Origin of the sequence: Streptomyces sp. NPDC056222, assembly GCF_042264065.1 — a bacterium.
GTDB lineage: Bacteria > Actinomycetota > Actinomycetes > Streptomycetales > Streptomycetaceae > Streptomyces.
This window is the reverse complement of sequence record NZ_JBHJTL010000048.1, coordinates 1-55,919: the sequence shown is the minus strand read 5'-3', so window position 1 is coordinate 55,919 and position 55,919 is coordinate 1. Positions and strand designations below refer to the sequence as shown.

At 72.8% G+C, this 55,919-nt stretch carries 50 protein-coding genes and 1 riboswitch (1 of these 51 running past the window's edge); of the genes, 19 read left to right on the top strand and 31 right to left on the bottom strand.

Annotated features, from left to right (window positions below; genetic code table 11):
• Positions 1-425, bottom strand: partial view of an endonuclease/exonuclease/phosphatase family protein gene (locus tag ACFC0D_RS22470; RefSeq protein WP_376438655.1) — the 5' portion only. Its footprint begins 1,420 nt before the window's first position; the window shows 425 of its 1,845 coding nt (coding positions 1-425); the start codon lies at positions 423-425; the stop codon falls past the left edge of the window.
• A 207-nt stretch (positions 426-632) separates the two neighbouring features.
• On the opposite strand from ACFC0D_RS22470, the gene ACFC0D_RS22465 reads away from it, so the two are divergent.
• Positions 633-2,084 carry a hypothetical protein gene (locus ACFC0D_RS22465; RefSeq protein ID WP_376438653.1) on the top strand — a complete coding sequence of 484 codons (1,452 nt, stop codon included), beginning with the start codon at positions 633-635 and terminating at the stop codon, positions 2,082-2,084.
• Between the two features lie 194 nt (positions 2,085-2,278).
• Here the strand turns inward: ACFC0D_RS22465 and ACFC0D_RS22460 are convergent, their stop codons facing one another.
• Positions 2,279-3,046, bottom strand: coding sequence for an SDR family NAD(P)-dependent oxidoreductase (locus ACFC0D_RS22460; protein WP_376438650.1), 768 nt, complete (start codon positions 3,044-3,046; stop codon positions 2,279-2,281).
• A gap of 88 nt (positions 3,047-3,134) precedes the next feature.
• Between ACFC0D_RS22460 and ACFC0D_RS22455 the strand changes: the two genes are divergently transcribed.
• Together ACFC0D_RS22455 and ACFC0D_RS22450 are read left to right on the top strand one after the other, a co-directional pair.
• Positions 3,135-4,547, top strand: coding sequence for an alkaline phosphatase PhoX (locus ACFC0D_RS22455; protein WP_376438647.1), 1,413 nt, complete (start codon positions 3,135-3,137; stop codon positions 4,545-4,547).
• Between the two features lie 365 nt (positions 4,548-4,912).
• Entirely contained in the window at positions 4,913-6,490 is a 1,578-nt protein-coding gene (locus ACFC0D_RS22450) for a TROVE domain-containing protein (RefSeq protein WP_376438645.1), read from the top strand.
• Between the two features lie 49 nt (positions 6,491-6,539).
• Here the strand turns inward: ACFC0D_RS22450 and ACFC0D_RS22445 are convergent, their stop codons facing one another.
• Both ACFC0D_RS22445 and ACFC0D_RS22440 read right to left on the bottom strand, forming a co-directional pair.
• The gene (locus tag ACFC0D_RS22445; protein WP_376438643.1) at positions 6,540-7,751 is read right to left on the bottom strand and encodes a TerD family protein; all 1,212 of its coding nucleotides are present in this window, start codon (positions 7,749-7,751) and stop codon (positions 6,540-6,542) included.
• 45 nt (positions 7,752-7,796) lie between these two features.
• Positions 7,797-8,027: a hypothetical protein gene (locus ACFC0D_RS22440; protein ID WP_376438640.1), complete on the bottom strand. Its 231-nt coding sequence runs from the start codon at positions 8,025-8,027 to the stop codon at positions 7,797-7,799.
• A 100-nt stretch (positions 8,028-8,127) separates the two neighbouring features.
• Between ACFC0D_RS22440 and ACFC0D_RS22435 the strand changes: the two genes are divergently transcribed.
• Positions 8,128-9,066, top strand: a complete 939-nt coding sequence (locus ACFC0D_RS22435; RefSeq protein WP_376438637.1) for an AraC family transcriptional regulator — start codon at positions 8,128-8,130, stop codon at positions 9,064-9,066.
• A 219-nt stretch (positions 9,067-9,285) separates the two neighbouring features.
• Here the strand turns inward: ACFC0D_RS22435 and ACFC0D_RS22430 are convergent, their stop codons facing one another.
• The gene (locus tag ACFC0D_RS22430; protein ID WP_376438634.1) at positions 9,286-10,095 is read right to left on the bottom strand and encodes an NAD-dependent epimerase/dehydratase family protein; all 810 of its coding nucleotides are present in this window, start codon (positions 10,093-10,095) and stop codon (positions 9,286-9,288) included.
• Between the two features lie 224 nt (positions 10,096-10,319).
• On the opposite strand from ACFC0D_RS22430, the gene ACFC0D_RS22425 reads away from it, so the two are divergent.
• Both ACFC0D_RS22425 and ACFC0D_RS22420 read left to right on the top strand, forming a co-directional pair.
• Positions 10,320-11,249, top strand: a complete 930-nt coding sequence (locus ACFC0D_RS22425) for a 5-dehydro-4-deoxyglucarate dehydratase (protein ID WP_376438631.1) — start codon at positions 10,320-10,322, stop codon at positions 11,247-11,249.
• Positions 11,246-12,376: a hypothetical protein gene (locus ACFC0D_RS22420; RefSeq protein ID WP_376438628.1), complete on the top strand. Its 1,131-nt coding sequence runs from the start codon at positions 11,246-11,248 to the stop codon at positions 12,374-12,376. Before ACFC0D_RS22425 ends, ACFC0D_RS22420 begins: the two co-directional genes overlap by 4 nt.
• Before the next feature lie 16 nt (positions 12,377-12,392).
• Here ACFC0D_RS22420 and ACFC0D_RS22415 read toward each other — a convergent pair whose 3' ends face one another.
• The gene (locus ACFC0D_RS22415; protein ID WP_376438625.1) at positions 12,393-13,604 is read right to left on the bottom strand and encodes an MFS transporter; all 1,212 of its coding nucleotides are present in this window, start codon (positions 13,602-13,604) and stop codon (positions 12,393-12,395) included.
• A 142-nt stretch (positions 13,605-13,746) separates the two neighbouring features.
• Here ACFC0D_RS22415 and ACFC0D_RS22410 point away from each other — a divergent pair, with 142 nt between their 5' ends.
• A complete protein-coding gene (locus ACFC0D_RS22410) occupies positions 13,747-15,165 on the top strand; it encodes an NCS2 family permease (RefSeq protein WP_376438622.1) in 1,419 nt (472 codons plus the stop codon).
• Here ACFC0D_RS22410 and ACFC0D_RS22405 read toward each other — a convergent pair.
• The 3 genes from ACFC0D_RS22405 to ACFC0D_RS22395 are packed head-to-tail and all read right to left on the bottom strand — an operon-like array spanning position 15,158 to position 18,236.
• Positions 15,158-17,158, bottom strand: a complete 2,001-nt coding sequence (locus ACFC0D_RS22405) for a HEAT repeat domain-containing protein (RefSeq protein WP_376438619.1) — start codon at positions 17,156-17,158, stop codon at positions 15,158-15,160. The two genes, ACFC0D_RS22410 and ACFC0D_RS22405, sit on opposite strands and share 8 nt — an antisense overlap.
• A complete protein-coding gene (locus tag ACFC0D_RS22400; RefSeq protein WP_376438616.1) occupies positions 17,158-17,850 on the bottom strand; it encodes a hypothetical protein in 693 nt (230 codons plus the stop codon). The genes ACFC0D_RS22405 and ACFC0D_RS22400 overlap by 1 nt, the downstream gene beginning before the upstream one ends.
• Complete coding sequence (locus ACFC0D_RS22395) at positions 17,847-18,236, bottom strand: hypothetical protein (protein WP_376438684.1); 390 nt, start codon at positions 18,234-18,236, stop codon at positions 17,847-17,849. Before ACFC0D_RS22395 ends, ACFC0D_RS22400 begins: the two co-directional genes overlap by 4 nt.
• Before the next feature lie 69 nt (positions 18,237-18,305).
• Here ACFC0D_RS22395 and ACFC0D_RS22390 point away from each other — a divergent pair, with 69 nt between their 5' ends.
• Positions 18,306-18,857: a GNAT family N-acetyltransferase gene (locus tag ACFC0D_RS22390; protein ID WP_376438614.1), complete on the top strand. Its 552-nt coding sequence runs from the start codon at positions 18,306-18,308 to the stop codon at positions 18,855-18,857.
• A gap of 14 nt (positions 18,858-18,871) precedes the next feature.
• Here ACFC0D_RS22390 and ACFC0D_RS22385 read toward each other — a convergent pair whose 3' ends face one another.
• The 4 genes from ACFC0D_RS22385 to ACFC0D_RS22370 all read right to left on the bottom strand — a co-directional run bounded on the left by ACFC0D_RS22385 (position 18,872) and on the right by ACFC0D_RS22370 (position 23,398).
• Positions 18,872-20,320: a peptidoglycan D,D-transpeptidase FtsI family protein gene (locus tag ACFC0D_RS22385; protein ID WP_376438611.1), complete on the bottom strand. Its 1,449-nt coding sequence runs from the start codon at positions 20,318-20,320 to the stop codon at positions 18,872-18,874.
• A gap of 206 nt (positions 20,321-20,526) precedes the next feature.
• Entirely contained in the window at positions 20,527-21,144 is a 618-nt protein-coding gene (locus ACFC0D_RS22380) for a response regulator (RefSeq protein ID WP_376438681.1), read from the bottom strand.
• Positions 21,145-21,173: 29 nt separating this feature from the next.
• On the bottom strand, positions 21,174-22,415 hold the full coding sequence (locus ACFC0D_RS22375) for a sensor histidine kinase (RefSeq protein WP_376438608.1): 1,242 nt from the start codon (positions 22,413-22,415) through the stop codon (positions 21,174-21,176).
• Positions 22,412-23,398 (bottom strand): hypothetical protein, encoded by a 987-nt coding sequence (locus ACFC0D_RS22370; protein WP_376438606.1) that lies wholly within the window; start codon positions 23,396-23,398, stop codon positions 22,412-22,414. Before ACFC0D_RS22370 ends, ACFC0D_RS22375 begins: the two co-directional genes overlap by 4 nt.
• 161 nt (positions 23,399-23,559) lie before the next feature.
• Here ACFC0D_RS22370 and ACFC0D_RS22365 point away from each other — a divergent pair, with 161 nt between their 5' ends.
• Positions 23,560-24,057, top strand: coding sequence for a cupin domain-containing protein (locus ACFC0D_RS22365; RefSeq protein ID WP_376438603.1), 498 nt, complete (start codon positions 23,560-23,562; stop codon positions 24,055-24,057).
• On the opposite strand, the gene ACFC0D_RS22360 is transcribed toward ACFC0D_RS22365, so the two are convergent.
• Entirely contained in the window at positions 24,058-24,828 is a 771-nt protein-coding gene (locus ACFC0D_RS22360; protein WP_376438600.1) for an IclR family transcriptional regulator, read from the bottom strand. It abuts the gene before it with no gap.
• A gap of 120 nt (positions 24,829-24,948) precedes the next feature.
• Here ACFC0D_RS22360 and ACFC0D_RS22355 point away from each other — a divergent pair, with 120 nt between their 5' ends.
• Complete coding sequence (locus ACFC0D_RS22355; protein ID WP_376438598.1) at positions 24,949-26,442, top strand: aldehyde dehydrogenase (NADP(+)); 1,494 nt, start codon at positions 24,949-24,951, stop codon at positions 26,440-26,442.
• 15 nt (positions 26,443-26,457) lie between these two features.
• On the opposite strand, the gene ACFC0D_RS22350 is transcribed toward ACFC0D_RS22355, so the two are convergent.
• The gene (locus tag ACFC0D_RS22350) at positions 26,458-27,495 is read right to left on the bottom strand and encodes a zinc-dependent alcohol dehydrogenase family protein (protein ID WP_376438595.1); all 1,038 of its coding nucleotides are present in this window, start codon (positions 27,493-27,495) and stop codon (positions 26,458-26,460) included.
• 87 nt (positions 27,496-27,582) lie between these two features.
• Here ACFC0D_RS22350 and ACFC0D_RS22345 point away from each other — a divergent pair, with 87 nt between their 5' ends.
• Positions 27,583-28,497: an AraC family transcriptional regulator gene (locus ACFC0D_RS22345; protein WP_376438592.1), complete on the top strand. Its 915-nt coding sequence runs from the start codon at positions 27,583-27,585 to the stop codon at positions 28,495-28,497.
• A 31-nt stretch (positions 28,498-28,528) separates the two neighbouring features.
• Here ACFC0D_RS22345 and ACFC0D_RS22340 read toward each other — a convergent pair whose 3' ends face one another.
• Entirely contained in the window at positions 28,529-29,899 is a 1,371-nt protein-coding gene (locus ACFC0D_RS22340; RefSeq protein WP_376438590.1) for a (2,3-dihydroxybenzoyl)adenylate synthase, read from the bottom strand.
• Positions 29,900-30,126: 227 nt separating this feature from the next.
• On the opposite strand from ACFC0D_RS22340, the gene ACFC0D_RS22335 reads away from it, so the two are divergent.
• The 3 genes from ACFC0D_RS22335 (at position 30,127) to ACFC0D_RS22325 (ending at position 32,650) form a co-directional block, all read left to right on the top strand.
• Positions 30,127-30,603 (top strand): GNAT family N-acetyltransferase, encoded by a 477-nt coding sequence (locus tag ACFC0D_RS22335; RefSeq protein ID WP_376438587.1) that lies wholly within the window; start codon positions 30,127-30,129, stop codon positions 30,601-30,603.
• A 62-nt stretch (positions 30,604-30,665) separates the two neighbouring features.
• Positions 30,666-31,364, top strand: coding sequence for a DsbA family oxidoreductase (locus ACFC0D_RS22330; RefSeq protein WP_376438584.1), 699 nt, complete (start codon positions 30,666-30,668; stop codon positions 31,362-31,364).
• 230 nt (positions 31,365-31,594) lie between these two features.
• Positions 31,595-32,650, top strand: a complete 1,056-nt coding sequence (locus tag ACFC0D_RS22325; RefSeq protein WP_376438582.1) for an aminotransferase class V-fold PLP-dependent enzyme — start codon at positions 31,595-31,597, stop codon at positions 32,648-32,650.
• A 152-nt stretch (positions 32,651-32,802) separates the two neighbouring features.
• Here ACFC0D_RS22325 and ACFC0D_RS22320 read toward each other — a convergent pair whose 3' ends face one another.
• Entirely contained in the window at positions 32,803-33,342 is a 540-nt protein-coding gene (locus ACFC0D_RS22320) for a MarR family winged helix-turn-helix transcriptional regulator (protein WP_376438580.1), read from the bottom strand.
• Positions 33,343-33,468: 126 nt separating this feature from the next.
• On the opposite strand from ACFC0D_RS22320, the gene ACFC0D_RS22315 reads away from it, so the two are divergent.
• Entirely contained in the window at positions 33,469-34,536 is a 1,068-nt protein-coding gene (locus ACFC0D_RS22315) for an alkene reductase (RefSeq protein WP_376438577.1), read from the top strand.
• 72 nt (positions 34,537-34,608) lie between these two features.
• On the opposite strand, the gene thpD is transcribed toward ACFC0D_RS22315, so the two are convergent.
• The 5 genes from thpD to ACFC0D_RS22290 form a co-directional block, all read right to left on the bottom strand.
• On the bottom strand, positions 34,609-35,481 hold the full coding sequence (gene thpD / locus ACFC0D_RS22310; protein WP_376438574.1) for an ectoine hydroxylase: 873 nt from the start codon (positions 35,479-35,481) through the stop codon (positions 34,609-34,611).
• A gap of 3 nt (positions 35,482-35,484) precedes the next feature.
• The gene (locus ACFC0D_RS22305) at positions 35,485-35,883 is read right to left on the bottom strand and encodes an ectoine synthase (protein ID WP_376438572.1); all 399 of its coding nucleotides are present in this window, start codon (positions 35,881-35,883) and stop codon (positions 35,485-35,487) included.
• Between the two features lie 41 nt (positions 35,884-35,924).
• Complete coding sequence (gene ectB, locus ACFC0D_RS22300) at positions 35,925-37,193, bottom strand: diaminobutyrate--2-oxoglutarate transaminase (RefSeq protein WP_376438570.1); 1,269 nt, start codon at positions 37,191-37,193, stop codon at positions 35,925-35,927.
• Positions 37,190-37,717 carry a diaminobutyrate acetyltransferase gene (gene ectA / locus ACFC0D_RS22295; protein ID WP_376438567.1) on the bottom strand — a complete coding sequence of 176 codons (528 nt, stop codon included), beginning with the start codon at positions 37,715-37,717 and terminating at the stop codon, positions 37,190-37,192. The genes ectB and ectA overlap by 4 nt, the downstream gene beginning before the upstream one ends.
• A gap of 425 nt (positions 37,718-38,142) precedes the next feature.
• The gene (locus tag ACFC0D_RS22290; RefSeq protein ID WP_376438678.1) at positions 38,143-39,249 is read right to left on the bottom strand and encodes a pyridoxal-phosphate-dependent aminotransferase family protein; all 1,107 of its coding nucleotides are present in this window, start codon (positions 39,247-39,249) and stop codon (positions 38,143-38,145) included.
• Positions 39,250-39,440: 191 nt separating this feature from the next.
• On the opposite strand from ACFC0D_RS22290, the gene ACFC0D_RS22285 reads away from it, so the two are divergent.
• The gene (locus tag ACFC0D_RS22285; RefSeq protein ID WP_376438564.1) at positions 39,441-40,526 is read left to right on the top strand and encodes an amidohydrolase family protein; all 1,086 of its coding nucleotides are present in this window, start codon (positions 39,441-39,443) and stop codon (positions 40,524-40,526) included.
• Between the two features lie 55 nt (positions 40,527-40,581).
• Here ACFC0D_RS22285 and ACFC0D_RS22280 read toward each other — a convergent pair whose 3' ends face one another.
• Together ACFC0D_RS22280 and ACFC0D_RS22275 are read right to left on the bottom strand one after the other, a co-directional pair.
• Positions 40,582-41,175, bottom strand: coding sequence for a GNAT family N-acetyltransferase (locus ACFC0D_RS22280; protein WP_376438561.1), 594 nt, complete (start codon positions 41,173-41,175; stop codon positions 40,582-40,584).
• Complete coding sequence (locus tag ACFC0D_RS22275) at positions 41,162-43,366, bottom strand: penicillin acylase family protein (RefSeq protein ID WP_376438559.1); 2,205 nt, start codon at positions 43,364-43,366, stop codon at positions 41,162-41,164. Before ACFC0D_RS22275 ends, ACFC0D_RS22280 begins: the two co-directional genes overlap by 14 nt.
• A gap of 79 nt (positions 43,367-43,445) precedes the next feature.
• Between ACFC0D_RS22275 and ACFC0D_RS22270 the strand changes: the two genes are divergently transcribed.
• Both ACFC0D_RS22270 and ACFC0D_RS22265 read left to right on the top strand, forming a co-directional pair.
• Positions 43,446-44,165, top strand: coding sequence for a siderophore-interacting protein (locus tag ACFC0D_RS22270; RefSeq protein WP_376438557.1), 720 nt, complete (start codon positions 43,446-43,448; stop codon positions 44,163-44,165).
• Positions 44,166-44,469: 304 nt separating this feature from the next.
• A complete protein-coding gene (locus tag ACFC0D_RS22265) occupies positions 44,470-45,453 on the top strand; it encodes an SCO1860 family LAETG-anchored protein (protein ID WP_376438554.1) in 984 nt (327 codons plus the stop codon).
• Between the two features lie 71 nt (positions 45,454-45,524).
• Here ACFC0D_RS22265 and cobC read toward each other — a convergent pair whose 3' ends face one another.
• Positions 45,525-47,072 carry an Rv2231c family pyridoxal phosphate-dependent protein CobC gene (cobC, locus tag ACFC0D_RS22260; RefSeq protein WP_376438551.1) on the bottom strand — a complete coding sequence of 516 codons (1,548 nt, stop codon included), beginning with the start codon at positions 47,070-47,072 and terminating at the stop codon, positions 45,525-45,527.
• A complete protein-coding gene (locus tag ACFC0D_RS22255; RefSeq protein WP_376438548.1) occupies positions 47,069-48,250 on the bottom strand; it encodes a precorrin-6Y C5,15-methyltransferase (decarboxylating) subunit CbiT in 1,182 nt (393 codons plus the stop codon). The genes cobC and ACFC0D_RS22255 overlap by 4 nt, the downstream gene beginning before the upstream one ends.
• 68 nt (positions 48,251-48,318) lie before the next feature.
• On the opposite strand from ACFC0D_RS22255, the gene ACFC0D_RS22250 reads away from it, so the two are divergent.
• Positions 48,319-49,047, top strand: coding sequence for a ZIP family metal transporter (locus ACFC0D_RS22250; protein WP_376438546.1), 729 nt, complete (start codon positions 48,319-48,321; stop codon positions 49,045-49,047).
• Positions 49,048-49,049: 2 nt separating this feature from the next.
• Here ACFC0D_RS22250 and ACFC0D_RS22245 read toward each other — a convergent pair whose 3' ends face one another.
• The 5 genes from ACFC0D_RS22245 to ACFC0D_RS22225 are packed head-to-tail and all read right to left on the bottom strand — an operon-like array spanning position 49,050 to position 55,635.
• Positions 49,050-50,483, bottom strand: a complete 1,434-nt coding sequence (locus ACFC0D_RS22245; RefSeq protein ID WP_376438543.1) for a cobyrinate a,c-diamide synthase — start codon at positions 50,481-50,483, stop codon at positions 49,050-49,052.
• Entirely contained in the window at positions 50,477-51,085 is a 609-nt protein-coding gene (gene cobO, locus ACFC0D_RS22240) for a cob(I)yrinic acid a,c-diamide adenosyltransferase (protein WP_158986079.1), read from the bottom strand. Before cobO ends, ACFC0D_RS22245 begins: the two co-directional genes overlap by 7 nt.
• On the bottom strand, positions 51,085-53,109 hold the full coding sequence (locus tag ACFC0D_RS22235) for a putative cobaltochelatase (protein ID WP_376438539.1): 2,025 nt from the start codon (positions 53,107-53,109) through the stop codon (positions 51,085-51,087). The genes cobO and ACFC0D_RS22235 overlap by 1 nt, the downstream gene beginning before the upstream one ends.
• Positions 53,110-53,167: 58 nt before the next feature.
• Positions 53,168-54,676, bottom strand: a complete 1,509-nt coding sequence (locus tag ACFC0D_RS22230) for a cobyric acid synthase (protein WP_376438536.1) — start codon at positions 54,674-54,676, stop codon at positions 53,168-53,170.
• The gene (locus ACFC0D_RS22225; RefSeq protein WP_376438533.1) at positions 54,673-55,635 is read right to left on the bottom strand and encodes a cobalamin biosynthesis protein; all 963 of its coding nucleotides are present in this window, start codon (positions 55,633-55,635) and stop codon (positions 54,673-54,675) included. The genes ACFC0D_RS22230 and ACFC0D_RS22225 overlap by 4 nt, the downstream gene beginning before the upstream one ends.
• A 32-nt stretch (positions 55,636-55,667) precedes the next feature.
• A riboswitch (cobalamin riboswitch) is annotated at positions 55,668-55,812 on the bottom strand.
• Positions 55,813-55,919: the final 107 nt, after the last annotated feature.

Here is a 55,919-nt window from a genome sequence, read left to right as displayed (position 1 = left end):
ACCACGGTGACGGTGGGCTTGGAGAGCTGCGTCAGCGACTGGTTGCCGGAGTTCAGGCCGCCGGGGACGTACTCGCCGACCGTGCCGTTCACGCTGACCGCGTCGCCGACGGCGACGGTCGGCACCGAGCTCGTGAAGACGAAGAGGCCCTCGCTGGTGGCCGGGTTGTCGTCGGCCTGCGGGTCCTGGATCCAGAATCCGCGCGAACCGTACGTCCGGACACCGGTCACGATGCCCGTGACGCCGGTGACCTGCTGGCCGACGAGGGGCGAGACCCGGGTGGTGCCCTGGATGTCGTGGACGCGGACGGCGGCTGTGTCCGCCGTGGTCTCCGCCGAGGCGGAGGAGCCCGCGAGGAGCCCGGCCGCGAGCGCGGCCGATACGACGGCGGCCACAGCCGCGGATCTCGGTATGGAGGAAGGCATCAAGGAGCTCCGGAGGCGCTTGGAGAAACGGTCGATGTATCTACGCGCGTCAATCTCTTGGCTGAGCGGGGGACTTGTCAAGGGTCGACGGGTGTACGAAGGCTGACGGCTCCGTGAACCGGAGGTCCACCCGGGAAATGCGTCTACCCTGAAGGCCGTTCGCCAGCACCGTCGCCCCCGACGCGCCCTTCGAGGAGAAGACCCCAGATGGCACCGGACCGTCCCACTCTGCCCCCCGTTCAGCTGCACTCGGACGCGGAGCTGGCACGGGCCGCTCTGGCCGCCCCCCTCCTGGCCCGGGCGGCACGCCTCGCCCGCTGGGCGGGCCCGGAGACCCTGGTCGACGCGGGCGGGGAGCTCGTCGACGAACAACTGCCCGCCGCCGCCGAGGTGCTGGGACTCGAAGCGGACGAGGACGGCGCCGCGTACGCGAGCGAGGCGTGGCGGCTGGCCGTCGACACGGGACTCGTGGACGTCGAGGACGGCGACGACGACACCCCCGGCACCGTCAGCACCGGAGCGAACCTCGCCGTCCTCACCGGCGGTGCGCCCCTCGACATCCTCGGGATCTGGCTCGACGGTCTGGACGTGGTGTTCGCCGACGCCACCGCGCCCGTGCTCGACGACCTCGCCGAGGTCATCGGCGAGGACGGCGAGATCGACTTCGAACTCCTCGACTGGAACCCGGAGGAGGAGGCCGAGTTCCTGGAGGGCGTGCTCGGCAACCTGTACCTGCTGACGGTCGGCGAGGGCGGCCCGGGCGAGGGCGCAGTGCCCCTGCCGGCGCTCGCCGCGTCGATGATCGTCCCGGACGACATGGGCGAGCCGACCGACGACGTACTGGAGCAGGTCTCCGAGGCGATGATGCGCCTCGACGACCAGTTCCGCCTCCTCGAGCCGATCGGGCTCGTCGAGTACCAGCCCGTCGACGAGGCGCTGATGGTCGAGGAGGGCGAGGAGCCCGCCCCGCAGATCGACGAGGTCGACGACGAGGACGTCACCCGGTACGGGATGGTCAAGCTGACCCCGCTCGGGCTCTACGGCGTACGGGCCCGGATGCTGGAGGCGGGCGTGGACGCGCCGGCCGTCGGTGAACTGGCCGACAAGGGCGCGGACGTGCTCCTCGACGGGCTCGCCGTCTACCCCGAGGCCGCGGCGCGCGCCGAGACGGTGGGCTGGCTGGCCGGGCGGGACGAGGCGACCGCCGCACGCGAGCTGCTCGGTGCGGCGCGTGGCGTGGACGCCGGCTCGCCGCTGCGCCGCCTCCACTGCCAGCAGGCGCTCTCCCTGGTGGGCGTGGCGGCGGAGCCCGCGGTGCGAGAGGTGCTGGACGACGCGGAACTGGGCGGGCTCGCCCGGGTCTGGCTGGCGGAGCGTGGCGCGTCGGACGTTCCGGCGCCGCCGGAGTCGATGATCTTCTGGCTGGCGATCGACACGATCGCTGCTCAGCTCGACGCGGCCGGCGACCTGGAGGAGCTCCGGGACCTGATCGAGGGCCTGACGGGCCGGCACAGCGGCTTCTTCGACGCGGCGTGGCGCGTCGAGCACCCGGCGACCGCGGAGGTCCTGGAGGCGATGGGCCGTCTGCACCGTGACAAGGGCGCGGCGAAGGAGGCCCGCAAGGCGGCGTTCAAGGCGAGGTCGCGGTCGGGGAACTGACACGTGGGGGCTCCGGCTCCGAGACCGCCGCCGGCGGGGCCCCGGCCCCGTCGCCCGGGGCGGTCGGCTACGCCCCTGGGCGCCGTCCGGGGCGTCCCCGGTGCCCCGCCCCCCGACAGCCGGACGGGTCGGGGGCCTGGAGCCAGGGAGCGTCGGCCATGTGCGGTGGGTCCGGCCCACCGCCGCCGGCGGCCTCATGTACGCAGGTACGACGCGCCGTTGAGGTCAAGGATCGTGCCCGAGGACCATTCGGCCTCCGGGGAGGCGAGCCAGAGGACCGCGTTCGCGATCTCCTCGGGGCCGGCCACCCGCCCGAACGGGCTCTGGGCGCGGATCGCTTCGCCCTCGGTGCCCGTGAGGCGCGGAGCCACACGTTCGGTGGCGAAGAAGCCGGGGGCGACGGAGGCCACCCCGATGCCGTACGGGGCCAGGGAGACCGCCAGCGACTGACCCAGCGCATGGACGGCGGCCTTCGTCGCCCCGTAGGCCGGGTGGTCCGGCTCGCCGCGGAACGCTCCGCGCGACCCGATGTTGACGATCCTTCCGCCGCCGCCCTGCTCGATCATCCGCCGTGCCGCCAGATGGCTCAGATTCGCGGTGGCGAGCAGGTTCACGGCCACATGCCGCTGCCAGACGGCGACCCACTCCTCGTACGGCGTCTCCGCGAGCGGGTGGCGGACGTTCACCGCCGCGTTGTTCACCAGCACGTCGATCCCGCCCAGCGCGTCCGCCGCGGCGTCCGCCACGGCCGCCGCGCCCGCCGGATCCGCGAGGTCGCCGCCGGTCAGGACATGGCCGGTGCCGTCGAGGGAGTCCAGGGTCTCGCGGGCCTCGTCGGCCCGGGTGCCGTAATGGACGGCGACCCGGTCGCCGTTGGCGGCGAACGCCTGGGCGACCGCGCGGCCCAGTCCCCGGGAGGCACCGCTGACAAGGACGCGCCGTCCGGCGGTCGGCAGGTTCATGGAAGACAGCCTCTCTGTTCAACTCTCGTTTATACGCGGGCGAGAACGTGTGCCCCGACACCGGGTGACCGCAGGGAGACGATTCGCCATGCCGCTCGACCGCAGAGAGTTCGCCAAGAAGTCCGCCGCCACCGGCGCCGGGCTCGTCCTGACCGGCGCCGTCGGCGCGCTGGCCACCGCACCCGAGGCGCTGGCGGCCTCGGAGCCGGAGACCTGGGGCCACGGGCACCGCCTCGGCTACGGACCCCTCGTCGAGGACCCCGCCGGCGTCCTGGCCCTGCCCGCCGGGTTCTCGTACCGCGTCATCACCCACAGCGGACGCACCAAGCTGGAGTCCGGCGAGTTCACGCCGGAGAAGCACGACGGCACCGCCACGTTCGAGGGCCCCCGCGGCACCACGCTCCTGGTGAACAACCACGAGCTCAAGGGCCCCCGCTCCAAGTGGGACCACCCCGTCCCGCTCACCGACGGTCTCGTCTACGACCCCGCCGCGGCCGGCGGCTGCACGGTCGTCGAGATCCACCGCGACGGCACCGTCGCCGAGTGGGTCGGCATCGCCGGCACCTCCACCAACTGCGCGGGCGGCCGCACCTCCTGGGGCACCTGGCTCACCTGCGAGGAGAACTCCGACCTCGCCGGCGAGAACGGCATGACCAAGGACCACGGCTACGTCTTCGAGGTCGACCCGCGCGACCGCCGCGCCAACCGCGACCCCAAACCCATCAAGGCGTTCGGCCGCTACGACCACGAGGCCGTCGTCATCGACCCCAAGCGCGGCCACGCCTACCTCACCGAGGACGCGGACGAGCCCAACGGCCTCTTCTTCCGCTGGGTGCCGCCGCAGGGCTTCCGGCACGGCCGGGGCAAGCTCCGCACCCTCGCCGACGACGCCGGTGTCCTCCAGGCACCCCGCTGCATCGACTCGGGCGGCCGGTTCGTCGACGACCTCTCCCGCGCCACCCGGATCGGCACGGTCTACGGCGTCGACTGGCTGGACGTACCCGACCGCGACGGCCGCGAGGTCGAGGTCCGCGAGCAGTTCGGTCCCGACGAGGTCACCCGCGCCCGCAAGCTGGAGGGCATGTGGTGGGCCGACGGAGGCGCCTACATCGTCTCCTCCTACGCCCGCGAGGAGAGCCCCGGCGCCCCGCACGACGGCCAGGTCTGGTTCTACGACCCCAAGCGGCGCACCCTCACCCTCCAGGTCCTCCTCGGCGTCAACGCCGAACCGGACAAGGACGGTGCCTACGACGGCCCCGACAACATCACCGTCTCCCCGTACGGCGGCCTCGTCATCGCCGAGGACGGCGAGGGCGTCCAGCACCTCTTCGGCGCGACCGAGCGCGGCCGTACGTACCCCATCGCGCGCAACGACCTGAACGACAGCGAGTTCACCGGAGTCGTCTTCTCGCCCGACGGCGACACCCTCTACGCCAACATCCAGGAGCCGGGCATCATGGTCGCCGTCACCGGCCCGTGGCGCCGCCAGCCCCGCCGCTGACCCTCCCCGCGGGCCCTCCCCCGACGACGCCCGAAAACCCTTGGCGGGTGGGCCTGCCACCCGCCTAAGGTCTTCCTCATGCACCTCCCGGTGCGCCGGCCGCGGCTACTTCTTCCACGAAATCACGCCGCTGCCCCTCTTGATCTCGGGAGGCACAGCATGGACACGAGGGTGCCCGGTGCGCAGGCGACGGATACTTCCTTGGATCAGCAGGTTGCGGGTTCGAGTCCCGTCACCCCCCTCGGGGGGTGTAGCTCAATCGGATAGAGCTGCCGACTAGCACCGTCGCCGACTCCTGATCTCGGGCGCCCTCGTCGTCCCTGAGCCTGTGTCTCTCCCGCACGTTCGAATTCGGGGGAATTCACATGGCACGGTTCAACATCCGTACCACCAAGGCCCGCACGACCTCGCCGGTGGTCTCCACCGCCCCCGCCCGTACCCATCAGGGCGGCGCCGGAGTCCTGCGCGAGCCCAAGTCGGAGCTCTTCCTGCTCGCGGTCGCCAACTTCGTCACGCAGCAGACCTTCTACGAGAGCGGCGAGGACCGCGACGACCGCTTCACCGCCCTGGTGCGGAAGCTCGCCGTGGAGGACCCGGAGTGGACCGCCGCCCTGCTCGGCTGGCTGCGCCGCGACGCCCACATGCGCACGGCCTCCCTCGTCGGCGCTGCCGAGTACGTCAAGGCGCGCCTCGACGCGAGCGTCGAGACCGGTCCCACCAACCGGCAGGTCGTCGCCTCCGTCCTGCTCCGCGCGGACGAGCCCGGCGAACTGCTCGGCTACTGGACCTCGACGTACGGCCGGAACATCCCGAAGCCCGTCAAGCGCGGTGTCGCCGACGCCGTACGCCGGCTGTACTCCGCGAAGTCCCTGCTGAAGTACGACACCGACTCCAAGGGCTACCGCTTCGGCGACGTCCTCAACCTGGTGCACGCCACGCCCGACCCGGCGAAGGCGTGGCAGGGCGAACTCTTCCGGTACGCGCTCGACCGGCGCCACCACCCCGAGACCGCCGTCCCGCCCGCGTCGAGCCGCACCCTCACCGCACACCGGGCCCTCATGGCGCTGCCGGTCGAGGAGCGGCGTGCCGTGGTCGTCGGGCCCGACGGGGCGCGGCGGCTGGCCGAGGCCGGGATGACGTGGGAGGCGCTGGCGGGCTGGTTGCAGGGGCCGATGGACGCGGCGGCCTGGGAGGCCGTCATCCCGTCCATGGGCGCCATGGCGCTGCTCCGGAACCTGCGCAACTTCGACCAGGCCGGGGTCTCCGACGAGGTCGCGGCCCGGGTCGCGGCGGAGATCTCGGACCCCGAGGCGGTCGCGGCCGCGCGCCAGTTCCCGTTCCGCTATCTCGCCGCGTACCGGCATGCGCCGTCCCTGCGCTGGGCGTACCCGCTGGAACAGGCGCTCGGCCACTCGCTGGCGAACGTGCCCGCGCTGCCCGGCCGGACGTTGATCCTGGTCGACCGCTCGGGATCCATGTGGTCGCCGCTCTCGGACCGCTCCGAGCTCAACCGGGCCGACGCGGCGGCCGTGTTCGGCACGGCCGTGGCGATGCGGGCCGCCGCCGCGGACCTGGTGGAGTTCGGCACGGGCAGCGCCCCGATCACGTACCAGGCGGGCGAGTCCGTGCTGAAGGTCCTCGGCCGCTTCGGCAGTCTCGGCGGCACCGACACCACCGAGGCCGTGCGCAGGCACTACCGGGGGCACGACCGGGTCCTGATCGTCACCGACGAGCAGGCGGCGTACAGCCACCGGGGGGACCCGACCCAGCAGGTTCCGGACGAGATCCCGGTCTACACCTGGAACCTGGCGGGCTACCGGGTCGGCCACGCGCCGTCGGGAACCGGTCGGCGCCACACCTTCGCCGGGCTCACCGACGCCGCGTTCCGGATGGTGCCGCTGCTGGAAGCCGGCCGGAAGGCCGACTGGCCGTGGACGGAGTGACCGAGGGGCCCGCCGGTGCGTGACCGGCGGGCCCCTTCCGTACGATCGGTCAGAGGGCCTGAGCGGCCGGCTTCACCATGCCGCGGACCGTCCGTGACTTCACGAAGTCGCCCATCGCCGTCATCTCCCACTCACCGGTGAACTGCTTGATGAGCTTGGCCATCATCACGCCGGTCTGCGGCTCGGCGGTGGTGAGGTCGAAGCGGACCAGCTCCTCGCCGGTCGCCGCGTCCATCAGCCGGCAGTACGCCTTGGCGACCTCGGTGAACTTCTGGCCGGAGAAGGAGTTGACCGTGAAGACCAGGCCCGTGGCGTCGGCGGGGAGGCGGCCGAGGTCGACCACGATGACCTCGTCGTCGCCCGCGCCCTCACCGGTCAGGTTGTCGCCGGAGTGCTTGATGGCGCCGTTCAGGATGGACAGCTTGCCGAAGTAGCAGCTGTCCAGGTGGTTGCGCTGGGGGCCGTACGCGATGACCGAGGCGTCGAGGTCGATGTCCTTGCCGCGGTACGCGGGCTCCCAGCCGAGGCCCATCTTGACCTGGGAGAGCAGCGGGCGGCCGCCCTTGACCAGGGACACCGTCTGGTTCTTCTGGAGGCTGACCCGGCCCTTGTCCAGGTTGATCTTCCCGGTGGAGACCGGGGCGGCGGCCGGGGGAGCGGGCGGGGCGGACGGCGGGGGAGGCGTCTGCGCGGCGATCCGCGGGTCCACGGGGGCTGCCACCGGGGCGGCGGGCGTCGGGGGCGCCGCGGCGGCGGGCTCCTCGTCGACCGAGACGCCGAAGTCGGTGGCGATGCCGGCGAGCCCGTTGGCATACCCCTGGCCGACGGCGCGAGCCTTCCAGGCGCCGTTGCGAAGATAGATCTCCACGACCACCAGCGCCGTCTCCGTGCCGAGCTGCGGCGGGGTGAAGGTGGCGAGGACGCTGCCGTCGTCCGCGTTGCGGATCGTCGCGGTGGGCTCGATGCCCTGGAACGTCTGGCCCGCGGCGTCGGGGCTCGCGGTGACCACGATCTTCTCGATGCCGGGCGGCACCGCGCCGGTGTCCACCACGATCGCGTCCGGAGCCGAGCCACCGCCGGAGCGGTAGGCCACGCCGGGGCCGGACGGCTGGTTGTAGAAGATGAAGTCGTCGTCCGAGCGCACCTTGCCGTCGGCGCTGAGCAGGAGGCCCGAGACGTCGAGCCGCACGGGGGCGGCCACGTCCACCGCCACGCGCGCGGCGGAGAGAGGGATGTTCGAGCCGGGGGTCATAGCGGTCATGCCAGGGGTAACGAGCGAGACCGCTTTGCCGTTCCCTTACCTTCGCTACCTTCGGCCACCCTGATTACGGGGATGGTTCCGGGCCATGCGCTCGTTGCCGAACTTGTACGAGCCCGTCCAGCGGGCCATGACGAGCTGGGCGTCCCCCGACACCACCTCCGCCAGGAACTTCTCCGCGCGAGGCCCGCGCAGGGTGGCGGCGGTGCGCCCGTGGTGGGTGATGACGACCGTGGCGTCGGCACGCTGCTCGTAACTGAATCCATGAGGCTGTGGCATGGCGGGCATCCTGCCGTTCCCGGGCAGGTCCGTCATGTGAATATTCGAGCGGCTCGTATCCTTTCCGCTCGTGGGTGGGAGCTCTTTTCGAACGCGGGACGTGGACGAGGCGCGGCAGGAGATCGACGCGCGGTACTACGCCAACTTCATGGACGTCATCGAACCGGGCGAGCGTCCCTTCGCCGCCCGGTTCGACACCGTCGACCTGGGGGACCTGGTCATCGGCGACCTGGCCTGCGGGGCGGATGTGCGCATGCGCTTCGGCGAGCTCGGGGCGTTCCACGTCAACGCCCCGCTCAGCGGCACGATGGAGATGCGCCAGGGCGGCGGCGCGCCGGTGGTCGCGACGCCGACCGACGCGCTCGTGCTCGACCCCTCGGGAGACACCTTCCTGGACCGCTGGAGCGGGGACTGCCGGACCGTCTCGGTCAAGATCGGCGCGGCGGCGCTGCACGACCGGCTGGAGCGGCTCCTCGGGCGGCCGCCTCGGGGCGCCCTCTCCTTCGAGCCGCGTCTGGACATCTCGCGCGGCCCCGGGCTGGCCTGGGCTCGCTTCGCCCGGCAGGTGGCGAGCGAGGCGCTCGCCGGGGACAGCCTGGCCCATCACGCGCTGGTCGCGGCGCCCCTTCAGGAGGCGCTGCTGAACGGACTGCTGCTGGCCGCCGAGCATCCCTGGCGCGAGGAGCTGGACCGCCCCGTGGAGCCGCTGCGGCCCGCGCCCGTCAAGCGCGCGATGGACGCCGTACGGGAGCGTCCCGAGCACCCTTTCACCACCACCGAACTGGCCGCCCTGGCCCGCGTCGGGGTGCGCCGGCTCCAGGAGTCGTTCCGGGAGTACGTGGGCATGTCACCGATGGCGTACGTCCGCGAGGTCCGGCTGGAGCGGGTCCATGCGGAGCTGCGGGGCGCGGGGCCGGCCGAGCTGAGCGTGAGCGAGGTGGCCTGGCGCTGGGGCTTCGCCCATCACGGGCGGTTCGCGGCGCAGTACCGGACCCGATTCGGCGAGACACCCTCGCAGACCCTGCGCGCGGAGGGGTGACGGCTCTGCGTCCGGAGGGGTGACGGCCTGGGTCGGGAGGGCGGCGGTCGGCTCGCCGCGTTCCGCGGACACTCGTCGCGCTGAGCGGATCGCGGGGGTCCGTGTCGCCGCCGTAACGTTCCTTCTGTCGCGTGTGCCAACGCACGTCGTGACCCGGGCCCCGGCCGGCGCCCCCGCATAAGTCCGGCCGGGCCTGAGATCTTCCGTGGTGCGCTCCCCCTAGTAGGGCCAGCGCGGCGGGTCGGTGCAGAAGTGCCCGCCCAGGTTCACCTCGGCCGGATCGCCCTCCACGGGCAGCCCCTGCTCGGCGATGATCCGCTCGGCGAACCGCTCCGAGTCGTCCTGCGGCTCGTAACCGAGCGCCCGGGCCGAGGAGAGGTCCCACCACAGCCGGGTGTTGGCGGACGATCCGTACACCACGGTGTGGCCCACGTCCTCGGCGGTGAGCGCCGCGTGGAGCAGGCGCGCGCAGTCGCCGGGGCTCAGCCACATCGACAGCATCCGGACCGAGGTCGGCTCGGGGAAGCACGAACCGATCCGTACGGAGACGGTCTCCAGGCCGTGCAGGTCCCAGTAGAACTGCGCGAGGTCCTCGCCGAAGCACTTGGACAGCCCGTAGAAGGTGTCCGGCCGGTGCGGGGTGTCGACGGGGATCACCGGCTCGTCCCCGCGCGGGTGCGGGGTGAAGCCGACGGCGTGGTTGCTGGAGGCGAAGACGATCCGCCCCACCCCCTCCTCGCGCGCGGCCTCGTAGAGGTGGTGCAGGCCGGTGACGTTCGCGGCGAGGATCTTCTCGAAGGTCGACTCCAGCGAGATGCCTGCGAGATGGATGATCGCGTCGACTCCTCGGACGGCCTCGCGCAGCGCCTTGCGGTCCGTCACATCGGCGACGATCGCGTCCGGTGCGCCGTCGACGGGCGCGAGGTCGAGCAGGCGGAGCTCGTAACCGTACGCGGGCAGCAGTTCGCGCATCAGCGTGCCGACGCCCCCGGCGGCGCCGGTGAGCAGGACGGTACGGGGTGTGGGCATCGAAGAAGTCTCCGTCCGTGGATCAGATTCACAACCGTGGACACGGTAGGGAGGCGGCTCGCCGAGCGTCAAGAGTGCACACGGACCGTCAAGAGTGAACGCTGGAGACGTGTTTGCGCCTTGACCGCCCCTTCGGGGCTGCTCTAGCGTGAAGTCGTTCAAGAATATGGACAACAATCAGAACTGTGCACGACGGTGCACGACGGACTTCTCTGGGAGCGCCCGTGACCTCAGCCCCGCTCGCCGCCCGGCTGGACGGCCTGCTGTTCTTCCCCGTCACCGCCTTCGGACCGGACGGCACCGTCGACCTCGACACCTTCCGCGCCCATGTCCGCGACGGCGTCGAGGCGGGCGCGGCCGCGGTCTTCGCCTGCTGCGGCACCGGTGAGTTCCACGCCCTCACGCCCGAGGAGTTCCAGGCCTGCGTCGCCGCCGCCGTGGAGGAGTCCGCCGGCCGGGTCCCCGTCCTCGCCGGCGCCGGCTACGGCACCGCGCTCGCGATCCGGTACGCGCGGCTCGCCGAGGAGGCGGGCGCCGACGGGCTCCTCGCCATGCCCCCGTATCTCGTCGTCGCCGACCAGGCGGGGCTGCTGCGCCACTACACCGAACTCGCCGCCGCCACCTCGCTCGACGTCATCGTCTACCAGCGCGACAACGCGATCCTCACCCCCGAGACCGTCGTGGCCCTCGCCCGCGCCGAGGGGATCATCGGCCTCAAGGACGGCCTCGGCGACCTCGACCTGATGCAGCGGATCGTCAGTGCCGTCCGGGCCGAAGGCCTCGACCTGCTCTACTTCAACGGCCTGCCGACCGCCGAACTCACCGGCCTCGCCTACCGGGGCATCGGCGTCACGCTCTACTCCTCCGCCGTCTTCTGCTTCGCCCCCGACATCGCCCTCGCCTTCCACCGGGCCCTCACGACCGGCGACGACGCGACCGTGGAGCGGCTCATCGACGGCTTCTACCGTCCGCTCGTCGAACTGCGGGCGAAGGGACGCGGCTACGCGGTCTCCCTCGTCAAGGCCGCGGTCCGCATGGGCGGACTGGACGTCGGCGAGGTACGGCCCCCGCTGAGCGAGCCCGCGCCCGAGCATCTGAAGGAGCTCGCCGTGATCATCGAGCACGGGCGGGCACTGCTGGGGAGCGACACGTGAGGGCCGGGACCTTCGTCTACCCCTGGGACGTCATCGGCGACCCGGCGGCGCCGGGCCTCCTCGCGGACCTCGGCGTCGCGAGCGTCACGCTCGCCTCCGCCTATCACTCCACGCGCGCCCTGACCCCCCGGCATCCGGGGCACCGGATCGTCACCGCCGAGCACGCCGCCGTGCTCTACCCACCGGACGGGGCCCGCTGGTCGGGGCACCCGCTGCGGCCGTACGGGGCGGGGGAGTGGGCGCCCGGCGACGCCTACGGCGAGGCCGCCGGCGCGCTCGCGGACGCGGGCCTGGAGGTGCACAGCTGGGTGGTCCTGGCCCACAACTCCCGCCTGGGGGCCGAGCATCCGGAGACCTCGGTGGTCAATGCCTACGGCGACCGCTACCCCTGGGCGCCCTGCATCGCCCGACCGGACGTGCATTCCTACCTGGTGGAGCTGGCGGTGGAGGCGGCGGTACGGCCGGGCGCGGCCGGCACCGAGCTGGAGTCCTGCGGCTGGTACGGCTTCGCGCATCTGCACGCCCACGACAAGACCGCCGGGGTCGCGCTCGGCGACCGTGAGCAGTACCTGATGTCCCTCTGCTTCTGCCCTTCCTGCCGGGAGGGGTACGGGGAGGAGGGCGTCGACCCCGACGCGCTGGCGGCGGCCGTGCGGGGCGCCCTGGAGCCGGTGTGGACCGGGGGCGCCGGCGGGTCGCTCGACGGTTTCGAGGCCCCGGTGCTCGCCCGGCGCACGCGGACCGCCCGCAGGCTCCAGGAGTCCGCGGTGGCCGCGGTACGGGCGGCCGCCCCGCCCGGCTTCCGCGTCCTGCTCCACGCGGACCCGCACCCGTACCGCTGCGGGGCGAACGCCGGTACCGACCCGGCCCATGTCCTCACGGTCGCGGACGGTGTAGTCACCCCGTCCGCGACCGTGGCACCCTTCGCGGCGCACACGGACGGGGACACCGTCCTCGCGGCCAACTTCGGCGTGGTGACGGGCATGGGCGGCTCGCCCGCCACGCTCGCCGAGGACGCGCGGCGGGCGGCGGCGGACGGCGCCACCGAACTCCGCCTCTACCACGCGGGTCTGGCCTCCGACGCCGACCTGGCCGCGGTACGGGAGGCGCTGCGGAAGCTGGGCTGAGGGGTGGGCGGACGCCTCAGGCGTCCGCCCTCGCCGGGGCGTCGGCACGGGCGGCCGCCCCTCGGGTTGCCAGGACGATCGCCCCGGCCAGGCCGGCGACCGCCAGCAGCGGCAGCAGCAGCCGGATGTCGACAAGGGCCACCAGACCCGCGCCCGCCGCCAGGGCGATCGCGTTCGGAACGAAGACCATGGTGTGGGCCGTCGCCGCGGCGCGGCCCACCGCGGTCTCCGGGGCCTCCCGCTGCACCGCCGTCATCGCGGCGACCAGGACACAGGGCAGGCCCACCCCGATCAGCGCGCTCGCCACCAGCGCCACCCCGTCGTGCGGGACCGCCCTGGCGCCCGCGGCCACGGCGAACAGCGCAAGCCCGGCGGCGGACAGCAGGCGTTCGGGGACCCGGCGCAGCAGCGGTCCGGCCGCCAGTCCCGCGACGACCGAGCCCGCACCCTGGACGGCGTACAGCACACCCGCGTACGCGGGCGAATGGCCGAGCCCCCGGTCGACGACGGCGTAGATCGCCGCCCCGTTGACCCCGGCGAGCAGCATCGTGAACGAGCCGGCCAGGACGAGTGGACGCAGCACGGGCGAGGCGAGGATCGTGCGCAGGCCCTCCGCCGTGTCGCGGAGCCAGTGCGCGGCCACCGGGCGCACCGGCTTCTCCTCCCGTACCCGCATCAGCGCGAACACCCCCGCGGCCAGCGCGAACGTCGCCGCGTCGAGCAGCGCCACCGGGCCGCCGCCGTACCGGGCGAAGAGTCCGGCCGCGGCGAGCGGGGCGATGAGCTTCACGCTCTCGTTCACCGTCATCCGCAGCCCGTTGAAGTCCCCGAGCAGCCGCTTGTCGAGCGCACTCGCGGCCAGCGCGACCTCCGCCGCCTCCTGGACGGTGCCCTGGATCCCGTACAGCACGAGCACGGCGAACAGCAGCCACACCCGGTCCGCACCGTCGACCCACAGCAGCGTCGGCAGCAGCGCCGCCATCGCCAGGTTCGTCCACACCATGAGCGGCCGCCGCCGCACCCGGTCGGCGACCGTGCCGAGCAGCGGACCGACGAGCGTCGGCGCCCACAGGGCGAACACGGTCAGCGCCGCCAGACTGTCCGAGCCGGTCAGCGACTTGACCCAGATCCCCGACGCCAGCCACATCGCCGTCGTGCCGAAGCCGGACACCAGGACGCCGGTCAGATAGAGACCGGCCGTTCCTCCCACACCCGTTGTTCCTCTCATCCCGGCAGCGTGGCCTCTGAGGTGGCGGGCGCGGATCGGGCAGATGCCCTAGAGAAGGCGCGGAGATCGGCTCCGTAACACCGAGGACACCTGAAACGGCCCGCTGCTGGGCACAATCCAGCCAGCCGTCCCGAGGAGAGTCATGTTCGACACCAGAACCAACCCCGTCGACCGGTACTTCGCGATCAGCGAAAGGGGGTCGACCTTCGGCCGGGAGATACGCGGCGGCTTCGCCACGTTCTTCACCATGGCCTACATTCTCGTGCTCAACCCGATCATCCTGGGCAGCGCGGAGGACAAGTTCGGGAACACGCTCAGCGGAGCCCAACTGGCCACCGTCACCGCCCTGGTGGCCGCCGTCATGACCGTCGTGATGGGCGCCGGGGGGAACCTTCCGCTCGCCGTCGCCGCCGGACTCGGACTGAACGCCGTCGTCGCCTTCCAGCTCGCACCCCTCATGAGCTGGCCGGACGCGATGGGGCTCGTCGTCCTCGAAGGCATCCTCATCTGCGTCCTGGTCGTCACCGGGCTCCGCGAAGCCGTCATGCACGCCATCCCGCAGGCGCTCAAACAGGCCATCAGCGTCGGCATCGGCCTCTTCATCGCCTTCATCGGCTTCATCGACGCCGGCTTCGTGACCCGCATCCCCGGAGAGACCGGCACCGTCCCCGTCCAACTCGGCGCGGGCGGCCACCTCTCCGGCTGGCCGATGCTCGTCTTCTGTCTCGGTGTCCTGCTCACCGTCGCCCTCATGGCCCGCAAGGTGAAGGGCGCGATCCTCCTCTCCATCGTCGCCATGACCCTCGTCGCGATCGTGATCAACGAGATCGCCGACATCCCGGCCGCCGCCTGGGGCCTGACCGTCCCGGCCGTTCCCGAGGACATCGTCGCAGCGCCCGACTTCGGGCTCGTCGGCTCCTTCAGCCTGCTCGGCGCCTTCGAACAGATCGGTGTCGTCACCCTCGTCCTGCTCGTCTTCACCCTGCTGCTCAGCGACTTCTTCGACACCATGGGCACCGTCGTCGGCGTCTCCAGCGAGGCCGGTCTCCTCGACGAGAACGGCAAGGTCCCGCACCTCGGCCGGGTCCTTCTCATCGACGGTGTCGCCGCCGCCGCGGGCGGCGCCGCCTCCGCGTCCTCGAACACCTCCTACATCGAATCGGCGGCCGGCGTCGGCGAGGGCGCCCGCACCGGCTTCGCCTCGGTCGTCACCGGCGGCCTGTTCGCCCTGGCCCTCTTCCTCACGCCGCTGGCCACCGTCGTCCCCGCCCAGGCAGCCGCGCCCGCCCTGGTCGCCGTCGGCTTCCTGCTGATGGCCCAGGTCCGGCACATCGACTGGACGAGCTACGAGATCGCCATCCCGGCCTTCCTGACCATCGCCGTCATGCCCTTCACGTACTCGATCACCAACGGCATCGGCGCCGGATTCCTCGCCTATGTCGTCATCAAGGCCGCCCTCGGCAAGGCGCGCGAGGTGCACTGGCTGCTGTGGGGGACGGCCGCGTTGTTCGCCGTCTACTTCGCGATCGACCCGATCGAGCAGCTGCTCGGCGTCAAGTAGCGCTTTCTGTACGGGTGATGGCGAGCAGCGCGGCGCACGCGGCGTCGCGCAGCTCGTCGTCGTCCGGCACCGAGCGCAAGGTCCCGTGCTTGACCGGTCGCTCGTCGGCGTCGAGGAAGCGGCGCAGGAAGGGTGCGGCCTCGGCGGCGGGCGGGCCGATCTCGCCGAGCAACCTGATGGTCTCGGTGACCGCGCGGGTGGCTTTCCCGCTCTCCCCGGCGAACGGCTCGATCGCCCCGACGAGAACGGGGACGACCTCGTCCGTCTCTCCGGTGATCCGCCACAGCGCCGCGCCGACGCGCAGCGGTAGCCAGCTCGTCCTGTGCCGGGTGAGGAGTGCGCGCAGCGGCTGGACGTACGGCGCTCCTGCGGGCCCCAGTTCCCCGAGCAGCGTGACGGCGTTGTCCCGGCCGTAAGGCTCGCCCATCCGGGGAAGCAGCAGGGCGAGCGCCGGCTCCCGGTCGCCGGTGAGCCGTCCGTACGCGAGCGCGAGGGCGGGTCCCGCGAACGACCAGCCCTCGGAAGGGGCTGGGAGCAGAGCCCGCAGTCGCTCCCGGGGCACGGCCTCCGCAGCCCTGGGGCCGATCGCGGCGAGCGCGTCCAGAGCCCACACGGCGCAGTCGGTGTCCAGCAGAGGCAGCAGTTCGGGGATCGCGGGAGCCGACGCTGGACCCCAGCGCTCCAGGAGTTGGCAGAGCGCCCGGCGCTCGCCGAGGGTCGAGGCGGCCGCGAGCCGGGATCGCAGGGGCGGCAGCAGGACGTCCGCGTGGGCGGCGAGACCGCCCGCGGTCTCGACCAGGCTCAGCTCGTACGTCCACCAGCCGTCGGCATGGGTCTTGTGATCCGCGAACCCCAGCCGCTCCCCGGCGAGACGCTCCACGAGCGGGGGTACGCACCGGGCGTCCCCGAGCCTGGACAGCGCCCAGACGGCGTGGTCCTGGGCGGGCGGGTACGGCTCGCCCTCGTCCGTGACCATGACCGCCAGTACGTCGGCCCAGGGGCGGGCCGCCGGACCGCACATGCCGAGGACGCGGGCGGCGAAGAGGCGGTGGCCGGGCTCGGGGTCGGACAGCAGAGGGGCGACGGTCGGCAGCAGCGCGGGTACGGCGGAGCGCCGTCGGCTCATCGCGTCGGACGCCGCTTTCAGCGCACCCGTCCGCACGGCCGCGTCCGGATGTGCCAGCAGGCTCCGGATCGCGGTGATCTGCTCCGTCGGGTCGGTGTTCAGCAGGCCGATCGTGCGCGCCACGGTCCACTCGACGTGCGCGGCGTCCGGCTGCCAGGTGGCCGGATCGCTGCCCAGCAGGACCTCGGACACGGTCCGCGCGTACGTGTCGTCGGCCTGCCCCCGCAGGGCGGTGTGCAGCGCCTTCACGGCGGCGAGGCGGACGCCCGCCGGCTCGCCGCCGTCCGTCAGCCCGCGCAGCCAGCCGAGGGACGCGTCCCGCTGCTCCTCGGAGTGAGGCGTCAACGAGCCTACGGAGTCGACGAGTTGGTGCCGGGTGTCCGCGTCCGGCTCCGCGGCCCACCGGGTCCGCAACGCCGTGAGCACCTCGTCGGCCCGGTGACGGGCCTCGGCGAGGGCGTCCGCCGCCGCCAGGCGGATCGCGGCCTCCGGCGCGTCGAGCAGAGGGAGGAGTCCCGTCACCGCCAGGTCCCAGGCGGCGGGCCAGGCCCGGTCGACGAACCGGGCCTGGGCGGTGTTGCCCGAGTGGGCGATGGCGCCGAGCAGTTCGACCAGCTCCTGGCGGACGGCCGGCTCGATGCCCGGTTCGGCCGCGGCCCGGAGCACGTACGGCACGGCGGGCGCGGCGGAGGTCACGACGCAGCCGCCCTGGTGGTGGACATGGGTCAGCAGGTCGTCGGAGGCCCGGGCCGCCTTCTCCGGCAGGTACAGGTCCCGCAGCATTCCGGGTACGTCCTCGGCCGATCCGTAGGCGTGCCGCAGCCCCGCCCAGCCGATGGCGTCCATGCCCGCCAGTGGATCGCGCATCAGTACCTCTCCTCGACCTGGTCCGACACCGTGAACTCGCCCTCGCAGTCCGGGCAGACGGCCCGTCCGAAGAGATGGGTCAGCCCTCGCGCCACGTCCTCGTGGCCCGCTTCCAGAGCCATGTGGCGCAGGCGCGCGGGGAGCGCGTCGAGGTCGGCCGGGGCCGTGGGCAGCAGCGGAGACGTGACCGGGTCCGCCGTCACGTAGTCGCCCGCCGAGGCGAAGGTGCCGTGCTCGCCGAAGGCGATGAAGAGGTCCGAGGAGCAGTGCGGGCAGTCCACCTCGTACTCCTCCTCCATCAGCCCCTCCAGGCGCGCCGCGCTCCACACCCGCTCGCCCTCGAAGGCCAGCACGCACTGGAGCATGTACACGAAGGCGGAGCCGCCGTCCGTCGCGTCGAGCAGGCCGCGGGACAGAGGGAGGAGTTCGGCGATCTCCCGCGCGTACCGATCCGTGTGCTCCTCGTCCGCCGCCGAGACGATCAGGCCCGCCATCAGCACGGCCTCCGTCGGCTCACCGGCGGCGCGGCCCGTCGCGACCGCCGTCAGGAACGGCAGGGCGGGGAAGCTGTCCTCGTAGACGGACCCCTGGTGACACAGGTCGTCCCACAGCTCGCTCCAGACCTTGTGGTCCTCCTCGCCGCCGAGGCGGGCGAAGGCCGCGGTCAGATCGTCGGAAGGGCGCGGGCTCATGCCACCGCACCCTTGCGAACCCGGTTCTCGTAGCGCAGGGCCGCCCCCGTCACCAGTGCGCCCATGCCCTCCCACAGACCGACGCCCAGGAAGCCGGCCGGGGCGCGGCCGGTGAGGACGGCGAGGGTGAAGACGGCGCAGGTGAGGAGCCGGAAGGGAACCGTCCAGCGGAAGAACGGCTTCCAGTCAGCGAGCGCGGCCAGGACGTAGTACACGCCCATGTTGAGCGCGGCCATCGAGGACGCGGTGAGGAAGACGAGGGTGTGGTCTCCGTCCGCGCGGCTCCCCGCCGGCAGGGGCTCGAAGCCCATGGTGGTGAGCAGGGCGTCGGGCGCCACAAGACCCACCACCCCCAGCGCCGCGGCGAGGAGTCCGAAGACGGCCATGGTCCAGCCGGACAGGGAACGGGGCAGTCGCACGGCGGTCCTCCGCGTGGTCGAAACTATGCTCGGTTCATGAGTGACCTTGCATACCGTGTCGCGGGGCCCGACGACCAATCGGCCCTCGCCGCTCTCGACGACTCGTTCACCACGGAGCACGTCTACGAAGTCGCATCCGGGGACGTCGGGTTCGGGCTGCGGCTCGTCGCCGTCGACCCGCCGCTGGTCAAGGTCTTCCCGGTGGAGGACGAGGACGGCGGGGGCGAGGACGGCGCGGAGGGGGACGTGCACGAGATCGTGGCCGTCGACGCGGACGGGACGCCGGTCGGGTTCATCGCCGTCGGCGTGGAGGAGTGGAACCGGCGACTCGTGGTCCACCAGGTCACCGTCCACCCCGCCCACCGCGGCCGGGGCATCGGCGGCGAGCTGATGCGCCGCGCCCTGGCCCATGGCCGCGAGCGCGGGGCCCGTACCGCCTGGCTGGAGGTCACCAGCGTCAACGTGCCGGCGGTACGGGCCTACCGGCGCATGGGATTCCGGCTCTGCGGGCTGGACACCACGCTCTACACCGGCACCGAGTCCGAGGGCGAGACCGCCCTGTTCATGGCCAGGCCCCTGGACCGGTAGGGACCGTCGGGCCGCTACTTCAGCGCCGCCCTCATCATCTTCTCCGCGACCGGGGCCGCGAGCCTGTTGCCGCTGACCTCCGAGCGCGCGGCCCCGGCGTCCTCGATCAGGACGGCGACCGCGACCTCCTTGCCGGTGTCCGCGTCCTTGGCGTAGGAGGTGAACCAGGCGTACGGCGTCTTGCTGTTGTTCTCGCCGTGCTGGGCGGTGCCCGTCTTGCCGCCGACCTCGGCGCCGGAGATGGCCGCGTTCGTGCCGGTGCCCTTGTCCACCACGGTCACCATCGCGCTGCGCAGCTGTTCCGCCGTCGCGGAGGAGACGACCCGTTCGGTGTCCCCGTCCTCGAAGGACTCCAGGGTGTCGCCGTCGGAGTCGACGACCTTCGAGACCATGTGCGGCTTCGCCATGACCCCGTCGTTGGCGATCGCCGCGGACACCATGGCGATCTGGAGCGGCGTCGCCGTCACATCGAACTGGCCGATACCGGTGAGCGCGGTCTGCGGCCTGTCCATGCCGGACGGGTACACGCTCGCGTAGGCGCGGACGGGCACGTCCTGCTCGGCGTTGTTGAAGCCGAACTTCTCCGCCATCGCCTTCACCTTGTCCTGGCCGAGATCGACGGCGATCTTGGCGAAGACGTTGTTGCAGGAGTACTGGAGCGCGGTGCGGATGGTGGCGTTCTCGCAGGGAGCGGAGGCGTTCTCGTTCTCCAGATAGCGGGTCGAATCGGGCAGTCTGTACGGGTTGGGGCTGTCGGTCGCCGTGTCCACGGAGCTGTAGAGACCGTTCTCCAGCGCGGCCGCCGCGACGACCAGCTTGAACGTGGAGCCCGGCGGCAGCGGCTGCCGCAGGGCCCGGTTGACCAGCGGCTTGTCCTTGTCCGTGGTCAGCTCCTGCCAGGTGGAGCCGTCGGTCAGGCCGGCGATCTTCGAGGGGTCGTACGAGGGCGTGGAGACCATGCCCAGGATCCGCCCGGTCTTCGGGTCGATGGCGACGGCCGCGCCCTTCTTCTCGCCGAGCGCCTCGTAGGCGGCCTTCTGGACGGCCGGATCGATGGTCGTGAGCACGTCACCGGGCTCCTGCTGCTTGCCGGTGAGGGCGTCCAGCGGGTTCTTCAGCCGGGTGTCGGTGCCGTCCAGGACATCGGAGTAGATGCCCTCCAGCTGGGTGGCGCCGTAGGCCTGCGAGCTGTAGCCGGTGACGGCCGCGTAGAGCTCGCCGTCGGTGTAGCTGCGCTTGTACGCGAGATCGCTGCCCTCCGTCTTCTTCGATCCGGTGACCGGCGAACCGGCCACGATGATGTTCCCGAGCGGCTGCGCGTACTGCGCCATCACGTTCCGCCGGTTCTTCTTGTCGTCCGCGAGGGCCTTGGCTTCGTACGCCTGCACCCAGGTCGCCCGCCCCAGCAGGGCGAGCACCAGGAGCAGCGAGAAGACCGAGGCGCGCCTGATCGTCTTGTTCATCCCATATGCGGGACGAGCGGGAGGGGTGCGGCGTTCCGCGTGTGTCCCGTTTCTCAGGAAACGTTCATGCGCGCCGGGGTGCCACGGCGGGCAGCAAGGCGCTCCGGCGCCGGTTCCTCGGCCGGGGGTGGACCCGGGAGCGGCGCGTGGACCCGAGAGGCGGCCGGCACGACGTCGCACCCCCGCCGACCGGGCCGGGCCCGTCGTCACCCAGGGCTGATGAACCCCGACTCGTACGCCAGGATCACCGCCTGGGTGCGGTCCCGGGCGCCCGTCTTCGCCAGGACCGCCGCCACGTGGGTCTTCACCGTCGCCGGGCCCACGCCCATCCGGCCCGCGATCTCCGCGTTCGTGAGGCCCTTCACCACCAGGCGCAGCACCTCCGCCTCGCGCTCGGTCAGCCGGGCCACCCAGGGCGGCGCCGCCGGGGGACGGCGGCGGGCGTGTTCGGCGGCGAGGCCCCGGACCGCCGCCGGGTAGAGCAGGGAGTCGCTGCGCGCGACCAGCCGGACCGCGTCCACCAGCTCCTCGGCCGCCGCCCGCTTCAGCAGGAACCCGGCCGCGCCCACCCGCAGCGCGTCGTACACGTACGAATCGTTCTCGAAGGTCGTCACCACCACGATCCGCGGTGGCTCCGCCATCCCCGCCAGGATCTGCTCGGTCGCCCGTATCCCGTCGATCTCCGGCATCCGCACGTCCATCAGCACCACGTCCGGCCGCCGCTCACGCACCACCGACACCGCCTCGGCGCCCGTCGACGCCTCGCCCACCACCTCCAGGTCGGGCTCCGCGTCGAGGATCACCCGCAGCGCGGTCCGCACCATCCGCTCGTCGTCCGCCAGCACGACACTGATCACCGGCCACCTCCCAGCGGCAGGCGCACCGCGAGCTGCCAGGCGCCGTCCACCGGGCCGGCCTCCGACGTACCGCCCAGGAGGCGGGCGCGCTCCGCGATGCCGAGGAGGCCGCGGCCGCCGTCGGGGCGGGCCACCGGCGCGCGGGCGGGCAGGGGGTTCTCCATCGTGATCTCCAACTCGTCGTCGTGCAGGGCGAGCCGCGCGGTCACGCGCCCGCCGCCCGCGTACCTGGCCGCGTTCGTCAGCCCCTCCTGGACGATCCGGTACGCCTCCCTCGACACGGCCTCCGGCACCCGGTCGAGCTCCCCGGTCACCGACAGCTCCACCCGTGGCCCCGCGCCCTTCACGAGCGAGTCCAGCGCGTCGAGCGGCAGCCCCGGCAGCTCCCCGTCGTCCTCGCCCTGACGCAGCAGCCCGAGGACGGAATCCAGCTCGCCGACCGTCCGCCGGGTCGTCTCCTCGATCGCCGCGAGGGCCTCGCGCACGAACTCCGGATCGCTGTCCAGCACCCGCCGCGCCGCGCTCGCCTGGAGCGTCACCGCGCTCAAGGCATGGCCGACCGAGTCGTGCAGTTCCCGGGCGAGCCGGTTGCGCACGGCCAGCTCGGCCGCGCGCCGCTCGGCCGCCGCCAGCCGGTCCGCCGGGCTCGGCCCGAGCAGCCTCGGCGCCTGCCGGGCCAAGAGCTCCCCGGCGGCCGCCACCACGGCGGCGAGCGCGAGGAGCATCGCGAGACCGGCCGGGAGGCCGAACCACTGTGCCCACGGCCGGTCCATGCCCCAGAGCGAGGTCAGCTCCGACTCCCGCAGCGACGCCGAGAACGGCAGCACCATCACCGTGACCGCGAACGGCGGCAGCGCCAGCGTCGCCCCGCTGATCAGCGCGCCGACCCCCAGATGGAGCGTGAACCAGCCCGCCGTCCGCGCCTTCGCGCTCCGGCCGCGGGCCGGACCGTCCGCGAGCCGGTCCGCCGGGATCCCGCACAGCGCCCGCGCCGCCGCCACCGACATCGGCCGGGTCAGCGGGAAGAGCGAGGTGACCGCGGCGAGCGGCAGACCGATCGCGTACGCCCCGAACTGCACGCTCAGGCTCGCCGCGAACATCGACTCGCCGCCGACGAGCCATCCCATGACCACGGTGCCGACCAGCCAGTACGGCATGAACACCGCGCCGCCCAGGATCAGATGGACCCAGCGGAACCTGGCCCGCTGCCCCAGGAGCAGCGCGAACGGACGCCTCACGCGCTCGCACTCCGCTGCCGCAGGAAGACGGCCAGGCAGCCGGCCAGCAGGAACCCGGTGATCATTTCCCCAGCGTAGGTCAGCTGTGCCAGGCCGGTGAACGGATCGGCCGGATCGGTCTCCGGCATGAGCGTCACCAGGGTCATGTACGCGCCCCAGCACCCCACTCCGCCCGAGCCGACCCAGGCCACGCCAAGGGTCGTACGGACCGACAGCGACCGGGCCCACCGGAAGACCAGCAGCAGCACGGCGGCGACGGCGACGGCGATGAACAGGGCCCGCACCCACTCCAGGACGTAGAAGTCGCCGGTGCGGCGGGCGATCTGCGCCGACGACAGACCCCGGGTCGAGCCGAGCCCCCACATCAGATGGACGGCGGCGGGTGCCAGGGCGAGCAGTGAGGCGACGACGGCCGCGGCGCGCGTGCCGGTGCCGAAGAGCCGGTCGGGCAGCTCGCCCAGGACACCGCGCCAGACGTGCGACCAGCGGTCCCGCGTGTAGAGGACGAAGAGCGTGCCGAGCGCGAGTCCCTGGACGATGAAGCCGCCGTAGACGACCCCGAAGACCCATTCGTCGAGGAACGGCTCGCGGGAACCGGTCTGCTGCGGGCCGGTGAGGAGGGAGACCACGATCTGCGCGGGGAAGCCGATCATGATCGGGGCCAGCAGCCCGGTCGCGGCCCACAGCGGGAAGGCGAGCAGCCAGGCCCGCACCCGCAGGCCCCACGGCTGGGTGAGCAGCAGGGCGAGGACGACCACCACGGAGTCCATCACCACGGAGACCGAGTTGGCCACGATCAGCAGCGTCCGGTGCTCCAGGAGCACGCTGCCGGCGGGGATACCGATCTCGCTGCCCGCGACCCAGGCGATCTTGAGCGTGATGTACGGGAGGCAGGCCACGACGGCGAGGGCGCGCAGGATCCGGCGGGCGACGCCCGGTCGGGAGGCCGGGGCGTGAGCGGGGAGGGCAGAGGTCCGTGTCATGGCTTCACGCTCCCGCGCGGGCCCGTCCCGCCACCTCCTTCCTGCCGACGAACCGCCTCCGCCGCTCGGGGGAGACGGCCCTCAGGACCTCGAATTGACCCATGTTTTTCGAGGAGGAATGCACCCCTTGCCCGGTCACTGGAGCCCATAGAGTGATCTTCATGAACACGACGCAGCCCTTCGCCCCGCTCCTCACCCGCGCCGCCACCGCCGAGACCACGGCCGACCCGAGCAGCGTGATGACCCTCCTCGCCGACTCCGACACCACCGGCGGGCAGCTCACCAGCTACCGCTCGAGCTTCGCGAAGGGTGCCGTCGGTGCCCCGGCGCACTTCCACACCAAGGCGTCGGAGATGTTCTTCGTGCTCGGCGGCTCGCTCCAGGTGCTGCTCGGCGAGGAGTTGACCGTTCTGGAGCAGGGCGACTTCCTGCTCGTGCCGCCGCACACCCCGCACGCCTTCGCCGCGGCACCGGGCGCCGAGGCCGACGTCCTGTTCGTCTTCACGCCGGGCATGGCCCGCTTCGACTATCTGCGGCTGCTCGGGCGCGTGATGCGCGGCGAGGCGAGCTTCGAGGAGATCAAGGAGTCCTCCGAGCGGTACGACAACCACTATGTCGACAGCCCGGTGTGGCAGCAGGCGCTCGCCGCGCGGTCCTGATCAGAGGCGGCGGGTCGCCAGTGTCAGCCGGTCGCGCGCGTCGAAGAGGGCGTCCTTGATCATCTGCTCGTGTCCGGGGGTCAGCCGGGCGACCGGCACCGAGCAGCTGATCGCGTCCCGCGCCGGGGTCCGGTACGGGATGGCGATGCCGAAACAGCGCAGCCCGAGGGTGTTCTCCTCGCGGTCCACCGCGTACCCCTGCTCGCGGATCAGATGCAGCTCCTCGATGAGCTTCTCGCGGTCGGTGATCGTGTGCTCGGTCAGCGCCGGCAGCGTCTCCGGGAGCAGCTTGCGGACCTGTTCGTCGCTGTGGGTGGCGAGCAGCGCCTTGCCGAGCGAGGTCGAGTGGGCGGGCAGTCGGCGCCCGACCCGGGTGAACGGCCGCAGATAGTGCTGGGACTGACGGGTCGCCAGATAGACCACGTTGATGCCGTCGAGCCGCGCCAGGTGGATGGTCTCGGTGGTGTCGTCGGAAAGCCGGTCCAGGGTGGGCCGGGCGGCGGCCACGACCTCGTCGCCGTCGATGTACGAGGTGCCGACCAGCAGGGCCCGTACGCCGATCCCGTACCGCGTGCCCGTCGCGTCCGTCTCCACCCAGCCCAGCTCGACCAGCGTGCGCAGCAGCATGTACAGACTGGACTTGGGGTAGCCGACCGCCTCCTGGACGGCGGCGAGCGAGTGCATCCCGGGACGTCCGGCGAAGTACTCCAGCAGTTCCACCGTACGCACCGCGGACTTGACCTGGGCCCCACCCGTGTCGGCTGTCGACATTGCCCTCGCCCCTCTTGTTGGTGCCTCTTGTGGAGACGGCACGCCCGTCAATAGAGTCCTGATTCATCTACAGGAACTCTGTTCAGAATAGCGAACGGGGTGCGAGCGAGGGGCGTTGCGGTGGCAGCTCAACCAGTGTGGAGTGTGGACCCCCGGACGGGGAAGCCGCGTGAACAGGTTGCGGTGGAGGCCACGGCGGAGGAGATCGACCGGGCGGTCCGTGCCGCGGCGGCCACCCGCGAGGCCCTCGCCGACCGTACGACGCGGGCCGCCCTGCTGCGTACCGCCGCGGACCTCCTCGACGCGGCCGGCCCGAACGTCATCGAGGCCGCCGACGCCGAGACCGCACTCGGCCCGGTCCGCCTCACCGGCGAACTCGCCCGCACCACGGGCCAGTTGCGGTCCTTCGCCGACGTCGTCGACGAGGGCTCCTTCCTCGACGTACGGATCGACCTGCCCGACCCGACGACGACCCCGCCCCGGCCCGATCTGCGCCGCTGGAAGATCCCGCTCGGGGTCGTCGCCGTCTACGCGGCCTCCAACTTCCCGCTCGCCTTCTCCGTACCCGGCGGCGACACCGCCAGCGCCCTCGCGGCCGGCTGCCCCGTCGTGATCAAGGCCCACCCCGACCACCCGGCCACCTCCGAGCTCTGCGCCTCCATCCTGCGCCGGGCCGCGGTCAAGGTCGGGCTCCCCGAGGACGTGGTCGTCCTGGTCCACGGCTTCGACGCGGGCGTCGAGCTGGTGCGCCACCCGCTGGTCGCGGCGGCCGGCTTCACCGGTTCCGTACGGGGCGGGCGGGCGCTCTTCGACGCGGCGGCGGCCCGTCCCGTCCCCATCCCCTTCCATGGCGAACTCGGCTCGATCAACCCGGTCGTGATCACCGAGGCCGCCGCGGAGCAGCGGGCCGCCGAGATCGGTGCCGGACTCGCGGCCTCCGTGACCATGGGCCAGGGGCAGTTCTGCACCAAGCCCGGCTTCGTCCTGGCGCCTACGGGCGAGGCGGGCGACCGCTTCGTGTCCGCCCTCACGGACGCCCTCAGCGAGTCCGAGCCCGGAGTGATGCTCGACCACCGGATGCGGGGCCACTTCCTCACCGGAACCTACGAGCTCGCCCAGATCTCCGGGGTCACCGCGCCCGTACACCCCGGCCCCGGCGGGCCGCACACCGTCAACGCGGGCTTCCTGACCTTCGATGCCGAGATCCTGCTCAAGGGCGAGCACCGGGCGATCCTGAACGAGTACTTCGGCCCCGTGACCCTGGTCGCCCGCTACACCACGCGGGAGGAGATCACCGCGGTCCTCGGCCTTCTCCCCGGCAACCTCACGGCCACGCTCCAGATGGCCGAGGAGGACCCGGAGGCCGCCTCTCTGCTCGCCGAGCTGACCCCGCTGGCCGGCCGCGTGCTCGTCAACGGCTGGCCGACGGGTGTGGCGGTGGCGGGCGCCCAGCACCACGGCGGGCCCTACCCGGCCACCACCTCCACCTCCACCTCGGTCGGCGCGACCGCGATCGAACGCTGGCTGCGCCCGGTGACCTACCAGTCGACGCCCCAGCACCTGCTCCCGCCGGAGCTGCGCGACGACAACCCGCTCGGCCTGCCGCGCCGCTGACCCGGCCCGGCACGGTCAGACGCGCACGACGATCTTCCCGATGTGCGTGTCCGACTCCATCAGCCGATGGGCGTCGGTGATCCGTTCCAGACCCTCGAAGGTCCGGGCGATCACCGGCGCCAGGGAGCCGTCGCGCAGACCGGAGCCGATGAACCCGGCAATCCTGCGCCGCCCCTCCTCGTCGCGCACCACCGCGCCGTTGGCGTAACCCCGCACGGTGAGCGGCCAGTTCAGCGAAATTGTGGCCGGCCGGGGGTCGAGCCAGCCGTACAGCACCGCCGTGCCGCCCGGCTCCAGGGCGTTCCCGAGCTCCGCGAACCCCGGCCCGCCGATGGCGTCGAAGACGAGCCGCGCGCCCCGGTCCCCGGTGAACCGCCGCACCTCCTTCACCACGGACTCGCTCTCGGTCGTGATCACCCGCGCCGCGCCCAGGTCGAGCAGCCTCTGCCGCTTCCCCTCGCCCCGCGTCGTGGCGATCGGCACCGCGCCGATCCGCAGCGCCACCTGGATCGCGGCCGTCCCCACCCCGCTGGACGCCCCCGTGATCACCACCGGGTCACCCGGGCGCAGCCCGCCCGCCTCCACCATGCCGCCGTACGCGGTCGAGTACGTCAGCCACGAGGCGGCCGCGGTCACCGCGTCCACGCCCTCGGGCCTGCGCACCAGGTACTCCTCGGGCAGCACCACCCGCTCCGCGTAAACCCCGTGCACCCCGAAGTCGAAGTTGGCGGCCGCCATGACGGGATCGCCGACGGCGTACGCCGTGACGTCCGCGCCGACCGCCTCGACCACCCCCGCCGCCTCGTAGCCGAGCCGGGAGCCGGGGAGCGTCGCCGGGTAGTAGTACGTGCCCGCGCGGAACAGGGCTTCGGCGCGGTTGAGGCCGATCGCCTCGACGCGGAGGAGCACCTCGCCGGGGCCGGGCGCGGGGAGCGGAATCTCCTCCACGGTCAGCACCTCGGGTCCTCCGAGCTCGTGGAAGAGAACCGCGCGTGTCATCTGCCGGGTCTGCGTGTCGGTCGGGATGTCGCCAGTCGTGATGTCGGTCGTCATGTCCTCGACCGTAGGCAGGCGCGGCGAGACGTTCCATGTCCCAGGACCTCCCCACCATGTCCGTCCGTCTCGCGGTACGGTGCGGCCATGGACGTACTGAGCGATGCCGTCGCCGCCATGCGCACCGGACGCCCGCACTCCTCCCGTACCGTCAACTCCGGCTCCTGGGGCTTCCGTTTCCCGCCGAGCAAGGGCGCCGGCTTCCATGTGGTGGTCCAGGGCGCGGCCTGGCTCATGCCGCCGGACGACGGCGAGCCCGTCGAGCTCCGCCCCGGTGACGTGGTCCTGCTCGCCCACGGCACCGGCCACGGGCTCGCCGGGCGGCCCGGTGCCCCGCTCGTCGACGCCGTGCAGGCCCCCGACGGCTCCTGGCCCACCCCGCCCGACCGGGCACCCGCCCGAGCGGACGAGACCCTGCTGCTGTGCGGCGCGTACCAGGTGAGCAGGGCCAGGGCCCACCCCCTCTTCACCGAGCTGCCGCCGTACGTGCACATCCCCGCCCGGGCCGGCGCCCATCCCCGGCTGCGCGCCGCGGTCGACCTGCTCGGCGCCGAACTCGCCGACCCGCAGCCCGGATCCGACGCGCTCGTGCCCGCCCTGCTCGACACCCTGCTCGTCCTGATGCTGCGCACCTGGTGGCTCACCGAACGCCCCGACCGCACCACCGGCTGGTCCGCCGCCCTGAGCGACCCGGCCGTCACCGCCGCCCTCCGTGCGATCCACGCCGACCCGGCCCGGGCGTGGACGGTGGAGGAACTCGGAGCCGAGGGCGGCCTCTCCCGCGCGGCCTTCGCGCGCCGCTTCACCACTCTGGTGGGGCGGCCGCCGCTGGCGTATCTGACGTGGTGGCGCATGACGACGGCGGGACGACTGCTCCGCACCGACGACACCCCGCTCCGCACCGTCGCCCAACGCGCGGGCTACACCTCGGAGTTCGCTTTCGCCAAGGCGTTCAAGCGGGAGTACGGGACGGCCCCGGGGCGGTACCGCAGAGGCCTGTAGCTCGCGGGGCCGGCAGGGCCTTCGCCACGTCCTAGGCGGCGTTCCCGCCCGCGCTGTCCCGGAGCCCGCCGGTCACCACCAGGTCGCCGTCCGGGGTGCGTCGCGCGAGGGCGCCGGTGCGGAGCCAGCCGTCGCGGGTGAAGGAGCGCGCGTCGTCGTCGGGGGCGCGGAAGTAGCCGCGCGGGACGGACGGGCCGCGGGCGAGGAGCTCGCCGGGCTCCCCGTCGGGCACGTCCTCTCCCGCGGCGTCGACCAGGCGGATCTCGTCGTCGGGCGAGAGCGGGCGCCCCTGCGTGGTGAGCACCGACTCGTCCGGATCGGTGGGCCGGGTGAGAGTGAGCGGCCCCTCGGCCAGGGTGAAGACCTGCTGCAGACGGCAGCCCAGTTCGGGGCCCACGCGCTCGGCGTCCGCCCGCGGCAGGGGCGCGCCGCCGACCTGGAGAAGACGCAGACTGCGCACGTCGGCCCCAGCGGCGGGAAACGCGTCGAGCCAGCGTCGGGCGACGGCGGGCTCCACCGAGGTGAGGGTGACCCGCTCCCGTTCGACGAGCGGAAGGCATACGGCGGGGTCCGGGTCGTCGGCGAGGACGACGGTGCCGCCGGCGGAGAGGGTGCCGACGACACCGGGGCAGCCGAAGGCGAAGGCGGACCCGGTGGGCAGCGCGGCCAGGTACACGTCGTCCTCGGTGAGCGACACCAGCTCGGCGGCGGCCCGCGCCTGGTAGGCGTAGTCGTTGTGGGTGCGTGGAACGAGCCTGGGCGTTCCGTCGGGTCCTCCGGAGAGCAGGAAGAAGGCCACCTGGTCGGCGCTCGGCGCGTGCGTCGGTGCCGGCGGGGCGTCGACGGAGCCCAGCGGGAAGTAGTGGCAGCCCGACGGGTCGGTCGTGAAGCCGCCGTACGGGGATTCGGCGCCAGGCTCCTCGTACGTGAACACCCTGCGCAGGAAGGGCCCCTGGGCCGCGATGCCGGCGGCCATCGCCGTGTGGTCGAAGCCCTCGTACGCCGACGGGCCGACATAGCCGACGGCCTCCGTGACCCGCACGAGGTGGGACACCTCGGCCGCGCGGTACCGGACCGGGCAGAGCACGGGGGCGACACCGGCGCGCATCAGCGCGAACACGGTGACGACGAACTCGGAGACGTTGGGGAGCTGTACGACGGCCCGTTGTCCGGGCCGGAGGTCGAGCAGCCGGAATCCGGCGGCCATGCGGTCCACGCGCCGGTTGAGCTGCCCGTAGGTGACGCGGGTGGCGCCGTGCACGAGCGCGGTCCGCGGCCCGTACTGCGCAGCCCAGCCGCGGAGCAGGTTGTCCAGCGTGTTGCCACGCCAGTGCCCGGCCATCCAGTAGCGATCGACGAACTCCTCGGGCCAGGCTGTGCGGCCGTCGGGCAGGGGTGTCATGCGCTTCCTTCTGTACCGGCGACCTGTTACCGGCGACGCCGCCGTGTCGACCTTGGCAGTCCAGTGCTCCTGCCCACCCGTCCGCAAGGCGCCGTACCGACCAAGGCGCGCCGGCCCCGCTCGGCGGAACGTCCAAGGGGCGGGCGCTGACCAGCGGGAGCGGCCTCGGTCGGCCCCGGCGGCTCCGCGCCGCAACCGGCTTCGTGGCTCTTCGCGTCCCTGTTGTCATGATCAGAACTGCGACCCGCGACGACCTCGACGCCATCGCCGCCCTGCACCTGGAGGCCCGGTCCACCTACTACCGCGGCCACATCCCCGACATCGAGTTCGAGGGTCCCGAGGAGCTCGCCCGCTCCAGGGAGGGCTGGAGCAGGGCCGTGGAGCGCGGCACCGTGCTCTGTGCCGAACGTGACGGACGGATGGTGGGCGTCGCCGCCTACGGCCCGGTCGACGGGGTCATGACACTCACCCAGCTCCATGTCCTGCCCGCGCGGTGGCGCGCCGGGGTCGGCACCGCGCTCCACCGCGCCTGCCTGGAGATCTGGCGGTCCACGGGGGTCGAGACCGCCCGGCTCGAGGTCTTCGAGCGGAACGAGCGGGCCCAGGCCTTCTACGCCGCCCACGGCTGGACCCCGGACGCCGACGCCCCGCGCTCCGGCAACCACCTCGTGCTCCGCCTCACAGTGGGCCCCGCGACGGAATGATTTCGGCGCCCGGCGGTGTTCCCGGCACGGAACATCCCCCGACCCCGGAGAGAAGCAAGAACATGCGCGTCGAGATCTGGAGCGACATCGCCTGCCCGTGGTGCTACATCGGCAAGGCCCGCTTCGAGAAGGGGCTCGCGGACTTCGCCCACCGTGACGACGTCGAGGTGGTGCACCGCTCCTTCGAGCTCGACCCGAACCGGCCCAAGGGCGACACCGCGCCGGTGATCGACATGCTGGCGAAGAAGTACGGCCGCACCCTGGACGAGGCCCGTGCCATGGAGGCCCATGTCGCCTCCAACGCGCACTCCGAGGGGCTCGAGTACCGCACCGAGGGCCGCGACCACGGCAACACCTTCGACATCCACCGCCTGCTCCACCTCGCCAAGGAGCGCGGCCGGCAGAACGAGCTGCTCGACCTCGCCTACCGCGCCAACTTCGCCGAGGAGCGCTCCGTCTTCGACGCCGAGACCGTCGTACGGCTCGGAGTCGAGGCCGGTCTGGACGAGGCCGAGGTCCGGTCCGTGCTCGCCGACGAGAGCGCGTACGCGGACGCGGTACGGGCGGACGAGCGCGAGGCGGCCGAACTCGGCGCCAACGGCGTGCCGTTCTTCGTCCTCGACCGTCGCTACGGCATCTCCGGCGGGCAGCCCGCCGAGGTCTTCACCCAGGCCCTGGAACAGGCGTGGCAGGGCCGGGCGCTGCAGCCGATCGGTGGCGACGCCGCCGCGTGCGACGCCGACGGCACCTGCGAGGTCTGACCGACCCCGCCCCTCCCTCGGAGCCCGGCCCCGGCCCCGGACGCGGACCGTCCGGGGCCGAGGCGTTCCCGGGTGCCCGGGAACGCGTCCGGCCTCCGGTCGTCCTCGGCGGCGCGTGCACCGACTCCGCGCCACGACACGCCTCTGACCTGCGCACATAAGCCGGGCTTGGCTTCTCCCCATGATCGAAGGCAATTGACGGCGGGTCGGAGGGCCCCCAGGCTGGGGCCATGGATGCCATCGAACCACTCGGCGGAGCCGAGTTCGCGCCGAAGCAGACGTATCTGAACACCTCCGCCTGCGCGCTGCTGCCGCGCCGCACCATCGAGGCGATCACCCTGCTCGCCGAGGAGACCGCGGACGGGAGGCCGGCGGGCGCCGGTGACTTCGAGATCGTCGCGGAGGCCCGCGCCACGTACGCCCGGCTCATGTCGGTCCATCCGGACCGGGTGGCCGTCGGCAGCTCGGTCTCCGTCCACATCGGGATGATCGCCCAGTCGATGCCGGCGGGGGCCGAGATCCTCTTCCCCGAGGGCGACTTCAGCTCCGTCATCACGCCGTTCGTGGTCCGCGGCGACCTCAAGACCCGCTTCGTCCCGCTGGAGCGGCTCGCCGAGTCCATCGGCCCCGAGACCCATCTCGTCGCCTTCTCCGCCGTGCAGTCCGCGGACGGCCGGACGGCCGACTTCGCGGCGGTACGGGCCGCGGCGGCCGCGCACGGCGCCCGTACGCTCGTCGACGCCACGCAGTCGGCGGGCTGGCTGCCGCTGCGGGCGGGGGAGTGGGACTACACGGTGGCCGGCGGCTACAAGTTCCTGCTCTGCCCGCGCGGGGCGTCCTTCCTCACCGTCACCGAGGACGCGCAGGACACCCTGGTCCCGATCCACGCGGGATGGGTGACGGGCGAGGAGCTGTGGGTCAACAGCTACGGACCGGTGCGCGAACTGGCCCGGTCGGCGCGACGGTTCGACGAGCCGCCGGCCTTTCTCTCGTACCACGGGGCCGCCCGCTCGCTGGCCCTGCTCGAAGAGATCGGCATCGAGCGGATCGAGGCCCACAACAAGGCGCTCGCGGCCCGCTTCCGGGCGGGTCTCGTGGAACTGGGGCACGAGCCCGTTCCGGACGTCTCCGGTGTCGTCGGCATGCCGGGCCTCGGTGACCGCCAGTCCGCGCTCCGGGCGGCCGGCGTCCTGATGTCCGCCCGCGTGGGCTTCCTGCGGGCGTCCTTCCACCTCTACAACAGCGCGACGGACGTGGACCGCGCCCTGGACGTCCTGGCCGGTTGACGGCTGCTCCGCCGTGGCCAGGGGGCGGCCGGCGGATCATGGCCCGGTGGCCCGGTGGCCCGGTGGCCCGGTGGCCCGGTGGCCCGGTGGCCGGGTAGCCGGGTCATCCCGGACACCCGGATGGGCCGGGCACCCGGATGGGCCGGGCACCCTTACGCCCCGCGTCCCGCCTTCGCCTCCGAGCAGTCGCCCAGCTCGGCGACGCCCGCCTCCGCGCACAGGTTTCCCTCGACCTTGCTCAGGAGCCGGGCGAGGTCGGCGCGTTCGGCCGGGGTGAGGCCGGCCAGGGCGTACTCCTCCAGGCCGGTCCAGACGTCCGCGACCCCCGACCGCAGCGCGCCGCCCTCGTCCGCGGCCGCGACGAGCACCGCGCGCCGGTCGGTGGGGTCCGGGCTGCGCCGCACATGCCCGCTCTGCTCCAGACGCTGGAGCATCTTGGTGACCGTCGAGGCGTCGAGTCCCATCGCCTTGATCAGCTCGGACTGCCGGACCGGCCCGCAGTCCCACAGGCACATCATCAGGAACTCCTGGCCCGGGAAGAGCCCGACCTCCTTGAGCAGCCGGCCCGCGGCGATGCGGTGCAGCCGGGCCACCCGGGCGAGGGCATGGCTCACCGGTCCGCCCTGTGCGGCGGTCGGCAGTGGGCCGCTACAGACGGGGTCCGACGGCGGCGCGGACGGGGACTCGGGCATCGCTGGCTCCTTGCGGCGGGCTCCTGCGGGGGAGGCTCCCCAGATTACCTTGGTCGGCCAAGTAATGCGTTACAGTGGCGTCGGGCCAAATACTTGGCCGACCACATAAATGCCTCGGAGGCCGCCATGACCACCGCTTTCGATCCCATCGACCTCGCCGGCGCACGGCTCGCCAACCGCATCGCGATGGCCCCGATGACCCGCAGTCGCGCCCACAACGAGGGCCGGACCCCGACCGCGCTGGTGGCCGAGTACTACGCCCAGCGCGCCTCCGCCGGCCTGATCATCACCGAAGGCACGCAGCCCTCCGCCGTCGGTCAGGGCTACCCGAACACCCCCGGCCTGCACAGCGCCGAGCAGACGGCCGCCTGGCGCGAGGTCACCGACGCCGTCCACGCCCGCGGCGGCACGATCTTCGCCCAGCTCATGCACTCCGGCCGGATCGGACACCCCGATCTCCTCGACGGCGACCTCCACCCGGTCGGCCCGTCCGCCGTCCGCCCCGACGGGCAGCTCTACACGCTCGACGGCTTCAAGGACTTCGTCACCCCGCGCGAGCTGACCGCCGAGCAGGTGCGCGCCACCGTCGCCGATTTCGCGTCCGCCGCGCGCAACGCCGTCGACGCCGGCTTCGACGGCGTCGAGATCCACGGGGCCAACGGCTACCTCGTCCACCAGTTCCTCGCCACCGGCTCCAACCACCGCACCGACGAGTGGGGCGGCTCCGTGGAGAACCGGATCAGGTTCGCCGTCGAGGTGGTCGAGGCCGTCGCCGCCGAGATCGGCCCCGAGCGCACCGGCCTGAGGATCTCCCCGGCCAACCCCTACAACGACATCACGGAGACCGGGTCGGAGGAGACGTACACCGCGCTGGTCGAGGCGATCGACCCGCTCGGCATCGCCTATCTGCACGTCACCGAGGCCGGCCCGGACATCCGCGGGCTGACGCTCACCCTGCGCAAGCGGTTCTCCGGCACGTTCGTCCTCAACCCGGCGACCGAGGGCCCGACCGGGGCCGAGTCGCTGGCCCTGATCGAGGACGGGACCGCGGACATGGTCGCGTACGGCCAGCTCTTCATCGCCAACCCCGACCTGCCGGCCCGGCTGAGGAACGACGGCCCGTACAACACCCCGGACCGCGCCTCCTTCTTCGGCGGCGACCACCGCGGCTACACCGACTACCCGGCGCTGTGAGGGACCCGCGGGGGCCCGCCCGGGCCCCCGCACCCCTCAGTCCTCACTCCGCACCCTCGAGCCCGTCCGGGGTCACCGCACCGGCGTGAAGTCCCGCGCCCCGATGAACTCCGGCCGCCGCACCGGCGCCGCGAACGGCTCCACCGCCGCGTTCTCCACGCTGTTGAAGACGATGAAGACGTTGCTGCGCGGAAACGGCGTGATGTTGTCGCCCGAGCCGTGCATGGCGTTGCAGTCGAACCAGGTCGCCGAACCGGCCCGGCCCGTGAAGAGCCGGATGCCGTGCGCGTCCGCGAGCGAGGTCAGCGCCTCGTCCGACGGGGTGCCCGCGTCCTGCATCTGCAGCGAGCGCTTGTAGTTGTCCTTCGGGGTGGCGCCCTCGCAGCCGAGGAACGTCCGGTGCGAGCCCGGCATGATCATCAGGCCGCCGTTGGTGTCGTGGTTCTCGGTCAGCGCGATCGACACCGACACCGCCCGCATCCGCGGCAGCCCGTCCTCCGCGTGCCAGGTCTCGAAGTCCGAGTGCCAGTAGAAACCGGACGCGCCGAAGCCCGGCTTCACATTGATCCGCGACTGGTGGACGTACACGTCCGACCCCAGGATTTCGCGGGCCCGGCCGACCACCCGCTCGTCGCGCACGAGCCGGGCGAAGACCTCGCTGATCCGGTGGACCTCGAAGACCGACCGTACGGAGGCCGACTTCGGTTCGACGATCGCGCGCGGGTCGGCCCGTACGGCCGGATCGGCGATCAGCCGGTCCAGCTCCCGCTTGTACACGGCGACCTCGTCGTCGGTCAGCAGATCGGGCTGGGCGAGGAAGCCGTCGCGCTCGAAGGTCTCCAGGCCCGGGGCGTCGCTCCACACCACCGGGTCACGGCGGGGAGTCAGCACCTCGCCGGCGCCGCGGGTCGGGTACAGGTCGGTGCCCGTCAGTACGTCGGTCATGGTTCAGCCCTCCTCCGTCAGCAGGGGGTAGACCCCGTTCTCGTCGTGGTCCTCCCGGCCGGTGACCGGTGGGTTGAAGACGCAGACACAACGGAAGTCGGTCTTGGGGCGCAGGGTGTGCCGCTCGTGGCCGTCGAGCAGATACATCGTGCCCGGCTCGATCCAGTGCGCCTCGCCGGTCTCGTCGTTCGTCAGCTCGGCCTCGCCCTCGACACACAGGACGGCCTCGATGTGGTTCGCGTACCACATGGACGTCTCGGTGCCCGCGTACAGCACGGTCTCGTGGAGCGAGAAGCCGACGCGCTCCTTGGCGAGGACGATCCGCTTGCTCTCCCAGGTGCCGGACGCGGCCCGCACATGGCGTTCGGTGTTCTCGATGTCCTTGAACGATCGGACGATCACGGTGGTGCAACTCCCTTACGTCTAGGGGTGGTACAGGTGGTTCAGACGGTCTCGCGGACCGCTCGGGACAGCGTGCGCAGCCCCTCGTCCAGCTCCTCGGGGGTGATCGTCAGCGGCGGGAGGAGCTTCACGACCTGGCTCTCCGGGCCCGAGGTCTCGAGCAGCAGCCCCAGCTCGAAGGCGCGCGCGCAGACCTTCGACGCCCGCGCCCGGTCGGCGAACTCCAGACCCCACACCAGGCCTCGGCCGCGGTAGTGCGCGCCGTCGGCGGAGTTCTCCTCGCAGAGGGCGAGGAGCGCCTGCTCGACCTGTTCGCCACGGGCGAGGGTCTGCTTCTCCATCTGGCCGTCGGCCCAGTACGTGTCGAGGGCGGCGGCCGCCGTGACGAAGGCCGGGTTGTTGCCGCGGAAGGTGCCGTTGTGCTCGCCCGGCTCCCACACGTCCAGCTCCGGCCGGAACAGGCACAGCGACATGGGCAGCCCGTAACCGCTGATCGACTTCGACAGCGTGACGATGTCCGGGGTGATGCCGGCCTCCTCGAAGGAGAAGAAGGCGCCCGTGCGGCCGCAGCCCATCTGGATGTCGTCGACGATCAGCAGCATGTCCTGCCGCCGGCACAGGTCGGCGAGCGCCCGCAGCCACTCGGGCCGGGCCACGTTGATGCCGCCCTCGCCCTGCACCGTCTCCACGATCACGGCGGCGGGCTTGTTCAACCCGGAGCCCTGGTCGTCGAGCAGCCGCTCGAACCAGAGGAAGTCCGGCAGCTGACCGTCGAGGTACTGGTCGAACGGCATCGGAGTGCCGTGCACCAGCGGAATGCCCGCACCGGCCCGCTTGAAGGCGTTGCCGGTGACGGCGAGCGAACCCAGCGACATTCCGTGGAACGCGTTGGTGAAGGACACGACCGACTCGCGGCCCTTCACCTTCCGGGCCAGTTTCAGCGCGGCCTCCACGGCGTTGGTGCCGGTCGGCCCCGGGAACATCACCTTGTACGGCAGCGAGCGCGGTCGCAGCACGACTTCCTCGAAGGACTCCAGGAAGGTCCGTTTGGCGGTGGTCGCCATGTCGAGACCGTGGGTGATCCCGTCGCGTTCCAGATAGTCGATCAGGGCCCGTTTCAGTACGGGGTTGTTGTGGCCGTAGTTGAGCGAGCCGGCGCCCGCGAAGAAGTCCAGGTACGTGTGGCCGTCCTCGTCGGTGAGGCGCGCGCCCTGCGCGCGGTCGAAGACGGTGGGCCAGCCACGGCAGTAGCTGCGCACCTCCGACTCCAGGGTCTCGAAAACACTGAGGACGGGCGGGGTGATGGTCACAGCGAAGCTCCGGTGTGGGGGAAGGGGCCGATGCGGTGCAGTACTTCGGGCAGATGGCCGGCACCGTCGGACGTGTCGGGGAACAGGCCTCCGTCGAAGAGGACCTCGCGCTCCAGGGGGAGCCCGTGCCGTACGGCGAAGGCGGTGAAGAGCCGGCCGGAGGCCGTGTTGTCGGGGGTGACGGTCGTCTCTACGGCGGTGGGGGCGACCCGCGAGGCGAGCGCGTCGAGCAGCACGCCGGCCAGCCCCCGGCCGCGGTGCTCCGCGTCGACGGCGATCTGCCAGACGACGAGGGTGCCCGGGCGGTCCGGGCGCAGATATCCGGTGACGAAGGCGACCGGCTCGCCGTCGGCGGCGCGCGCGACCAGCGAGGTGGCGGCGAAGTCACGGCACCACAGCAGATAGCTGTACGGGGAGTTCAGGTCCAGGACCTCGGAATCGCGGGCGATGCGCCACATCGCCGCTCCGTCCTCCACGCGCGGGCTTTCCAGAGTCAGGGTCATGGCTGCTTGTGCTGCGGTCATAGCGAGGGAATTTACCGAGCAATTTCGTGGATTGCATGCGCGAGCGGGGTGTGCGGGAGCTGCCGGGTGTGTTATTCGCGCGGGCGCGAATTGCGGCTGTTTTGGCCGTATATATCTGAGCAAAACGGGCGCCATGTGGAGTCGATCACAGGACCGGAATGTGGAAGGAATGTTGATGAGAATCTTGGTGTTTGAGGTCGGGGAATCCGGGCAGAAGAACTGCGGAAGGTATAGGGGAATTCGCTTGAAGAATCTTCCCCGGGAATTCGAATCGGTATTTCCGTGGCATTCGCGGGAATGCGGCCCTCGGGGGCTCGGAGCGCGGGCAATGGTGCTCGCGGCGGTGCGGGCATACGAAGACGGGCGGGGCCCGTGGGCCCCGCCCGTCTTCCGCGCACCGCCCAGGCCCTCCGGGGCCCGGGGTCCTAGTGGGTGCCCCACGCCTCCGTGACCGCGCGGCGGGCGGCCTCCAGGTCCACCGGGCGGCCCGTCTCGCCGAGGGCGGCGCCCAGCGCCGCCAGTGAGGACTGGACCGCGCCCGGAGTCGCGTCCACGCCGTAGTGGTTGACCCGGATCATCTCCTTCGCCAGCGCCCCGCCGCCGGCGATCAGCGGCAGCGACGGGTCGGCCGCCAGCGCCTTCGCGACCAGCTCCGAGGCGTCGACGCCCGCAGGGGAACGCAGCGTCGTCGCGACCGGGGCCGCGTCCTTCGCGTCACGGACGTACGGCTCGAGACCGCCGCCCAGGGCCAGGACGCCCGCGCGGGTCGCGGCGGCCGCGGCGGAGTGACGGGCCATCAGTGCGTCCAGGCCCTCGGCCTCGATCCGCTCCACGCACGCCTCCAGAGCCAGCATCTCCAGCTGCGCCGGGGCGTGCAGCAGCGCCTTGCGGCCACCGTCGATCCAGCGCTCCTTCCAGTCCAGGAGGGAGAGGTACGAACGGCGCGGCGCCTGCGGGTTGGCGGCGAAACGCTCCCACGCGCGCTCGCTGACGGAGACCGCCGAGACCCCGGCCGGACCGCCCATCGCCTTCTGTGCGCCGATGATGCACATGTCGACGCCCCACGCGTCCGGCAGCACCGGCTCCGCGCCGATCGACGCCACCGCGTCCAGATAGAACAGCGCACCGTGCGCCCGTACGACCGCGCCGATCTCGGCGACCGGATTGGTGTTGCCGGTCGCCGCCTCCGCGTGGACCAGGGACACGAAGTCGATCTCCGGGTGCTCCGCCAGCGCCTGCTCCACCTGCGCGGCCGTCACCGCCGTGTGGAAGGGCACCTCGAGGTCCACGACCGTGGCGCCGCAGTCGCGCAGCCAGTTGCCGAAGGTCTGGCCGTACGGCCCGGTGACGATGTTCAGCGCCGTGGAGCCGGGCCGGGCCCCGCTGCGGATGCACCCCTCCAGGGGCAGCAGCGCCTCGCCCTGGGTGATCACCACGTCCTGCTCGGTCGAGAGGAGGGCGGCGACGCGCCGCTCGATGGACGCGAAGTGCGCGGCGGTCAGCGGGGCCAGGTCCAGAAGCGGGTGTGTCACGGTCACGGCGGTGCCTTCTTCGGATCGGTTCGGTGCTGGTGGAGCTGGGGGTCCCCGGACGGAGTCCGGGGGAGGGTGGAGCGTCGGTTCAGGGTACCGAGCGGCCCTCCCGCCCCTCGTGTCCGCTTCGGTGCGGCGATCGGCGAACGACCACCGTCCGAGCGGCCGCCCGCCCCTCGTAGAGTGCAGATATGAGCGATCACGTGGTGCTGCATGTGAAGGGGCGGGTGCTCGTCGGCCCGGAGGACGTACGGGACGAGCTGTGGGCCGTCGACGGGCGGATCACGTACACCCGGCCGTCCGGCGACGCGCTGACCGTGGAGGGCTGGGCCCTGCCCGGGCTCGTCGACGCGCACTGCCATGTCGGCCTGGACCAGCACGGCCCGGTCGACGACATCACCAGCGAGAAGCAGGCCCTCACCGACCGCGACGCGGGCACACTCCTGATCCGGGACGCCGGCTCGCCCTCCGACACGCGCTGGATCGACGAGCGCGAGGACCTGCCGAAGATCATCCGCGCGGGCCGCCACATCGCCCGGACCCGCCGCTACATCCGCAACTACGCCCATGAGATCGAGCCCCCGGAGCTGGTCGCGTACGTGGCGCAGGAGGCCCGGCGCGGCGACGGCTGGGTCAAGCTCGTCGGTGACTGGCTCGACCGGGACGCGGGCGATCTGGGCGCCTGCTGGCCCCGCGCCGAGGTCGAGGCGGCGATCGCCGAGGCCCACCGGCTCGGGGCACGGGTCACCGCGCACTGTTTCGCGGAGGACTCGCTGCGGGACCTGGTGGAGGCGGGCATCGACTGCATCGAGCACGCCACCGGGCTCACCGAGGAGACGATCCCGCTCTTCGCCGAGCGGGGCGTCGCGATCGTCCCGACGCTCGTCAACATCGCCACGTTCCCGAAGCTCGCGGAAGGCGGCGAGAAGAAGTTCCCGCGCTGGTCGGCGCATATGCGACGGCTGTACGAGCGCCGGTACGACACGGTCCGCTCGGCGTACGACGCGGGCGTCCCGGTCTTCGTCGGCACGGACGCCGGCGGCTCCCTGGCCCACGGCCTGGTCGCGGCCGAGGTCGAGGAGCTGGTGAAGGCCGGCATCCCCCCGCTGGAGGCCCTCTCGGCGACGGCCTGGGGCGCGCGAGCCTGGCTGGGCCGCCCCTCCCTGGAGGAGGGCGCCCCGGCGGACCTGGTCGTCTACGAGGAGGACCCGAGGGCGGACGTCCGCGTGCTCGCGGCGCCGCGGCGGGTCGTCGTGAACGGCCGTGTGATCGGCTGAGGCGGGGCTGTACGCGGGGCCCGGTGCCGGTCGCACCGGGCCCGTACCCACTCCGTCAGCGGGTCAGGAAGGCGAGCCGCGCCTTCTTCTCCGGGATGAAGACCTCCGGGAGGTCCACCTCCGGCAGGACGACCTCGGGGCCCAGCTCGAACCCGGCGCGCACCAGCCGGGCGAGCGCCTTCTCGTTGTCGGCGTCCGGCTCGGCGACGGCGCGCGTGCGGCCGGTCATGGCGAAGTCGTTCAGAGCGACGAACAGCTTGGCGGAGAAGCCGGGTTCGGGGGTGGCGGCCGGAGCGATCAGGATGTGCACCCCGATGTCGCCGGGCTGCACCTCGTAGCACTCGCTGACCCGGTCGGCCTCGGGCTCGTACGTCTGGAAGAGCGCCACCGGCTCGCCGTCGCGGCGGACCAGGAAGCCGTGGTGCGTGGTGAGCGAGTCGAGGTGCGCGTAGATGTCCCGCACCTGGTCGACGGTCGTCCCGCCCATGCCCCAGAACCGGGCGCGGTCCTCGTTGACCCAGCCGTGGATGAGGGCGGCGTCGGCTTCCGGGTCTACGGGGTCGATCCGGACGGTGCCGAAGCCCTCGACGGTCTGGAGGTGGGCCGGCTGTCTGGACTGTGCGGGCTGTCCGGACTCAGTGGTCGTCACGGGGGAACTCCTTGGTGAGGTGGTGCCAGTCGGTGGTGACGGGGGCGAGTTCGCCCCGCAGCCACAGGGGGAGTTGGTCTCGGTGGTGGGCCTCGCCGGCGACGCCGGAGGCGCCGAACGGCACGACCCAGAGGCTGTTGTCGCGGTCGGCGAGGTCCCAGACGTAGCGTGCGGCCGAGGCGCGTCCGCTGCGGTCGGTGAACCCGGGCACGCTGGACGTGGACAGCACGCAGTCGTGGTCGCCGCCCAGGCCCGGCCACTGGGCGTCGGCCGCCTCGGCGTCGGTGTCGGGCAGCGCCTGCCACGGCGCGAGCCGGTGCGTCACGCCCCAGGCGGGCGGCTCCTCCCCGGAGGCGACCTCTTCCAGAGCCGCCCGGACGATCTCCGCGATGTCCGCGGCCGGTACGGGCCCGGCGGCGAGGAGCGTCTCCAGGGCGAAGGCCACGCGCGGCCCGAGCGCGAGCCACGGCTGGAACACCGCGGGATGCGCGGCGGGCTCCCGCAGCGCCGTGAACGCCGGGTGCCCCGCGACCCGCCGCACCACAGCCCCGCGCACGGCGGCGTACAGCCCGGCGTCGACACTCTCCGCGTCCATCCGCCGGTCCCAGTCGAGCAGCCGCGCGCGGACGGCGAGCGCGTCGGGGGAGAGCGGAGCGGACGCGGGGGCGTCGGGGGAGCCCACGGCGCGTACCGCCTCCAGCAGACGCGCCGCCGAGGGATTGTCGGTGTCCGTGTGGACGGAGGTCATCGCCTCCGGGGTCCAGGTCTTCGAGCCGTCGAGCAGCGCGGCGATCCGCTCCGCCCGGTGCCGCGGGGCGAACTCCGCACCCAGCGGGGCCGCGATCCCGCGCGCGTTGGCCATGACGGCGTGGCCCTCGACGTCCGCGCGGGGCGTCGGGGCCTGCTCACCGTCCTGCCAGGCGTGGGCGGCCTCCCAGGCCGGGACGACCCGGAGGGAGTTGGCGCGGTCGCGTACGGGGACGAACCCGGCGACCCGGTGCAGCAGGCCGCCGTCCACGTCCGCCGCCTGGAGGACGTTGACCGGCTCGATCCAGCCGTCGACCGCGCGGTCCACGTCCGCGACGGTACGGGCGGCGAGCAGCGCGGGCAGGACGCCGAAGCCCAGCTCGCCGGTCACCCTCGGCGGGTACCGCAGACTGATCGCCTCCCAGGAGCCGGAGCCGGAGCCGGTGTCGGAGCCGGAGCCGGAGCCGGAGCCGGAGCCGGAGCCGGAGTCCGAGTCCGAGTCCGTACCGCTCCCGTCGCCCGCACCGCTCCCGCCGTCGGCGCCGATGATCACCGGCCCGCGTGCCGTCTCGATCACCTCGATCTCGACCGGTTCCGCGCCCGCGACCTCCACCGTCTCGACGTGTGCCGTCGCCGGTCGCCAGCCCTCCGGGCCGAGGGCCTCGACGCCGCCGTCCGCGGTCCGCCGCAGCCGTTCCCGGTACAGGTCCTGGTAGTCGGCCATCGCGTTGGTGATCGCCCAGGCCACCCGCCCCGCGTGCCCGAAGTGGGGCAGGCCCGGGACGCCCGGCACGGCGAAGCCCACCACGTCGAACTCGGGGCAGGCCAGCCGGATCTGCTGGTAGACCCCGGGCGCCTCGATGAAGCGGTGCGGATCGCCCGCCACGATCGCCGCGCCGCTCGCCGTGCGGTCGCCGGACACCACCCAGCCGTTGGAGCCGGCCGTCCCCGGCCCGTCCGTGGCGAACAGCTCGGTCCACTCCTCGCCGAGCCGGCGCGCGACCTCCTCCCGCCACAGCTTGGTGGGCATCCCCGCGAAGAGGATGTGGGTGGCGAGCCAGACCGCAAGGGGCGTCCAGGGCTCCCAGCGCCCGGGCGTGAGCCCCGTCCGCGCGAACTCGGGTGCTCGGTCGGCGCCTTCCGGCAGGCCCGCGTTGACCCCGTCCACGTATGCCCGCACCCACCGCGCCGTCGCGGCGTCGAGCCGGTCGAAGCAGCGGCGCGCGGTGTCGGCGAGCCGGGCGCGCCGTACGAAGGTGTCCCAGCCGGTCTCACCCGTGCCGAGGAACGAGGCCGTGGTGCCCTGTGCCCGGTGTCGCTCGACCTCCAGCTGCCAGGCGCGGTCCACCGCGGTCACCCGCCCCTGGGCGAAGGACAATTCGTCGGGATCGGCCGCCCGCAGGTGTGGAATGCCCCAGTTGTCCCGGTAGACCTCGACGCTCAATCCGATCCCGATCCCATCCGTGCTTCTTAGGTTAGGCTGACCTAAATTAATCTACAGCTTCGCAGGGGAGGAGAGTGCGGTGGGGCATGGCTGGGAGGGTGTCGTCCTCAAACTGTTCCGGGGTCGGGACTTCACATTCACGGTGACGGGGGCCGAGCAGGTCACCGAGCACTACCGCCGGGTGCACATGACGGACGGCGGACTCCTCGCCGCGGCCGGTGTCCACCCGACGATGTGGGTACGGCTCTGGTTCGAGAACGCGGGCAAGCCGCACCAGCGGGCCTACACCCTGGTCGACCCGGACGCGGAGGCCGGAACCTTCAGTCTGGAGTTCGCCCTCCATGAGGGCGCCGCCAGTGACTGGGCCCGCACCTGCGCCCCCGGCGACACCATCGAGGCGACCCTGCAGGGCACCGGGTTCACCGCCCCCGAGCCGCGCCCCGAGCGGCTGCTCGTGATCGGTGATCCGGCCTCTCTGCCCGCCATCAACTCCCTCCTCGACTCGTCGCCCGACGTTCCGGCCACGCTCTGGTTCGAGACCTCCCACGGCGCCGACGAGGAACTGCCGCTGCGCCTCGACGCCGACCGGCACGACGTCCGCCGGGTGCCGCGCCAGGGCGGCGGCGCGGCGCTCGTCGAGCGCGTGCGGGCCGAGCTGCCGGAGCTGCTCGGGAGCGACCCGTACGTCTGGATCGCCTGCGACACGGCGACCACCCGCACGCTCTCCGCGTACGTACGCAAGGAGCTCGCGCTCCCCAAGGAGCGGGTGCACTCCCTCGGCTACTGGCGCGCCACCTGAGCGAGGCCCCCGGTGGTGCGTCGGGTTGACGATCCGTTACCCGGCGGAGGCGCACCTCGTTGAAGCACTTCCCGTGCGCGCCCCGCGCACTGCGCAACGCGCGGGGCGCACGGGAACGTGTGTGTCGAAAGAATCGAATATGGGCGCGGAAACCCCCCTTTGGAGTGAACTCACGTCAGGTGTCTGTCGGTTCACTCTCAGTGCGTAAAGATTCCGGTGTCTCAAGTCGCCGACGCCGCGCCGACCCCGTGTCCCCGTGGTGAGCGGCCGGCGACGCCATGTCTCCTGTGGGGGTTCCACCATCTTGAACAGCAACACCTTCCGCATGCCCGTACGCCGTACCGCGGCCGCCGTGACCGTCGCCGCCCTGGCCGTCGGGCCGGTGGTCCTGCTCGCCCCCGCGGCACAGGCCACCGGCGGCGAGGGCCGCGCCACCGCCGTCGTCCTGCGGGCCGGTCTCGACGTCTCCCTGCTGAACAAGACGGTGGACGTGCCGCTGCGGACCTCGCTCAACGAGGTCAAGGCGCCGGAGAGCGAGGACAAGACCGCGCTGACCGTGAAGGTGGAGGGCGCCGAGGGCGGCAAGCCGATCAGCATCCTGCGGGCGGACGTCGCCACCTCGAAGGCCACGGTCGACAAGGACAGGGCCGAGGGTCATGTGAACCTGGTCAAGGCGCGGGTCCACGTCCCCGGCATCCGGGCACTCTCCCTGATCGAGGTCCAGAAAGTCACGGCCGACGCCGTCTGCGAGACGGGCAAGAAGCCCGTCGCCGAGGCCAACGTCCTCGGGCACGTGACGGTCTTCGGCAAGAAGACCACCCTGTCGACCGCCGGGCAGACCAAGGTCTCCGTGCCGGGCGTCGGTGACGTGACCCTCGACCTGTCCCGTACGTCCACCACCTCGCGCACCGCGGCCGCGACCGCACTGGAGCTGAAGGTGGAGGTCAACCCGCTGAAGCTGGGTGTGGCCGAGGTCAACGGCGTGGTGACGCTCGCGGAGGCGACCTGCGAGACGCCGAAGGGCACGAAGCCCACCGACGAGCCCACCGACAAGCCGACCGAGAAGCCCACGGAGCAGCCGAGCGAGCAGCCCTCGAAGGAGCCCTCGGCGGAGCCCACCGACGCCGCCGGCGTGAAGACCCAGAACGGCGGATCCGGCCCGGCCGGTCAGAACCTCGCCGCGACCGGCGGCAGCTCGACCACCCCGTACCTGGCGGGCGGCGCCGTCGTTCTGCTCGCCCTGGGCGCCGGCGCCTTCGTCCTGGCACGCAGCCGCGCCCGCGGCTGACCGACCCGAGGGGGGCCTCAGGGGGGACGCGTGCGGAGGGCGGTGGTGACGACACCGCCCTCCCCGCGCGCTCAGCCCGTGATCAGCAGGGCCTGGTCCAGGGCCTGCAGGAAACGGTTCGTCGTGACCCGGTCCCGGACCGCGAGCCGGAGCCAGTTCCGGTCCAGACCCGGGAAGGTGTCGCCGCGCCGCGCCGCGAAGCCCAGGGCCCGCAGCCGCTCCCGCACCTCGTCCGCGCGGTGGACCCGGATCAGGACGAACGGGCCCTCCGCCGCGGCGACCGCCCGGACCTCGTCGAACTCCGCGAGCCCCGCCAGCAGATGCGCGCGCTCCACCCCGATCCGGTGCGCCGCGAACTCCGCCTCCGCGAGCGCCGCCCGCGACATGCAGGCCTCCGCGGCCACCAGCGCCGGAGTGGACACCGGCCACAACGGCTGCGCCGCGGCGAGGGTCTCGATCGTCTCCGGCTGTGCGAGTACGTAGCCGATCCGCAGGCCGGCGAGACCCCAGGTCTTCGTGAGGCTCCGCAGCACCACCAGACCCGGCACGTCCGTCCGCCCGGCCAGCGACTCCTGCTCGCCCGGCACCGCGTCCATGAACGCCTCGTCCACCACCAGCGTCCGGCCGGGGCGCGCCAGCGAAGCGATCGTCTCCGCCGGGTGCAGCACCGACGTCGGGTTCGTCGGGTTCCCGATCACCACCAGGTCCGCGTCGTCCGGAACCGCCGCGGGATCGAGCCGGAAGCCCTCCTCCTCCCGCAGCAGCACCCGGCCCACCACGTGCCCGGCGTCCCGCAGCGCCGCCTCCGGCTCGGTGAACTGCGGATGCACCACGACCGGCCGCCGCACCGGCAGCGCCCGGGCGAGGAGGACGAACGCCTCCGCGGCCCCGGCCGTGAGCAGCACCCGCCCGGCCGGCACGTCGTGGCGCTCGGCGACGGCGGCCCGCGCCGCCCGCCCGTCCGGATAGTGCGCCAGGCCGGTGAGGGAGTCGGCGATCCGCCGGCGCAGCCACTCCGGCGGCGTGTTCGTGCGGACGTTGACCGCGAGGTCGATCAGCTTCTCGTCCCGTACCTCTGCGTCACCGTGGTGACGCAGATCGTGGACGTCAGTGTGCGCGTGGATATCCATGGCCGCCGTCGGGTGGTGAGTGGGGGGTGTACGGGGCTCCGTCTGACCAGCGATGTACCCCTGTCCCTGGGGCAACAACCGTGCGGCGGAGGCATCTTCGTTCGGGCGAAGCGGGAGAGAATGGGCGATAGCACACGTCACACGCCTCGATTTCCGCTTCGGCACGAGAAGTTCGGCCCCAGGACCCGCCGCGAGCAGTGCCGCGGCCTCCGCCACCGACCCCGTCCCCGTCGCCGCCAGCGGAGCCCGGGACGGATGCGGTACGGACACGGCGGCCAGCGCCTCCGCCCCGTACGCCCGCAGGGGCACGCCGAGCCGCCCGGCCGCGCCCACGATCCCCGGCTCCGCGGCCCGTGCCTCCAACGTGGCGAGCACCGTCACGTCCGAACCCGTGAGACCCGCCTCCCGCAGCGCCTCCGCGACCAGATCGAGGACCTCGTCCACCGACACCCCCGAGCGGGCCCCGACCCCCACCGTCGCCCCGCTCACCGCGTACCCCACACCAGGAACACGGGCGCCGCCGGCGCCATCGTCGAGGAGCCGTCCGGCAGAGTGAGCAGCCGCTGGGACTGCAGCAGCACCCCCTCGGCCTCGAAACCGCAGCACGCCAGTGCCGAGCGGACCGCGGCCACCTGCTCCAGAACCGTCACCGCCACCACCACCGCACGCCGAGCACGCCGGGCCGCCGTCAGCACGATCGACCTCAGCTCGCTGCCGCCGGCACCGATGAACACCCCGTCCGGATCGGCCAGATGGGACAGCACCGTCGGCGCCGCGCCGTGCACCGCCCGCACCTCCACGCCGTGCGCGGCCGTGTTCGCCCGGATCCGTTCGACACCGGACGCCGTCTTCTCCACCGCGACCACCGCCGCGCCGAGCCGGGCGCATTCGACCCCGACCGATCCGCAGCCCGTACCGATGTCCCAGATCAGATCCCCGGCCCGCGGCCCGAGCCGCGCGAGCGCCAGCGCCCGCGCCTCGTACGGCAGCACGGACCCGCCGTCGACGCCGTCCGCCCCGAACTCCTCATCCGGCAGCGCCCAGCGGCCCGGCCCCGTCAGCGGCCCCGTCACCACCGGAGGAGGCCCTTCCACCCGCGACTCGTCGAGACACAGAACCAGGCTCACCCCGTCCCAGCTCCGGCACATCGCCTCCGCCGGCTCCACCCGCTCGAACCGCTCACGGAACGGATCGCCCAGCGCCGAGAACACCACCAGCGTCCGCGACGCCACCCGGTGCACCAGCTCAGCGCCCAGCTCCGCCGGGCCCACCCCGGGCCCGGGCAGGACCGCCACCTTGGGATGGGCCCGGCACACGTTCACGGCCCGGTTCAGCGCATGGCCGCGCACCTCCGCGCCGTCCACCACGAAGGCGTCGTCCCACGGCAGACCGAGGCGCGCGAACGCCAGCCCCACCGCCGTCGGCCCGGGCCGCACCTCGAGCTCCGCGGCCCCGAAGCGCTCCTCCAACGTGCGTACCACCCCGAAGAATCCAGGATCTCCCAGCACTCGCACGACCACCCGTGTCCCGCCCCCGGACACATGCTTCTCGACCAGGTCGATTTCCGTGTCCGTCAACTCGTCGCCCCGCACGTCCACCACCAGGGCCGCCTCGCCCGCCCAGGAGCCGGCGTCGGCTCCCGCACTGCTCCCGATCACCGTGATCATGCGACCAGCCTCCCCACGCCGGCCCTTGTGATGTGCGCGAGACGCTCACGATCCGATAGCAAGGGCGCATGGCCGTTCTCGTCGCGCTCGGCGCGTTCCTCATGACGCTCTTCGGCGGCTGGACCGCGCAGCGCGTCACCGACCGGCGTCACCTCGTCCTCGGCCTCGCCGGCGGCCTGATGCTGGGCGTCGTCGGCCTCGACCTGCTGCCCGAGGCCATGGAGGCCTCGGGCGAGAAGGTCTTCGGTGTGCCGCAGGCCCTGCTGCTCTTCGTGGGCGGCTTCCTCCTCGCCCACGTCGTGGAACGTCTCCTTGCGGTCCGTCAGGCCGCGCACGGGGTCGGTGCCGACGAGAGGGTGCCCCAGGTCGGACTCACCGCGGCCACCGCGATGGTGGTCCACAGCCTCATGGACGGCATCGCGCTCGGCGCCGCCTTCCAGGTAGGCGGAGGCATGGGCGCCGCCGTCGCGCTCGCCGTCATCAGCCACGACTTCGCCGACGGGTTCAACACGTACACGATCACCAGCCTGTACGGGAACGCCCGTCGCAAGGCGATCACGATGCTCGTCCTCGACGCACTTGCACCCATCGTCGGCGCCGCGTCCACCCTGCTGTTCACCCTTCCGGAGGAACTGCTCGGCAGCTATCTCGGGTTCTTCGGCGGCGCCCTGCTCTACCTCGCCGCCGCCGAGATCCTTCCCGAGGCCCACCACGAACACCGGGCCCGCTCCACCCTGTTGTGCACGGTGGCGGGTGTGGCCTTCATCTGGCTCGTGGTGGGCTTCTCCGGCGGCTGATCTCACGCGGCGGGGCCGTTCGCGCAGTGGTCCACGAAGCGCACGGCCGCCTCCGGGGCGCCCGCCCAGTGGGTGTGCACATAGCTCGCGTGCACCCCCTGCTGGACGAACCCCTCGACGCGGCGCTCCGGCTGCCGCAGCCCCCAGGCCGCGTTCGCCCCGGCGCCCGGCTCGATCACGGTGCGGTGGAACTCGTGCCCCCGCATCCGCGCCCCGGCCGCCGCGAGCGAACTGTCGCTCACCGCCACGGCGTCCCGGTACCCGAGCGTAAGGCGTGACGACATCCGCGCGTCCGCGTCGAGCACCCCGCACATCGGCGTCCCGTCGAGCGATCGCGCGAGATACAGCAGCCCGGCGCACTCGGCGGCGATCGGCGCCCCGGAGGCGGCGAGCTCGGCGACGGCCTTGCGTAGGGGTTCGTTGGCGGACAGCTCGGACCCGTACATCTCGGGGAATCCGCCACCTATGACGAGCCCGGAGGTCCCGGGGGGCAGCTCTTCGTCGCGCAAGGGATCGAACGTGACGACGTCGGCCCCAGCGGCGGTGAGCAACTCCGTGTGCTCGGCATACGAGAAGGTGAACGCGGCGCCTCCGGCGACGGCAACTACCGGCCGCGTTGTGGGCAACTGTTCCGCTGGGGCGGTGGGGGTACCCCCGGACGAAGTCTGGGGGAGGGTGGGCACAACCCCACCACCGGCGGTCAGCCGCCCCGCGAGGGCAGGATCCCACGCCTCGGCGTGCAACGGCGGCGCCGACCGCGCAAGCGCCATGAGCGCATCCAGGTCGCATCCCTGGAGAACCTGCTCCCCCTGCGCCGCCACGGCGGCGACCGCGGCTGCCTGCCGCTCCGCCACCGGCACAAGCCCCAAGTGCCGCGACGGAGTCGCGACGGCAGGAGCCCGACGCAGCACCCCAAGGACCGGCACCCCCGACCCGCCAAGAGCTTCCCGCAGCAGGTGCTCGTGCCGGTCCGTCGCGACCTTGTTCAGGATCACCCCGCCGATCCGCACCTCCGGATCCCACGACGCGAACCCGTGCACCAGCGCCGCCACCGACCGCGACTGCGACGAGGCGTCCACGACCAGCACCACCGGCGCCTTGAGCAGCTTCGCCACCTGCGCCGTGGACGCCAGCTCGCCCTGGTCGGCCGCACCGTCGTACAGACCCATGACGCCCTCGACGACCGCCAGGTCGCAGCCGCGCGCCCCGTGCTCGAAGAGCGGCGCGATCAGCCCCGTACCGCACATGTACGCGTCGAGGTTGCGGCCCGGCCGGCCGGTGGCAAGGGCGTGGTAGCCGGGGTCGATGTAGTCCGGGCCGACCTTGTGCGGCGATACCGCAAGGCCACGGCCGGCGAACGCGGCCATCAGGCCGGTCGCGACCGTGGTCTTGCCCGCGCCGGAGGACGGCGCGGCGATGACGAGACGTGCTACCACTCGATGCCCCGCTGGCCCTTCTGACCGGCGTCCATCGGGTGCTTGACCTTGGACATGTCGGTGACGAGATCGGCGAAGTCGACCAGCTCCTGCGGCGCGTTGCGGCCGGTGATGACGACGTGCTGGTGCCCGGGCCGGTCGCGCAGGACCTCGACGACCTCCTTGGTGTCGATCCAGCCCCAGTGCAGCAGGTAGGCGAACTCGTCGAGGACGTAGAACTTGTACTTCTCCTCGGCGAGGTCGCGCTTGACCTGCTCCCAGCCCTCGCGCGCCTTGTCCTCGTGGGACTGCTCGCCCTCGGCGACCTCGCGCTGGATCCAGGACCAGCCCTCGCCCATCTTGTTCCAGGTGACGGTGCCGCCCTTGCCGGTCTCGCCGAGCGCCTTGAGGGCGTTCTCCTCGCCGACCTTCCACTTGGCGGACTTGACGAACTGGAACACCCCGATCGGCCAGCCCTGGTTCCAGGCGCGCAGCGCCATGCCGAAGGCTGCGGTCGACTTCCCCTTGCCGACGCCCGTGTGCACCATCACCAGCGCACGGTTGCGGCGCTGACGGGTGGTGAGACCGTCGTCGGGAACGACGGTCGGCTGTCCCTGCGGCATTACGCGGCCCTCCTGGTTGTCTGTCCTGCCTGTACGTCTCTGACGAGCCCGGCGATCGAGTCGGCGCGCAGCTCGTCCAAGGTCACGGCGGTGCCGCCCAGTTCGCGGGCGAGCTCTCCGGCGAGCCCGAGCCGTACGGGCCCGGTCTCGCAGTCCACGACGACGGCCGCGGTGCCCTCGGAGGCGTGCAGCCGCGCCGCGCGGGCGGCGAGCGCCACCGGGTCCGCGCCGCCGCCGGTCGCCCGGCCGTCGGTCACGACGACGAGCAGCGGGCGGCGCGACGGGTCGCGGAGCCGCTCGACGCGCAGCACGTCATGGGCCTTGAGGAGCCCCGCCGACAGGGGCGTGCGGCCGCCCGTCGGGAGCTGTTCCAGCCGCGCGGCGGCCGCGTCCACGGACGAGGTCGGCGGCAGCGCCACTTCGGCGTCCCGTCCCCGGAAGGTGACCAGGCCGACCTTGTCGCGCCGCTGGTAGGCGTCGAGCAGCAGCGAGAGCACGGCGCCCTTGACGGCGCTCATCCGCTGCCGCGCCGCCATCGAGCCGGAGGCGTCCACGGCGAAGAGCACGAGGTTGCCCTCGCGGCCCTCGCGGGTCGCCTGCCGCAGATCGTCCCGGCGGACCACGAGGCCGGGACCGGTCCGTCCGCGGGCCTTCTGGTGCGGGGCGGCGGCGTGCACGGTCGCGGCCAGGTGGAGCTTGGTCAGCGCGCCCCGGGGCCGTACGGAACCGGTGGTCCTGCCGTGCTCGGTACGGGCCCGTGAGCGGCGCCCGGCCGCCCCCTCGCCGAGTCCGGGCACGCTGAGCATCTTCGTACGGAAGGGTTCGGCGGCCTTGACGGCGGCGCGCTCACCGGCGCCGCCGCCCCCGCCCGGAGCGGGTGCGGGAGCCTCGTCCGAACCCGCGTCCTCGGGCGTGCTGTTGTCGGGGCCTTCGCTCTGGGGCGGCACACCGCCGCCGGGACCACCGCCGGGTCCGCCGTCGGGACCGGGGTCGGGGTCGTCGTCCCCGTCCTCGCCCTTGAACTGCTCCAGCGTCTCGTCGAGCTTGTCCTCGTCCAGCCCCGGCGCGTCGAAGGGGTTCCGCCGTCTGCGGTGGGGGAGGGCGAGCAGCGCGGCCTGCCGTACGTCCTCGGAGGTCACCTCCGTGCGTCCCGCCCATGCGGCGAGCGCCGTCGCCGTCCGGGCCATCACGATGTCCGCGCGCATTCCGTCGACCTCGAACGCGGCGCAGGTCGCGGCGATCTGGAGCAGGGCCGCGTCGCCGAGCGCGACGCTCGGCAGCAGCTCGCGTGCGGCGACGACGCGGTCCCGCAGCGCGGTCTCCTCGTCGGCCCAGCGGGCGGCGAAGGCGGCCGGGTCGTCGTCGAACGCGAGCCGGCGGCGCACGACCTCGACCCGCTGCTCGGGCTCGCGGGAGGCGGCGACCTCGACGGTGAGACCGAAGCGGTCCAGCAACTGCGGCCGCAGTTCGCCCTCTTCGGGGTTCATCGTGCCGACGAGCAGGAAGCGGGCCGCGTGCCGTACGGAGACGCCTTCGCGCTCGACGTACGAGGAGCCCATGGCGGCGGCGTCGAGGAGCAGGTCGATCAGGTGGTCGTGGAGGAGGTTGACCTCGTCGACGTAGAGGATCCCCCGGTGCGCGTCCGCGAGGAGCCCGGGCTCGAAGGCCTTCACGCCCTCGGCGAGCGCCCGCTCGATGTCCAGCGCACCGACGAGCCGGTCCTCGGACGCGCCGACGGGCAGCTCGACCATCCGCGCGGGGCGGGCGGCGCCGGGCGTCTCGGTGTGCGGCCCGTCCGGGCACTGCGGGTCGGGCGCGCCCGGGTCGCAGCTGAACCGGCACCCGGCGACCACCGCCACCGACGGCAGCAGGTCCGCGAGCGCCCGCACGGCGGTCGACTTGGCGGTCCCCTTCTCGCCGCGTACGAGGACACCGCCCACCGCCGGGCTCACCGCGTTCAGGAGCAGCGCAAGCCGCAGGTCGTCCATGCCGACGACGGCGGTGAACGGATACCGGGTGCTCATCGGGTGGTCACTCCTTCAAGGTCGAGTCGCTGACGTTCGCTCATGTGCGGGCCCGGCCTCACGGCGCACCCGGCGGGATGAACGGCAGCCCGTTCGGCGGGCCGTTCTCGATCAGGCGCAGCAGCGCGTCCGTGTCCGCGTGTTCCTCGATCAGGTCGCCGAGACGGTCCAGCTGCTCCTCGCGGAGCGCGCCGAACGACGTGTCGGGGGCCGGGACGAAGCGCCGGCCGGACGCCGCCGCCACCTCCCGCAGGAACGCCCGGCGGAAGCCGTCGCTCTCCAGGGAGCCGTGCCAGTGCGTGCCCCACACCGCGCCTACCCGGCATCCGTCAAGGAACGGTTCGCCGCCCCGCACGTCCGCGACGCCGTGGTGGATCTCGTACCCCTCGACGGGCTCGCCCAGCGCCTCGCCGACCGGCCGCGCCAGTGTCTTCCCGGGCGCGAACCGGACGTGTACGGGCAGCAGTCCGAGCCCGTCGACGGTGCCGGCCTTCGACTCGACGTCGTCCTCGATCCGCTCGCCGAGCGCCTGGAAGCCGCCGCAGATGCCGAGCACCGGCCGGCCCTCCGCCGCCCGCCGGGCGATCGCGTCCGCCAGGCCGCGCTCGCGCAGCCAGGTCAGCGCCTTGACCGTTCCGCGCGTGCCCGGCACGACCACCAGGTCCGCGTCGACGAGCTCCTCGGCGCGGTCGACGAACCGCACGACCACGCCCGGTTCGGCCGCCAGCGCGTCCACGTCGGTGAAGTTGGACATCAGCGGCACGGCGCAGACCGCGACCCGCAGCACGTCCTCGCCGACCGGCGGCGCGACGACCGACTCGCGGACCGTGCCCCGCAGCGAGACCCGCAGGCCGTCCTCCTCGTCGATGCCGAGCCCGTGCGCGTACGGCAGCACACCGAAGGTGCGGCGCCCGGTCAGCCCGAGCAGCATGTCGAGGCCCGGCTCGAGCAGGGTCACGTCGCCCCGGAACTTGTTCACGAGATAGCCCGCGATCAGCTTCTGGTCCTCCGGCGCGAGCAGCGCCGTCGTGCCGAAGAACTGGGCGAACACCCCGCCCCTGTCGATGTCGCCGACCACCAGCACCGGCAGCCGCGCCGCCCGTGCGATGCCCATGTTCACGATGTCCGTACGCCGCAGGTTGATCTCGGCCGGACTGCCCGCCCCCTCGCAGATCACGGCGTCATACGTGCCCCGCAGCTCCTCCAGGCACGCCAGGACGGGCTCGAAGAGCTCCTTCTGCCGGCCGCCGTGGTAGCCCCTGGCGCTCAGCTCTCCCACGGGCTTGCCCATCAGGACGACCTGACTGGAGCGGTCGCTGCCCGGCTTCAGCAGCACGGGGTTCATCAGCGCGGTCGGCTCCACGCGCGCCGCCTGTGCCTGCATGGCCTGCGCGCGGCCGATCTCCGCGCCCTCCCTCGTCACGAAGGAGTTCAACGACATGTTCTGGCCCTTGAACGGGGCGACCTTCACGCCCTGCCGGACCAGCCAGCGGCAGATGCCCGCCGTGACGACGCTCTTGCCCGCGTCGGACGTGGTCCCCGCGACCAGCAGCCCCCCGCCTCTCATGCCTTCCTCCGCTTCATCGCGCCCGCCACGATCCGTCCACCCACACACACCGCAAGCGTCAGCGCGGTCACCCGGCGCGAGAGCCGCACCGCCCGCTCGATGTCCCCGACCTCCACGGCCCGGCCCTCCCCGTTCAGCACCGGCCGGTGCTCGACCCGTCCGCCGTACGAGAGCGTCCCGCCGAGCCGTACGCCGAGCGCCCCCGCGAAGGACGCCTCCACCGGACCGGCGTTGGGGCTCGGATGCCTGGCCGCGTCCTGCCGCCAGGCCTTCGCCGCCCCCTTCGGGTCGCCACCCGCCACCGTCGCGAGCGCGGCCGTCAGCCGGGCGCCCGGCCAGCCGGCGACGTCGTCGAGCCGGGCCGAGGCCCAGCCGAAGCGCCGGTACGTCGGGGACCTGTGGCCGACCATCGCGTCCAGGGTGTTCACGGCCCGGAAGCCGACCAGGCCGGGAACGCCCGCGACGGCGCCCCAGACCAGGGCGCCCACGACGGCGTCGGAGGTGTTCTCGGCGACGGACTCCACCACCGCGCGGGCCATCGCGGGACCGTCCAGCGACTGCGGATCGCGCCCCACCAGATGCGGCATCCGCTCGCGGGCCACCTCCAGGTCCCCGGCCGCCAGGGCCCCGCCGATGGCGCGGGCCTCCCGGCCCAGGGTCGTGCCGCCGACGACGGCCCAGACGGAGGCGGCGGTCAGGGCGGCGGCGGCTCCGGGGCGGTCGCGTACGGCACGCGCGGCCAGCGCCGCGATCGCCGTGGCGCCGCCGGCGCAGACGGCGGTGTGCAGCGCGCCCCACCCGCGGTGGTCGCGCCGGAGAAGCTTCTCGACGGAGCCGGCGGCGCGCCCGAACACGGCGACCGGATGGCCGCGGCGGGGGTCGCCGATGATCAGGTCCGCGGCCAGACCGGCGGCGGCGCCGTACGCGAATACACCTGTGGCTGCACTGCGGCCGGGCATGGCGCTGTGTCCTCACTCAGGGTCCGCGCCCTGGCTCGACGTGACCGGCGGTGAGAGTTCCTGGCTCCCGGGGATCGACTCCCCGGTCACAGTGGCGGGACCGCGCCGGATTCGCACCGGACTTCCTCTGTTGCCGCCGTAATGGCCCCGGAAGTGCACCACGCTGTGCGAACACCCGTCAACTCACCTTTGACCTGCGGCGGGACAGTGTGCGAAGCACCACAGGAACGCCGGACGGGGGGGGGGGGCCCCCCGGGGGGGGCCCCCCCCCGCCGCGCCCGGGC

Coding starts and splice junctions, on each gene's coding strand:
- ACFC0D_RS22465 (WP_376438653.1), top strand. CDS start 633: ATGGCACCGGACCGTCCCACTCTGCCCCCCGTTCAGCTGCACTCGGAC.
- ACFC0D_RS22460 (WP_376438650.1), bottom strand. CDS start 3,046: ATGAACCTGCCGACCGCCGGACGGCGCGTCCTTGTCAGCGGTGCCTCC.
- ACFC0D_RS22455 (WP_376438647.1), top strand. CDS start 3,135: ATGCCGCTCGACCGCAGAGAGTTCGCCAAGAAGTCCGCCGCCACCGGC.
- ACFC0D_RS22450 (WP_376438645.1), top strand. CDS start 4,913: ATGGCACGGTTCAACATCCGTACCACCAAGGCCCGCACGACCTCGCCG.
- ACFC0D_RS22445 (WP_376438643.1), bottom strand. CDS start 7,751: ATGACCGCTATGACCCCCGGCTCGAACATCCCTCTCTCCGCCGCGCGC.
- ACFC0D_RS22440 (WP_376438640.1), bottom strand. CDS start 8,027: ATGCCACAGCCTCATGGATTCAGTTACGAGCAGCGTGCCGACGCCACG.
- ACFC0D_RS22430 (WP_376438634.1), bottom strand. CDS start 10,095: ATGCCCACACCCCGTACCGTCCTGCTCACCGGCGCCGCCGGGGGCGTC.
- ACFC0D_RS22415 (WP_376438625.1), bottom strand. CDS start 13,604: ATGAGAGGAACAACGGGTGTGGGAGGAACGGCCGGTCTCTATCTGACC.
- ACFC0D_RS22410 (WP_376438622.1), top strand. CDS start 13,747: ATGTTCGACACCAGAACCAACCCCGTCGACCGGTACTTCGCGATCAGC.
- ACFC0D_RS22405 (WP_376438619.1), bottom strand. CDS start 17,158: ATGCGCGATCCACTGGCGGGCATGGACGCCATCGGCTGGGCGGGGCTG.
- ACFC0D_RS22400 (WP_376438616.1), bottom strand. CDS start 17,850: ATGAGCCCGCGCCCTTCCGACGATCTGACCGCGGCCTTCGCCCGCCTC.
- ACFC0D_RS22395 (WP_376438684.1), bottom strand. CDS start 18,236: ATGGCCGTCTTCGGACTCCTCGCCGCGGCGCTGGGGGTGGTGGGTCTT.
- ACFC0D_RS22390 (WP_376438614.1), top strand. CDS start 18,306: ATGAGTGACCTTGCATACCGTGTCGCGGGGCCCGACGACCAATCGGCC.
- ACFC0D_RS22385 (WP_376438611.1), bottom strand. CDS start 20,320: ATGAACAAGACGATCAGGCGCGCCTCGGTCTTCTCGCTGCTCCTGGTG.
- ACFC0D_RS22380 (WP_376438681.1), bottom strand. CDS start 21,144: ATGGTGCGGACCGCGCTGCGGGTGATCCTCGACGCGGAGCCCGACCTG.
- ACFC0D_RS22370 (WP_376438606.1), bottom strand. CDS start 23,398: ATGACACGGACCTCTGCCCTCCCCGCTCACGCCCCGGCCTCCCGACCG.
- ACFC0D_RS22365 (WP_376438603.1), top strand. CDS start 23,560: ATGAACACGACGCAGCCCTTCGCCCCGCTCCTCACCCGCGCCGCCACC.
- ACFC0D_RS22360 (WP_376438600.1), bottom strand. CDS start 24,828: ATGTCGACAGCCGACACGGGTGGGGCCCAGGTCAAGTCCGCGGTGCGT.
- ACFC0D_RS22350 (WP_376438595.1), bottom strand. CDS start 27,495: ATGACGACCGACATCACGACTGGCGACATCCCGACCGACACGCAGACC.
- ACFC0D_RS22345 (WP_376438592.1), top strand. CDS start 27,583: ATGGACGTACTGAGCGATGCCGTCGCCGCCATGCGCACCGGACGCCCG.
- ACFC0D_RS22340 (WP_376438590.1), bottom strand. CDS start 29,899: ATGACACCCCTGCCCGACGGCCGCACAGCCTGGCCCGAGGAGTTCGTC.
- ACFC0D_RS22335 (WP_376438587.1), top strand. CDS start 30,127: ATGATCAGAACTGCGACCCGCGACGACCTCGACGCCATCGCCGCCCTG.
- ACFC0D_RS22330 (WP_376438584.1), top strand. CDS start 30,666: ATGCGCGTCGAGATCTGGAGCGACATCGCCTGCCCGTGGTGCTACATC.
- ACFC0D_RS22325 (WP_376438582.1), top strand. CDS start 31,595: ATGGATGCCATCGAACCACTCGGCGGAGCCGAGTTCGCGCCGAAGCAG.
- ACFC0D_RS22320 (WP_376438580.1), bottom strand. CDS start 33,342: ATGCCCGAGTCCCCGTCCGCGCCGCCGTCGGACCCCGTCTGTAGCGGC.
- ACFC0D_RS22315 (WP_376438577.1), top strand. CDS start 33,469: ATGACCACCGCTTTCGATCCCATCGACCTCGCCGGCGCACGGCTCGCC.
- thpD (WP_376438574.1), bottom strand. CDS start 35,481: ATGACCGACGTACTGACGGGCACCGACCTGTACCCGACCCGCGGCGCC.
- ectA (WP_376438567.1), bottom strand. CDS start 37,717: ATGACCGCAGCACAAGCAGCCATGACCCTGACTCTGGAAAGCCCGCGC.
- ACFC0D_RS22285 (WP_376438564.1), top strand. CDS start 39,441: ATGAGCGATCACGTGGTGCTGCATGTGAAGGGGCGGGTGCTCGTCGGC.
- ACFC0D_RS22255 (WP_376438548.1), bottom strand. CDS start 48,250: ATGATCACGGTGATCGGGAGCAGTGCGGGAGCCGACGCCGGCTCCTGG.
- ACFC0D_RS22250 (WP_376438546.1), top strand. CDS start 48,319: ATGGCCGTTCTCGTCGCGCTCGGCGCGTTCCTCATGACGCTCTTCGGC.
- cobO (WP_158986079.1), bottom strand. CDS start 51,085: ATGCCGCAGGGACAGCCGACCGTCGTTCCCGACGACGGTCTCACCACC.
- ACFC0D_RS22235 (WP_376438539.1), bottom strand. CDS start 53,109: ATGAGCACCCGGTATCCGTTCACCGCCGTCGTCGGCATGGACGACCTG.
- ACFC0D_RS22230 (WP_376438536.1), bottom strand. CDS start 54,676: ATGAGAGGCGGGGGGCTGCTGGTCGCGGGGACCACGTCCGACGCGGGC.
- ACFC0D_RS22225 (WP_376438533.1), bottom strand. CDS start 55,635: ATGCCCGGCCGCAGTGCAGCCACAGGTGTATTCGCGTACGGCGCCGCC.